Annotated in this window: 68 protein-coding genes, 2 tRNA genes and 1 pseudogene (2 of these 71 running past the window's edge); 43 read left to right on the forward strand and 28 right to left on the reverse strand. The window is 63.9% G+C overall.

From position 1 onward, the window contains the following. Together NDN01_RS09970 and NDN01_RS09975 are read left to right on the forward strand one after the other, a co-directional pair. Positions 1-47, forward strand: partial view of a hypothetical protein gene (locus NDN01_RS09970; RefSeq protein WP_272627228.1) — the end only. Its footprint begins 382 nt before the window's first position; only the last 47 of its 429 coding nucleotides appear in the window; its start codon lies off the left edge, out of view; its stop codon occupies positions 45-47. Next, positions 44-436, forward strand: coding sequence for an HIRAN domain-containing protein (locus NDN01_RS09975; RefSeq protein ID WP_272627229.1), 393 nt, complete (start codon positions 44-46; stop codon positions 434-436). The genes NDN01_RS09970 and NDN01_RS09975 overlap by 4 nt, the downstream gene beginning before the upstream one ends. Positions 437-494: 58 nt before the next feature. Here NDN01_RS09975 and NDN01_RS09980 read toward each other — a convergent pair whose 3' ends face one another. The 3 genes from NDN01_RS09980 to NDN01_RS09990 form a co-directional block, all read right to left on the reverse strand. Continuing rightward, positions 495-1,295, reverse strand: a complete 801-nt coding sequence (locus NDN01_RS09980) for a DNA adenine methylase (RefSeq protein ID WP_272627230.1) — start codon at positions 1,293-1,295, stop codon at positions 495-497. Between the two features lie 148 nt (positions 1,296-1,443). Continuing rightward, a complete protein-coding gene (locus NDN01_RS09985; protein WP_272627231.1) occupies positions 1,444-2,502 on the reverse strand; it encodes a phage portal protein in 1,059 nt (352 codons plus the stop codon). Beyond that, positions 2,499-4,331, reverse strand: a complete 1,833-nt coding sequence (locus NDN01_RS09990) for a terminase large subunit domain-containing protein (protein WP_443025223.1) — start codon at positions 4,329-4,331, stop codon at positions 2,499-2,501. Before NDN01_RS09990 ends, NDN01_RS09985 begins: the two co-directional genes overlap by 4 nt. Between NDN01_RS09990 and NDN01_RS09995 the strand changes: the two genes are divergently transcribed. The 12 genes from NDN01_RS09995 to NDN01_RS10050 all read left to right on the forward strand — a co-directional run bounded on the left by NDN01_RS09995 (position 4,330) and on the right by NDN01_RS10050 (position 11,083). Next, complete coding sequence (locus NDN01_RS09995) at positions 4,330-5,301, forward strand: GPO family capsid scaffolding protein (RefSeq protein WP_272627232.1); 972 nt, start codon at positions 4,330-4,332, stop codon at positions 5,299-5,301. The genes NDN01_RS09990 and NDN01_RS09995 overlap by 2 nt on opposite strands. 45 nt (positions 5,302-5,346) lie before the next feature. After that, positions 5,347-6,399, forward strand: coding sequence for a phage major capsid protein, P2 family (locus NDN01_RS10000; RefSeq protein WP_272627233.1), 1,053 nt, complete (start codon positions 5,347-5,349; stop codon positions 6,397-6,399). 52 nt (positions 6,400-6,451) lie between these two features. Further along, positions 6,452-7,231, forward strand: a complete 780-nt coding sequence (gene gpM, locus NDN01_RS10005; protein ID WP_272627234.1) for a phage terminase small subunit — start codon at positions 6,452-6,454, stop codon at positions 7,229-7,231. A gap of 125 nt (positions 7,232-7,356) precedes the next feature. Next, a complete protein-coding gene (locus NDN01_RS10010; RefSeq protein ID WP_272627235.1) occupies positions 7,357-7,572 on the forward strand; it encodes a hypothetical protein in 216 nt (71 codons plus the stop codon). Next, positions 7,569-8,051 carry a head completion/stabilization protein gene (locus tag NDN01_RS10015; RefSeq protein ID WP_272627236.1) on the forward strand — a complete coding sequence of 161 codons (483 nt, stop codon included), beginning with the start codon at positions 7,569-7,571 and terminating at the stop codon, positions 8,049-8,051. The genes NDN01_RS10010 and NDN01_RS10015 overlap by 4 nt, the downstream gene beginning before the upstream one ends. After that, on the forward strand, positions 8,051-8,269 hold the full coding sequence (locus NDN01_RS10020; RefSeq protein WP_272627237.1) for a tail protein X: 219 nt from the start codon (positions 8,051-8,053) through the stop codon (positions 8,267-8,269). The genes NDN01_RS10015 and NDN01_RS10020 overlap by 1 nt, the downstream gene beginning before the upstream one ends. After that, entirely contained in the window at positions 8,269-8,649 is a 381-nt protein-coding gene (locus NDN01_RS10025; protein ID WP_272627238.1) for a hypothetical protein, read from the forward strand. The genes NDN01_RS10020 and NDN01_RS10025 overlap by 1 nt, the downstream gene beginning before the upstream one ends. Continuing rightward, positions 8,646-9,170, forward strand: coding sequence for a glycoside hydrolase family protein (locus NDN01_RS10030; RefSeq protein WP_272627239.1), 525 nt, complete (start codon positions 8,646-8,648; stop codon positions 9,168-9,170). The genes NDN01_RS10025 and NDN01_RS10030 overlap by 4 nt, the downstream gene beginning before the upstream one ends. Then, positions 9,167-9,679: a hypothetical protein gene (locus NDN01_RS10035; RefSeq protein WP_272627240.1), complete on the forward strand. Its 513-nt coding sequence runs from the start codon at positions 9,167-9,169 to the stop codon at positions 9,677-9,679. Before NDN01_RS10030 ends, NDN01_RS10035 begins: the two co-directional genes overlap by 4 nt. Next, positions 9,636-9,932 carry a hypothetical protein gene (locus tag NDN01_RS10040; RefSeq protein WP_272627241.1) on the forward strand — a complete coding sequence of 99 codons (297 nt, stop codon included), beginning with the start codon at positions 9,636-9,638 and terminating at the stop codon, positions 9,930-9,932. Before NDN01_RS10035 ends, NDN01_RS10040 begins: the two co-directional genes overlap by 44 nt. After that, the gene (locus NDN01_RS10045) at positions 9,929-10,420 is read left to right on the forward strand and encodes a phage tail protein (protein WP_272627242.1); all 492 of its coding nucleotides are present in this window, start codon (positions 9,929-9,931) and stop codon (positions 10,418-10,420) included. Before NDN01_RS10040 ends, NDN01_RS10045 begins: the two co-directional genes overlap by 4 nt. A 3-nt stretch (positions 10,421-10,423) precedes the next feature. Next, on the forward strand, positions 10,424-11,083 hold the full coding sequence (locus NDN01_RS10050; protein WP_272627243.1) for a phage virion morphogenesis protein: 660 nt from the start codon (positions 10,424-10,426) through the stop codon (positions 11,081-11,083). A 325-nt stretch (positions 11,084-11,408) separates the two neighbouring features. Here NDN01_RS10050 and NDN01_RS10055 read toward each other — a convergent pair whose 3' ends face one another. Beyond that, positions 11,409-12,470: an endonuclease domain-containing protein gene (locus NDN01_RS10055; protein WP_272627244.1), complete on the reverse strand. Its 1,062-nt coding sequence runs from the start codon at positions 12,468-12,470 to the stop codon at positions 11,409-11,411. A gap of 457 nt (positions 12,471-12,927) precedes the next feature. On the opposite strand from NDN01_RS10055, the gene NDN01_RS10060 reads away from it, so the two are divergent. The 6 genes from NDN01_RS10060 to NDN01_RS10085 are packed head-to-tail and all read left to right on the forward strand — an operon-like array spanning position 12,928 to position 20,011. Then, positions 12,928-13,845: a baseplate assembly protein gene (locus tag NDN01_RS10060; protein ID WP_272627245.1), complete on the forward strand. Its 918-nt coding sequence runs from the start codon at positions 12,928-12,930 to the stop codon at positions 13,843-13,845. Then, entirely contained in the window at positions 13,835-14,491 is a 657-nt protein-coding gene (locus NDN01_RS10065) for a phage tail protein I (RefSeq protein WP_272627246.1), read from the forward strand. Before NDN01_RS10060 ends, NDN01_RS10065 begins: the two co-directional genes overlap by 11 nt. Then, positions 14,488-15,987 (forward strand): gp53-like domain-containing protein, encoded by a 1,500-nt coding sequence (locus NDN01_RS10070; protein WP_272627247.1) that lies wholly within the window; start codon positions 14,488-14,490, stop codon positions 15,985-15,987. The genes NDN01_RS10065 and NDN01_RS10070 overlap by 4 nt, the downstream gene beginning before the upstream one ends. 2 nt (positions 15,988-15,989) lie before the next feature. Next, positions 15,990-16,496, forward strand: a complete 507-nt coding sequence (locus tag NDN01_RS10075; RefSeq protein ID WP_272627248.1) for a hypothetical protein — start codon at positions 15,990-15,992, stop codon at positions 16,494-16,496. A 3-nt stretch (positions 16,497-16,499) separates the two neighbouring features. Beyond that, complete coding sequence (locus NDN01_RS10080; RefSeq protein WP_272627249.1) at positions 16,500-19,769, forward strand: hypothetical protein; 3,270 nt, start codon at positions 16,500-16,502, stop codon at positions 19,767-19,769. Positions 19,770-19,816: 47 nt separating this feature from the next. Further along, a complete protein-coding gene (locus tag NDN01_RS10085; protein WP_272627250.1) occupies positions 19,817-20,011 on the forward strand; it encodes a hypothetical protein in 195 nt (64 codons plus the stop codon). A gap of 173 nt (positions 20,012-20,184) precedes the next feature. Here the strand turns inward: NDN01_RS10085 and NDN01_RS10090 are convergent, their stop codons facing one another. Then, positions 20,185-20,700, reverse strand: a complete 516-nt coding sequence (locus NDN01_RS10090) for a hypothetical protein (RefSeq protein ID WP_272627251.1) — start codon at positions 20,698-20,700, stop codon at positions 20,185-20,187. 203 nt (positions 20,701-20,903) lie between these two features. Between NDN01_RS10090 and NDN01_RS10095 the strand changes: the two genes are divergently transcribed. The 9 genes from NDN01_RS10095 to NDN01_RS10135 are packed head-to-tail and all read left to right on the forward strand — an operon-like array spanning position 20,904 to position 27,956. Continuing rightward, positions 20,904-21,455, forward strand: a complete 552-nt coding sequence (locus NDN01_RS10095) for a phage baseplate assembly protein V (protein WP_272627252.1) — start codon at positions 20,904-20,906, stop codon at positions 21,453-21,455. Continuing rightward, the gene (locus NDN01_RS10100; RefSeq protein ID WP_272627253.1) at positions 21,452-21,820 is read left to right on the forward strand and encodes a GPW/gp25 family protein; all 369 of its coding nucleotides are present in this window, start codon (positions 21,452-21,454) and stop codon (positions 21,818-21,820) included. The genes NDN01_RS10095 and NDN01_RS10100 overlap by 4 nt, the downstream gene beginning before the upstream one ends. A gap of 11 nt (positions 21,821-21,831) precedes the next feature. Continuing rightward, positions 21,832-22,992 carry a phage tail sheath subtilisin-like domain-containing protein gene (locus NDN01_RS10105; protein WP_272627254.1) on the forward strand — a complete coding sequence of 387 codons (1,161 nt, stop codon included), beginning with the start codon at positions 21,832-21,834 and terminating at the stop codon, positions 22,990-22,992. Between the two features lie 42 nt (positions 22,993-23,034). Beyond that, positions 23,035-23,547, forward strand: a complete 513-nt coding sequence (locus tag NDN01_RS10110; RefSeq protein WP_272627255.1) for a phage major tail tube protein — start codon at positions 23,035-23,037, stop codon at positions 23,545-23,547. Between the two features lie 47 nt (positions 23,548-23,594). Beyond that, positions 23,595-23,933: a phage tail assembly protein gene (locus NDN01_RS10115; RefSeq protein WP_272627256.1), complete on the forward strand. Its 339-nt coding sequence runs from the start codon at positions 23,595-23,597 to the stop codon at positions 23,931-23,933. An 8-nt stretch (positions 23,934-23,941) separates the two neighbouring features. Then, positions 23,942-24,058, forward strand: coding sequence for a GpE family phage tail protein (locus tag NDN01_RS10120; protein WP_272627257.1), 117 nt, complete (start codon positions 23,942-23,944; stop codon positions 24,056-24,058). A gap of 9 nt (positions 24,059-24,067) precedes the next feature. Beyond that, a complete protein-coding gene (locus NDN01_RS10125; RefSeq protein ID WP_272627258.1) occupies positions 24,068-26,563 on the forward strand; it encodes a phage tail tape measure protein in 2,496 nt (831 codons plus the stop codon). Beyond that, positions 26,560-26,958, forward strand: a complete 399-nt coding sequence (locus NDN01_RS10130; protein ID WP_272627259.1) for a phage tail protein — start codon at positions 26,560-26,562, stop codon at positions 26,956-26,958. The genes NDN01_RS10125 and NDN01_RS10130 overlap by 4 nt, the downstream gene beginning before the upstream one ends. Beyond that, the gene (locus tag NDN01_RS10135; protein ID WP_272627260.1) at positions 26,955-27,956 is read left to right on the forward strand and encodes a contractile injection system protein, VgrG/Pvc8 family; all 1,002 of its coding nucleotides are present in this window, start codon (positions 26,955-26,957) and stop codon (positions 27,954-27,956) included. The genes NDN01_RS10130 and NDN01_RS10135 overlap by 4 nt, the downstream gene beginning before the upstream one ends. A gap of 40 nt (positions 27,957-27,996) precedes the next feature. Here NDN01_RS10135 and NDN01_RS10140 read toward each other — a convergent pair whose 3' ends face one another. Genes NDN01_RS10140 through NDN01_RS10150 form a run of 3 tightly spaced genes read right to left on the reverse strand, consistent with a single transcriptional unit; the run spans position 27,997 to position 30,084 of the window. Then, the gene (locus NDN01_RS10140; protein WP_272627261.1) at positions 27,997-28,854 is read right to left on the reverse strand and encodes a hypothetical protein; all 858 of its coding nucleotides are present in this window, start codon (positions 28,852-28,854) and stop codon (positions 27,997-27,999) included. A gap of 55 nt (positions 28,855-28,909) precedes the next feature. Then, positions 28,910-29,383 (reverse strand): DUF4429 domain-containing protein, encoded by a 474-nt coding sequence (locus NDN01_RS10145; protein WP_272627262.1) that lies wholly within the window; start codon positions 29,381-29,383, stop codon positions 28,910-28,912. A gap of 44 nt (positions 29,384-29,427) precedes the next feature. Then, positions 29,428-30,084, reverse strand: coding sequence for an XRE family transcriptional regulator (locus NDN01_RS10150; RefSeq protein WP_272627263.1), 657 nt, complete (start codon positions 30,082-30,084; stop codon positions 29,428-29,430). Between the two features lie 153 nt (positions 30,085-30,237). On the opposite strand from NDN01_RS10150, the gene NDN01_RS10155 reads away from it, so the two are divergent. From NDN01_RS10155 to NDN01_RS10210, 12 genes and pseudogenes are all read left to right on the forward strand, one after another. After that, positions 30,238-30,489, forward strand: a complete 252-nt coding sequence (locus NDN01_RS10155) for a transcriptional regulator (protein ID WP_272628157.1) — start codon at positions 30,238-30,240, stop codon at positions 30,487-30,489. Further along, positions 30,486-30,983: a hypothetical protein gene (locus NDN01_RS10160; protein WP_272627264.1), complete on the forward strand. Its 498-nt coding sequence runs from the start codon at positions 30,486-30,488 to the stop codon at positions 30,981-30,983. The genes NDN01_RS10155 and NDN01_RS10160 overlap by 4 nt, the downstream gene beginning before the upstream one ends. Further along, positions 30,980-31,324 carry an ogr/Delta-like zinc finger family protein gene (locus NDN01_RS10165; protein ID WP_272627265.1) on the forward strand — a complete coding sequence of 115 codons (345 nt, stop codon included), beginning with the start codon at positions 30,980-30,982 and terminating at the stop codon, positions 31,322-31,324. Before NDN01_RS10160 ends, NDN01_RS10165 begins: the two co-directional genes overlap by 4 nt. A gap of 107 nt (positions 31,325-31,431) precedes the next feature. Further along, entirely contained in the window at positions 31,432-31,806 is a 375-nt protein-coding gene (locus tag NDN01_RS10170; RefSeq protein WP_272627266.1) for a hypothetical protein, read from the forward strand. A gap of 9 nt (positions 31,807-31,815) precedes the next feature. Further along, positions 31,816-34,527, forward strand: coding sequence for a toprim domain-containing protein (locus NDN01_RS10175; protein ID WP_272627267.1), 2,712 nt, complete (start codon positions 31,816-31,818; stop codon positions 34,525-34,527). Between the two features lie 74 nt (positions 34,528-34,601). Beyond that, positions 34,602-34,973 carry a hypothetical protein gene (locus tag NDN01_RS10180; protein WP_272627268.1) on the forward strand — a complete coding sequence of 124 codons (372 nt, stop codon included), beginning with the start codon at positions 34,602-34,604 and terminating at the stop codon, positions 34,971-34,973. 119 nt (positions 34,974-35,092) lie between these two features. Further along, on the forward strand, positions 35,093-35,338 hold the full coding sequence (locus NDN01_RS10185; protein ID WP_272628159.1) for a DUF2312 domain-containing protein: 246 nt from the start codon (positions 35,093-35,095) through the stop codon (positions 35,336-35,338). After that, positions 35,335-35,481 (forward strand): hypothetical protein, encoded by a 147-nt coding sequence (locus NDN01_RS10190; protein WP_272627269.1) that lies wholly within the window; start codon positions 35,335-35,337, stop codon positions 35,479-35,481. The genes NDN01_RS10185 and NDN01_RS10190 overlap by 4 nt, the downstream gene beginning before the upstream one ends. Continuing rightward, positions 35,481-35,663 carry a hypothetical protein gene (locus NDN01_RS10195; protein WP_272627270.1) on the forward strand — a complete coding sequence of 61 codons (183 nt, stop codon included), beginning with the start codon at positions 35,481-35,483 and terminating at the stop codon, positions 35,661-35,663. Before NDN01_RS10190 ends, NDN01_RS10195 begins: the two co-directional genes overlap by 1 nt. After that, positions 35,660-35,956, forward strand: coding sequence for a hypothetical protein (locus NDN01_RS10200; protein ID WP_272627271.1), 297 nt, complete (start codon positions 35,660-35,662; stop codon positions 35,954-35,956). Before NDN01_RS10195 ends, NDN01_RS10200 begins: the two co-directional genes overlap by 4 nt. Beyond that, positions 35,953-36,249 carry a hypothetical protein gene (locus NDN01_RS10205; protein ID WP_272627272.1) on the forward strand — a complete coding sequence of 99 codons (297 nt, stop codon included), beginning with the start codon at positions 35,953-35,955 and terminating at the stop codon, positions 36,247-36,249. Before NDN01_RS10200 ends, NDN01_RS10205 begins: the two co-directional genes overlap by 4 nt. Before the next feature lie 99 nt (positions 36,250-36,348). After that, positions 36,349-37,365 (forward strand): annotated as a pseudogene (locus NDN01_RS10210) (recombinase family protein); the annotation flags it as partial. A gap of 156 nt (positions 37,366-37,521) precedes the next feature. On the opposite strand, the gene NDN01_RS10215 reads toward NDN01_RS10210, so the two are convergent. The 5 genes from NDN01_RS10215 to NDN01_RS10235 all read right to left on the reverse strand — a co-directional run bounded on the left by NDN01_RS10215 (position 37,522) and on the right by NDN01_RS10235 (position 41,090). After that, a complete protein-coding gene (locus tag NDN01_RS10215) occupies positions 37,522-37,848 on the reverse strand; it encodes a hypothetical protein (RefSeq protein WP_272627273.1) in 327 nt (108 codons plus the stop codon). 100 nt (positions 37,849-37,948) lie between these two features. Continuing rightward, positions 37,949-38,025, reverse strand: a tRNA-Met gene (locus NDN01_RS10220). Positions 38,026-38,071: 46 nt separating this feature from the next. After that, positions 38,072-38,587, reverse strand: coding sequence for a 2'-5' RNA ligase family protein (locus NDN01_RS10225; RefSeq protein WP_272627274.1), 516 nt, complete (start codon positions 38,585-38,587; stop codon positions 38,072-38,074). After that, complete coding sequence (locus NDN01_RS10230; RefSeq protein WP_443025241.1) at positions 38,584-40,491, reverse strand: potassium transporter Kup; 1,908 nt, start codon at positions 40,489-40,491, stop codon at positions 38,584-38,586. The genes NDN01_RS10225 and NDN01_RS10230 overlap by 4 nt, the downstream gene beginning before the upstream one ends. Positions 40,492-40,649: 158 nt before the next feature. Continuing rightward, a complete protein-coding gene (locus NDN01_RS10235; RefSeq protein WP_272627275.1) occupies positions 40,650-41,090 on the reverse strand; it encodes an Lrp/AsnC family transcriptional regulator in 441 nt (146 codons plus the stop codon). A 129-nt stretch (positions 41,091-41,219) separates the two neighbouring features. Between NDN01_RS10235 and ald the strand changes: the two genes are divergently transcribed. Next, positions 41,220-42,326 carry an alanine dehydrogenase gene (gene ald, locus NDN01_RS10240; protein ID WP_272627276.1) on the forward strand — a complete coding sequence of 369 codons (1,107 nt, stop codon included), beginning with the start codon at positions 41,220-41,222 and terminating at the stop codon, positions 42,324-42,326. Between the two features lie 60 nt (positions 42,327-42,386). On the opposite strand, the gene NDN01_RS10245 is transcribed toward ald, so the two are convergent. The 8 genes from NDN01_RS10245 to NDN01_RS10275 form a co-directional block, all read right to left on the reverse strand. Next, the gene (locus NDN01_RS10245; protein WP_272627277.1) at positions 42,387-43,073 is read right to left on the reverse strand and encodes a tetratricopeptide repeat protein; all 687 of its coding nucleotides are present in this window, start codon (positions 43,071-43,073) and stop codon (positions 42,387-42,389) included. Continuing rightward, positions 43,034-43,438 carry a cytochrome c-type biogenesis protein gene (locus tag NDN01_RS10250; protein ID WP_272627278.1) on the reverse strand — a complete coding sequence of 135 codons (405 nt, stop codon included), beginning with the start codon at positions 43,436-43,438 and terminating at the stop codon, positions 43,034-43,036. Before NDN01_RS10250 ends, NDN01_RS10245 begins: the two co-directional genes overlap by 40 nt. Beyond that, positions 43,435-43,962, reverse strand: coding sequence for a redoxin family protein (locus NDN01_RS10255; protein WP_272627279.1), 528 nt, complete (start codon positions 43,960-43,962; stop codon positions 43,435-43,437). Before NDN01_RS10255 ends, NDN01_RS10250 begins: the two co-directional genes overlap by 4 nt. Then, positions 43,959-45,965 carry a heme lyase CcmF/NrfE family subunit gene (locus tag NDN01_RS10260; protein ID WP_272627280.1) on the reverse strand — a complete coding sequence of 669 codons (2,007 nt, stop codon included), beginning with the start codon at positions 45,963-45,965 and terminating at the stop codon, positions 43,959-43,961. Before NDN01_RS10260 ends, NDN01_RS10255 begins: the two co-directional genes overlap by 4 nt. After that, positions 45,962-46,396, reverse strand: a complete 435-nt coding sequence (ccmE, locus tag NDN01_RS10265) for a cytochrome c maturation protein CcmE (protein ID WP_272627281.1) — start codon at positions 46,394-46,396, stop codon at positions 45,962-45,964. Before ccmE ends, NDN01_RS10260 begins: the two co-directional genes overlap by 4 nt. Next, positions 46,393-46,500, reverse strand: a complete 108-nt coding sequence (gene ccmD / locus NDN01_RS25885) for a heme exporter protein CcmD (protein WP_336298365.1) — start codon at positions 46,498-46,500, stop codon at positions 46,393-46,395. Before ccmD ends, ccmE begins: the two co-directional genes overlap by 4 nt. Then, the gene (gene ccmC / locus NDN01_RS10270) at positions 46,497-47,219 is read right to left on the reverse strand and encodes a heme ABC transporter permease CcmC (protein WP_272627282.1); all 723 of its coding nucleotides are present in this window, start codon (positions 47,217-47,219) and stop codon (positions 46,497-46,499) included. The genes ccmD and ccmC overlap by 4 nt, the downstream gene beginning before the upstream one ends. 174 nt (positions 47,220-47,393) lie before the next feature. After that, complete coding sequence (locus NDN01_RS10275) at positions 47,394-48,536, reverse strand: FAD-dependent oxidoreductase (protein WP_272627283.1); 1,143 nt, start codon at positions 48,534-48,536, stop codon at positions 47,394-47,396. Positions 48,537-48,591: 55 nt separating this feature from the next. Here NDN01_RS10275 and NDN01_RS10280 point away from each other — a divergent pair, with 55 nt between their 5' ends. Beyond that, positions 48,592-49,038, forward strand: a complete 447-nt coding sequence (locus tag NDN01_RS10280; RefSeq protein ID WP_272627284.1) for a MarR family winged helix-turn-helix transcriptional regulator — start codon at positions 48,592-48,594, stop codon at positions 49,036-49,038. Between the two features lie 127 nt (positions 49,039-49,165). Here the strand turns inward: NDN01_RS10280 and NDN01_RS10285 are convergent, their stop codons facing one another. The 7 genes from NDN01_RS10285 to gspJ all read right to left on the reverse strand — a co-directional run. Then, a complete protein-coding gene (locus NDN01_RS10285) occupies positions 49,166-50,218 on the reverse strand; it encodes a Glu/Leu/Phe/Val family dehydrogenase (RefSeq protein WP_272627285.1) in 1,053 nt (350 codons plus the stop codon). Between the two features lie 25 nt (positions 50,219-50,243). Further along, positions 50,244-50,320 (reverse strand) — tRNA-His (locus tag NDN01_RS10290). A gap of 148 nt (positions 50,321-50,468) precedes the next feature. Next, the gene (locus NDN01_RS10295; protein ID WP_272627286.1) at positions 50,469-51,194 is read right to left on the reverse strand and encodes a type II secretion system protein N; all 726 of its coding nucleotides are present in this window, start codon (positions 51,192-51,194) and stop codon (positions 50,469-50,471) included. Then, positions 51,191-51,670, reverse strand: coding sequence for a type II secretion system protein GspM (gene gspM, locus NDN01_RS10300; RefSeq protein ID WP_272627287.1), 480 nt, complete (start codon positions 51,668-51,670; stop codon positions 51,191-51,193). The genes NDN01_RS10295 and gspM overlap by 4 nt, the downstream gene beginning before the upstream one ends. After that, positions 51,667-52,758: a type II secretion system protein GspL gene (gene gspL, locus NDN01_RS10305; RefSeq protein WP_272627288.1), complete on the reverse strand. Its 1,092-nt coding sequence runs from the start codon at positions 52,756-52,758 to the stop codon at positions 51,667-51,669. Before gspL ends, gspM begins: the two co-directional genes overlap by 4 nt. Beyond that, positions 52,755-53,741 (reverse strand): type II secretion system minor pseudopilin GspK, encoded by a 987-nt coding sequence (gene gspK / locus NDN01_RS10310; protein WP_272627289.1) that lies wholly within the window; start codon positions 53,739-53,741, stop codon positions 52,755-52,757. The genes gspL and gspK overlap by 4 nt, the downstream gene beginning before the upstream one ends. Then, on the reverse strand, positions 53,731-53,959 hold the final stretch of the coding sequence (gene gspJ / locus NDN01_RS10315; RefSeq protein WP_272627290.1) for a type II secretion system minor pseudopilin GspJ. 485 nt of this gene lie beyond the right edge of the window; the window shows 229 of its 714 coding nt (coding positions 486-714); its start codon lies beyond the right edge, outside the window — the gene reads right to left on this strand; the stop codon is at positions 53,731-53,733. The genes gspK and gspJ overlap by 11 nt, the downstream gene beginning before the upstream one ends.

Here is a 53,959-nt window from a genome sequence, read left to right on the forward strand (position 1 = left end):
GCGTCTTCGTGCGGATCCGGCCGGTGCGCAGGTCTCGCGAACCATGATGCGCGAGTTGAGCCTGGCTGTCGTTGGCCTCGATTTCGCCAATCGGGACAAGAGCAACCGCCGTTTCGAGCTGGCGCTTATTCGACCGGGGGAAACCGTCCATCTTGTGCCCGAACCGAACAACCCCGCTGATCCGCGCGCCGTGGCTGTGATCAGCGCGCACGGCGTCCAGCTCGGCTATCTGACCGCTGAACGATGCGGGCTGATCGGCGGCAGGATCGCGATGGGCGAATCGTTCACCGCCATTTTCCAAGAGGCGCGGCGGCATACCGCGATCATTCGAGTGCGGTTCGGGGGTGGCGAGCCGGTCCTGCCGGCGCCGCGTCTGGAAGCGGAGATTGATCCGGACTTTTTCGCGGATCCCGAAGGCCCGGATTGGGGGGCGTGAAATTCTCAGGAAACGATGCCCACCCCCGCGATGCGACAATCGCGAGGGCGGGCGCCGCTCAATCTATCGGGAAATTGCTGACGATCAGCTCTCCGGCCTTCTTCGCGGCGCCGCTCGGCATCGAATAGATCGTCTCGACGCCGGCCACGTGGAATCGGCCGAACACCTCGCGCGCGCCCGGCGTGTCGTTGACCGACAACACGAACTGGCCCTTGATTGTCTCGAGCTGGTCGGCAAGCAGCGTAAAATCTGCTCGACCAAAGACGTCCTGACCGTACTCAGTCTCGCAACCCCAATAAGGCGGATCGAGGTAGAACAGCATGCCAGCGCGGTCATAGCGCCGTATGAACTCGGCATAGCCGAGCTGCTCGATTACCACACCGGTCAACCTGTCGTGGATATCGGCCAGTAGCGGTTCGATCTTCGACACATTGAAGCGGGACCGGGTATCGACGCCAAAACCGCGTCTCTCCACCCTTCCGCCGAACGCCAGGCGCTGCAAATACAGGAATCGCACCGCCCTCTGCAGATCTGTCAGCCGTTCGGCGGGTATCGCGCGCAGCCGCTCGAATTCGGCCCTGCTGGCGACCCGGAATCGCAGCATATCGACAAAATAGGCGTAGTGCTCCTGGAGCACGCGAAAAAAGGTCGCGACGTCGCCAGAGACATCGTTGATGAATTCCGCGGATGGCCTTTGCCGGCGCCTCAGGAAGACGCCCCCCATCCCGACGAACGGTTCGGCATAACCGTTATGGGGTATCGCGTCGAAAATAGGCAGCAGCCGCTTCACGAGATTGCGCTTGCCCCCGATATAGCCCGACGCGGGCGACACAGGGGTGACGTCGATCATAGTAGACATGTTGGATTTCTCGCTCTTCTAGGATCCCGCCCGGCATGCCGGGTGCGGGACGGCCGATGGCCGGTCTGTCGTGGCGAGCTGGTCCTCGTCGGTTGGCCGGACTGGCATCCGGCTTCCCCCGCCCGGCCTTACGGCTGGACGGAATTCCCTATGCCGCTTGGCGGCTTTTCCGCTCTTTGAAACGAACCGCTTCGTAACCTAGCGCCTCGTTGACGGTCAGCAGGTTCGCCTGGATTGGCTCAATCTCCAGCTCGAAGAACATATCGACCGCCTCGCGCGCGTTGCCGATGCTCGACCCCTGCGCCGGCACAATCCCTAACACGACAGGGGGGGTGCGGTGCGCCGCCAGCACGTCGTCGCGCGTCGCGTTCTTGATCCCGAGAAATTCGTCCTTCGCCCCCACCTCGGCGATCGGCAGGATCTTGAGGCTGCCATCCTTGCCGTTCGGCGCATGCACGAACAGGTTGCGGAAATTGCCCGGCCCCTTCGACGCCTTCAGCGCCGTCTTGAGCGCATCGGTATCCTGCTCGTCTATTTCGCCGGTCGCATAGAGGATGTACCCGGCGTGGCTTCCATTGAGGTAATAGCGGCGCCGAAAGAGCGTCGCCGCCTCGTTGAGCAGTGCCGACTGCAGGGCGCTCAGATACTCGGGAACGCCGTAGATCTCCTGATTAACGTCAGGCTGCATGATCTGGACAACGCTTCCCGGGCGGAACTCGGTTTCGCCCAAATAGCTGGGCAGGAAGAAAAACTGCCCTTCCGCCAGCCCGCGCCGCGTATATTTCGCCAATGAATGGTCAAGCCGCATCGGATTGCCCAACAGGTTCGACCGTTGCTCGAGATAGCCGTTCCCGAAAACCAGATAGTCCTGCACCATCGCGCCGAACGCCTTGCGGCTCAGCCAGTGTGTCGGCTCGAATGCTGAAGCCAGCAGGTTCCGCTTGAGTATGATCGCCGAGCTGTGATGCGGCGATACGCGGAACGCGCGCGCCAAACCATCAAGCGAGATCGGCGGCTCGTACCAGCGCCCGTTATGCTGGCATTCGATCAGGTCCATGATCTCGCGCCGGTTGAGGACGGGTTCCGGGTCGCCGAAGCTGAACGCCTGGATCGCATTGGATCCGCTGGCGCTGGCGACGATCGCGCCGGTCGCCGCCTCGGCCGCTTCACCGCGCGACATTGCCCGTGCCTTGTTCCGCTTGCTCATTCAAAGATCTCCATGCGGGTCTTGGGGCGCTCGCGCCCGTCCAGTGGTTCGTTGATCAGGATGTGCATGCACGCCCAGGCGAGATCCGCGTGCCCATCGGCGGCGGATCGGCCGGCCTTGAACGTCAGGGCGCGACCGCTCTGGGTCAGCGCTTTCTTGATCGACAGGAAGGATGAGGCGACATCGAGCCAGCCGGCCTCGAATTCGATGCGCTGGCGGCTGAAGCTGTGCTGCGCCTTCATCACCATCTGCGCCTTCAGCTCGAGCGAATATTCGAGCTTCACCACGCCGCGCATCCGGTCGCGCAACAACTGCCATACGCCGTTGCCCACGCCGCCGGCGTCGATGCCCAGATAGGTGCAATTGTACCGGGCGAGCAGCGACATGATCATGTTCGCCTGCGCTTCGAAATCGAGGCCGCGAAACTGGTGCCGCTCTAGCAGCCGGAACTTGCCGTTCGGCCCGCCAGGCGGCAGCGCGATCACCAGCGCTGCGTTGTCGCCTTCCTCGCTCTCCTGCGGATCATAGCCGGCCCACACTTCGCGCATGCCGACCGGCCGTTTCGCCAGCGGGGATACGTCGGTCCACTCGACCATCGCATCAACCATGCACCGGTTGATCTCGTTGAACTTGAACGCTGACAGGCTGTCGTCAACGAACTGGCACATCAACAGGTTGGCGAATTCGTCCGGCGCATATTCGATGCGCAGCTCGTCCACGTCGAACAGGTCGCAACCGCGCTCGGCCGCGTCCTCGATCGTGACAATCTGGCGCCAGACATTGTCCTCGCACAGCCGCCCGCGTTTCAGCGCGGCATGCGTGACGTCGATCTCGATCCGGTCGGCTTTCTTGACGCGCCGGTTGCGCCGCTCGCCTGTCCAATAGGGATGCGCCTGGTGCGCCACGCTCGACGGGGTCGAAAAATAGGTTTTGCGCCAGCGCTTGTGCAGCGCCATGCCGCCGGCGACCTTGTTCAGTTCCTCAAAGCCATAGACCCAAAAGAACTCATCGAAATAGAAATTGCCGTGATAGCTTTGCGCGGTGCGGGCATTGGTGCCGAGGAAGATCAGCTCGGCGGCAGGCTCGCCCTCGGGCATCGTATCTGCCGTGACGATTATCGGATCGCCCTGCAGCTTGACACCGACCCGCGCCGCGAACTGGACGATATAAGTGCGGAAGACATGCGCCTGATTTTTGGACGCTGACAGGAATATCTGGTTGCCACCCCCGGTCAGCGCGTCGAGCAGGGCCTCGCGGGCGAAATACCATGTAGCGCCGATTTGGCGCGACTTGAGGATCATGCGGGTGCGCTGATCTTTCGCCGCCCACCAGTCCTCCTGATAGCCGAACAGCTCGGCTTCGAAGATCTCCTGCAGCTTTTCGACCTGTTCGGCCGTGAAATGGTTTTTGGCCGGCTTCCTGCGCGTCCCGTCCTTCGCCGCCTCGTTCCGGTTGGCGACCTTTTCGTTCAGGTCGCTCTCATTGCCGCCCTTCGCCTCGAAGCGTCGAACCCGCGCGCCCTGCACCACCTGGCGCATCAGCAGGTCGATTTCCTTGAAGTCGCCGCCCGTCTTGCTGTCCTTGGCGATCAGCATGTTGAGCCGGCATTCGAGCGCGTCCTCGATCTTCGACAGCGACGGCGCCTCGTCCCACTTCTCGCGGTCTTTCCACGCCTGCACCGTCGACCGGTTGATGCCCAGCTCGCCGGCGATCTGAGTCACACCCCAGCCGCGCCAGTACAGGCTGCGCGCCTGGCGCCGCGCGTCGATCGGGATCGGCGACGTCGAGGCGGGCAGCGGCATGCCGGTATCGGGCGGAAGCTTGCTCATGGCGGGCGAACCTAGCCACGGCCCGCGCCGCAACCGACGCGGCGGCTCTTGTAGAGAAGGTTTCTACAATGGCGTTCGCTTGAGATACGCGGGCTCTTCAGTCCCTTTTGCCGGCACACAACCGACCCCGAGGGACCGCACCGCCATGGGCACCAAGAGCCAGTTCTTTCGCGCCTTTGTCGAAGGCCAGACGATCAGCGATGGCCGCGTCGTCACGGCGGACATGATCAACCAGTCCGTCGAAACCTTCAACACCGAGACGTACACGCCCGGCATCAATGTCGAGCATCTTTCCGGCTTCAGTCCGGAACCGCCCTTCAACCGCTATGGCGACGTCATCGCCGTGAGGGCGCAAACCGACGACATCACGATTGCCGGCAAAACCGAGAAGCGCCGCGCGCTCTACGCCCAGGTCGATGCCCTTGATCAGCTCGTGAATCTCGCCCGCGCCAGCCAGAAGCCATTCCCGTCGGTCGAGCTGACCCCGGACTATGCGGGCTCTGGCAAGGTTGGCCTGGTCGGCCTCGCGTTCACCGACAACCCCGCCAGCATCGCGACGCAGAAGCTTTCGTTCTCGCGCAGCGCCCCCGGCACCATATTCTCCTCGGGCAACGAGCCGGTAACGCTCGAGTTCGAACCAAAGCCGATCGAACCGGCCGGCATCGCCGATGCGATCAAGGCCGGGTTCGCCGGCGTCGCCGCCATGTTCTCCCGCACCGAGCCGGAAAAGCCGAAGGAAGAACCCAAGAAGCCGGCCAACGACAATTTCGATCCGGCCGCGTTCGCGACCGCGCTGGGCGACTCGATGGCCACCACGATCGCGGCGCTGATCAAGCCGGTCACCGATGCCCAGACCAAGATGCAGCAGGATTACGCCGCCCTGCAGGGCAAGCTCGAGTCGACCGAGCAACCCGGCTTCAAACGGGCGCCGGCCACGGGCGGATCCGGCGCGGTCGAAACGGACTGCTGACCGCTTCCCCGCCGCCCCCGAGACCATTCCGCCCAGGAGCATCCGATGCGCAACGAAACCCGCCTTCTCTTCCACGCCTACCTCAACAAGCTCGCCAAGCTCAACGGCGTCGCATCGGCCTCGGAAAGCTTCTCCGTGGCCCCCTCGGTCGGCCAGAAACTGCAGGAGCTGATCCAGAAATCCAGCGCGTTCCTGCAGAAGATCGCCTTCGAAACCGTCGTACAGCAGGAAGGCGACAAGGTCGGCGTCGGCGTCACCCGCTCCATCGCCGGCCGGGTCAACACTAACGCCGGAACGCGTCGCTCGCCGACCGATCCGACCGACACGTCCGATCTCGGCCGCTATCGCTGCGAAGAGACCTTCTACGACAGCGCCATCAAGTGGAGCCGGCTTGACGCATGGGCGCACAAGCCGGAATTCCAGCAGTTGATCCGCGACGTCATCATCGCCCGCCAGGCACTCGACCGCATCACCATCGGTTTCCACGGCACCTCGGTCGCGGCCACCACGGATCGCGTCGCCAATCCGCGCCTGCAGGACGTCAACAAGGGCTGGCTTCACAAGATCCGCACCTATGCCCCCGATCGCGTCCTGTCGGATGGCGGTCTCACCACCACCGGCAGCGCGATCTACGTGGCGGATACGGCTGACACGTCCAAGCGCGACTATGTCAATATCGACGCCCTGGTGAAGGATGTGTCGGCATCGCTGCTCGATGAATGGCATCAGGACGCGGACGATCTGGTGGTCATGATCGGGCGCGACCTTGTCCACGACAAATATATGCCGATCATCAACAAGGCCGGCGACACCCCGACCGAAATTCTGGCCCGCAACGCCATTCTCGCCGCTGCCGCACAGGTCGGTGGTTATCCGGCCGAGCGCGTCCCGGACTTCCCGTCCGCCAGCCTGCTCATCACCAGCTACAAGAATCTCGCGATCTACGAGCAGGACGGGACTCGCCGCAGGTACGTCAAGGACGAACCCGAACTGACCCAGATCGCCAATTATGAAAGCGTCAACGAGGCGTTCGTTGTCGAAGACTACGGCAAGTGCGCGCTTGTCGAAAACATCGTCATGGGGCCGAAACCGGCCTGATTGCCGGTCAGCCCCCTCCCCCTAGTCCGCCCTTCATCCGCAGGAATCCGCAATGAGCCTCGCTCGACAGCACCGGGAACGCATCCTGGCCGCGCAAACCGTGGCATCCCTCGAGATGGAGGGCGGGCTACCCGGCGTGCCCGCGACGCTTGGCGAGCTGGCATCCGATGCCGCCAGCCAGGCGCAGGGACAGATGACGCTTCGCCTTGTCCACGATCTGCAGCGCCTCAAGCAAATCCAGTCGATCGAGCAGAAGATCGCCGCCAAGCGCGAGATGCTTCCCGAATATCGCGCATGGATCGTGGGCCTGCTCAGCGCGGCCGAACAGACCGGACGCGGCGTGCAGGACGATATTCTGCCAACCATCATGATCTGGCTGATCGACACCGGCCAGTATGAAGATGCCCTTCCGCTGATCGACTATGTTCTGCGCTTCAATATCGCCCTGCCGACCCGCTACGAACGCACCGCGCCGGCGCTGATCGTGGAAGAGATCGCGGAGGCAGCGATCAAGGCGCAGGCGCTGGGCGTTTCATTCCCGCTCGGCGTGCTGGAGCAGGTCGAACAGCTCATCGGCAAGGCCGATATGCACGATCAGATCCGCGCGAAGCTTCACAAGGCGATAGGCGTGGAGCTTGCGGACCGCGCCGAGGAAATCGACGGCGCCGCCCCGGAATTCGCGCCGGCTGTCGAGGGCGCCCTCGCCCATCTGCGTCGCGCGCAGCAACTCCATGATCGCGCCGGCGTGAAGGATCGCGTCAGGCGCCTCGAAAAATCGATTGCATCCAACACCCAACAGGCCGGCCCCGATCAGACCGACAAGGCCGGCTGACCAGCTCGCCCCCCGGCGCTCGGGGGCGGATCGCGCGCGACGGGAGGGCCTTCGGGCCGAGGGCCGTCGCTGACCCGGTCCCCACCCCCGTAAACCGGGCGGGCGGGCACGCTGAAGGAACCTCCATGCTCGCCGCTCTGGGCACTTTCGCCTACACCCTGCTTGTCCTGATCGAGATCGCGCTGGGCGCTTTCTTCACCATGAGCGGTAGCGTTTTGGTCGTGGTCGATCGCATGCTGGCGCTGCACAGCAAGATGCCGCAACTCGGCGCGGCGCTCGCCCTTACCGGCCTCGCGCTGTTCTTCCTCGGCGCCTACGGTCTCGCCCGGCTCCCCTTATGAGCGGCTTCAACTGCACCCCGTCCATTATCCCGCCCGCATCGACCGATGCCGAGCCGATCATCACCAACGACGGATGGTTTCCCGACGTGGATCCGGTCGCCTTTCGCAAACAGATGCGGATCCGCGACAGCGTGATCGCCGAACGCCTGCGCGAGGCGATCCTCTATGCGTTGGTGGCCATCGGCAATAATCTGGCGGACTGGCGGGCGGCGCGCGCGGCCGAGGGAGCGGCCACGCTTGCTGACGTCCCGGCCGCGCAGCTCGGCGGCGAAAACCGGTATGTGATTCTCTACCGGGCGGCGATCGGCGCCGAAGCGAAAGCCCGCCTGGTCGAGCGTTACCGCGACACCGATCTGACCGGCGCCGGGCAGCGTCAGGTAAGCGACCTTGACGAGTCGGTCGGCGAGCTGCGCCGCGATGCCATCCACGCCGTGCGCGACATTCTCGGGCGCACGCATACGAGCATCGAGCTGATCTGATGCCCGACATCATCCGTGCCCGGCAGGGGGATACACTCGACGCGCTCCTGTGGCGCGAGCGGGGCTTCAAGGCGTCCGATCTCGGCCCCGTGCTCAACGCGAACCCCGGCCTTGCGGGTTTCGGCGTCACGCTCCCGCTCGGCACGCCGGTGACGATTCCCGCCACGGCATCGCCGACCCCGCGCCCCCTTCCCCTCATCCAGCTTTGGGACACCTGATGGACAAGCACACTCTCCCCGAGCTGTTCGCAGCGATGGTTACCTTCGTCGCGGGTCTTACGCCTGCGGCGCTCGGCGCGGCGGTCAGCCTTGCCTATGAGCGGGGCCTGACGTGGCGTGACCGGTTCATCCAGTTCGCGGTCGGCGTCGTCGTGTCCTATTTCGCCGGCGGCGTTACCGCCGTGATCTGGGCCTTTTTCTTCAAGAACGCGATCGACCCGTTCGTGCTGCAGGGCTTCCAGTTCACCTTCGGCATGATCGCATTCAAGGCCACGCCGCAATTCATCACGGCCGCGAGCGAGGCGATTGCCGGCCTGCCCTCGATGGTGCGCGACCGCCTGGTCACCTGGCTCCCCAAGAAGAAGGATGATGCGCAATGACCTATGACCGCGCCAAGCTCGCTCGGGAGATCGCCCGCGATGAAGGAGACAAGCTGAAGGTCTATCGCTGCACCGCCGGCAAACTGTCGATCGGCAAAGGACGCAATCTCGAAGACGTCGGTATCTCGGCCGAGGAAACGCGGATCCTCGGCATCACCAAGGCGAGCGCCATCGCGAAGGGTATCACTCAGGCGCAGTCCGACGCGCTCTTCGTGAACGATATCCAGCGCAGCGAGGCGGATCTCGACCGCAAGCTGCCCTGGTGGCGCAAGCTGGATCCCGTTCGCCAGCGCGTCCTGCTCAACATGTGCTTCAACATGGGCATTGGCCGGGCGCCGGATAAGGCCAGGGGTATCGACGGGCGCGGGCTGCTCGCCTTTGTCAACACCCTGCCGAAGATAGAACGCGGCGATTACGCCGGCGCCGCGGCCGGCATGAAGGCATCGAAATGGCACGACCAGGTCGGCGCGCGCGCGGTCCGCCTCGAGCTGATGATGGCAACCGGAAAGGACGCGACGTGAAAAGCTTCGCGAGAAAGGTTTGGGGCTTCATTGCCCCCAATACTGAATGGCTCGTGCTGCTCGCCGTCGCGATCGTCGCGGCCTGGTTCTATGCCGATGGGCGCGCGGTCCGCGCCGATCGCGCCGAGATCCTGCAGGCGTCGCAGCTCATCTGCGCCGGCGCCGGCGCCGATTTCGCCGCGTCGACCACGATCGAGACTGACATCAGGGGCCGCAAGGTGACGGTCGACCACGCGCGCGGCGCGGTTTGCCGGCGCCATGTCGCCAATCTCGCCAGCTTCAAGGCCGATACCGTGCAGGCGACAGCCGACACGCTCGCCGGCGCGATGAAGGATCGGGACGCCAAGATGGGAACTGACGCGGCCCGCGCCGCGACTGACGCGGCGGCTGCCCGCGCCGCTACCGAACGCATGGAGATCGAAGATGCCAAAGCTCAATCCCAAAATCGTGTCGATCGCGGCTGGTATGCTGCTGTCAACGGCGTTGCCGGCCTGCGTCCGAACGATTGAAGTCCCGGTCGACAAGCCAGTGCCGGTCGCGGTGGCGATCAAGGACTCGCCCCCGGCCGATCTGCGCAAATGCGCCGCGCGCCCCAAAGGGCTGCCCGAAGAGGACAAGCTGACATCCCAGATCCCCGACGCGGTGCGCGCCGGCATCATCCGCATCGCCAGGGCGTTCGCCGCGAACGCGGGCCAGCTCGATCGCCTGGTCAACTGGAGCGCGCCCGGCACGTGCCCCACGCCGGATCTCCAGCCGAAGTGAGGAAGCCGGAAGGTCTCCGCAGATTGCTGTTGGCAGCGGTCCCCGGCCTCGCTGACGATCCGTCGCGTCTGTCGATGTTCATCGACAAGGGCAGGCTGTCGACCCGCGCCAACGGCTCGCTTTCCTTCGAATATCTCTACACCCTCAATATCGTGGTGCAGGATTACGCCGGCGACGTCGACGCGCTGATGGTCCCGCTTCTCGCCTGGGTCGCCGAGGTGCAGCCGGATCTGCTCGAGCGCGGCGAGCGGGAGCCGTTCAGCTTCGAGTCCGAAATCCTCGACGGCGATGCGGCGGACGTGTCGATCAATCTCGAGCTGACGGAACGGGTCCGCGTGGTGCGGCAGCCGGGCGGCGGCTATGAAGCGACGCACTTGGACGAACCGAGCCGCGACGATTCCTTCCCCGGCGTCTGCGGGGTCAATCTCTGGCAGATCTTCCTGCACGACGAAATCGAGCCGTCCGTTACCGTCATCCCCGATCGCTGATCCATGGAAGACTTCGCCGAGATCGAGGCAATCGCCGGCGCCCTGATCCGCAAGCTGTCGTCACCGGCACGCCGCACCCTGCTACGTCGTATGGCGCGCGAGATCCGCACCACCCAGACGGCACGCATCGCCAGCCAGCGCGCGCCCGATGGAAGCGGCTTCGTCCCCCGCAAGGCCAGGAAGCCGCCCGCCCCCGGCAATTATGCGGTGAAGTTCCTCTACCCGCGCGGCGGCAGTCCCCGTCTCGTGCTCATGAAGAGCTGGGTTCACGAAGGCCCGCTGATTACCGGTTTCGATGTAGAGGCGGGCGGGATCCGCAGCTTTTTCTGGGACAAGATCGACCGATGGCTGCCGGTCGATCGCGACGAACAGAATAAGGGCGCGGGGAAATTCAGGCGTCAGGGCAGGATCCGGCAAAAGGCGATGTTCCGGAAGCTGCGCAACGGCCGCAACCTGCGCTCGGACGCCACTGACGTTGAAGCGTGGATCGGGTTCAGCGGGCGCGCGGCCGAGATCGCCGGCGTTCATCAGGACGGGTTGACCGACCGGCCAGCCGCCAAGGGAAAGCCAGTCCGCTATGCCCGACGCGAGCTGCTCGGCCTGACCCCGACTGAGCGATCGAAAGCGCTGGATCTACTCCTCGATCATATATTAGCGAGGTAGTGATGGAAATCTGACACTTGATACCCGGAGCAAAACGTCTGCTCTCGACCAGAGTCGGTCGTTCCGATCAGCAGTCCTGAGCGTCGTAGATAGCGTAAAGCTGTCGATCGTCGGGAGGCAAGCAAAAGGTCTGCAAAGTGCCTCAATCCCGGTCATCGGGCGCAAAGTATCGATGCTGGATGCATGCTCCCCATAAGTGTCGAATGAACATTTCCCAATTTGAGGCCGTCGATAAAGTTTTCTCCGGGGTTGCGAATCGCAACATGCCGGCACTCCTCAACACCCTTCAGCTCGGGCTCTGATGAAGCAAGCAAGCGTTGGCGGCCTACCGAGTGCTGATGGGGTAGTTGGCATCAATCCCGTCCAGCAGTGCCCAATATTCCCCGCAGCCCAATTCATTCAGCTTCTTCTCGACAAGCGAAGGCATTCTCAGGTCTGACCGGACAATAAGGCGCTGTGCGCTGAGAAACTCGTCCCTTTCTTCGACGATCCGCACATAAGCATCCTGTATGGCAGCATGGTATGCCAAATTATCATGCTTCGGCGGCGCTTTAGGAAACGACCGAACTTCCAACTTCTCATCGTCTCGCTCTTGTTGCTCGTTTCGACGATCAGCCACTGCTCCCATGAGCCTTAAATAGCTTTCTTCAAAAAGCTTTCTTGTTTCTTCATCGGAGTCGTTGAGCCAGTCCGCAGTCGTCAATTCGCTTTGCGCCATGGAAATTGCGGCGGCGATGGCGCTCTGCTCTTGATGAGCAGCCAACTTGGCATCCTTCACCGCGCGTTCGACCGCTTGAGCGCGACTGACGAAATCGTTGATCGTTTGAAGTCCTTGGCTCATGGCCGATGCTGTATCAGAGAGCCTCTGCCATCCGCTCTTTTGCACCGGCACGGGCATTGTTCGCTTGCCTTGGCGCAATGCTGACCGGACGCGCTGAACTGCTTCCTCTGGAGCGTTGAACACAACCTTGGCGGGAATCCGCAAGACTGAATAGCCACGGTCTTCAAAATATTGATCGCGCAGCTTGTCTCGCTCAATGGCTTCGGGGGAGGAGTGCCAAGCCGCACCGTCGATCTCGACGACGAGCCATTTGTTAGCGAGGAAATCGACCCGATACCGTCCTTCCTCAACCTGGAAGTCAAGCCGCAGCCCCGACCCATATAGAGAGCCATCGTTGGGACGCAGATCACAAGATTTGATCATCGCCTGAAGGAAGGCCGTCTCAGCCGGAGACTCGCAATGTTCCTCAATGAAAGTCGCCCAGCCTGGGTCAGTTTCAACAGCGCGGGTTTCCTTTCTGAACCGAGGGGCCGGTTGGTTCGGATCACGCTTCGGGATAAAGTGCCAAACGACGAATGCGACGACGAGAAGCAGGAAAATCCACATAAACAAACATTCCACCGAAGCTGCGAGCAAAGCCAGCGTAACGTCCTATCAATAACAATTTTCCTCGCAAAGCCTGGCTGGAAGCCGATCTTTGGCTTTGGCCCTTCGCCAGTTAGGGCCTGACATCCAGCAACCGGCCCAGTTACCGTCGCAGTTCTTTTCCAGTGAACCGTTCGGCGAGCGGCAGGTTTTAGCGATGAACCTGCCGTTGGCGGAGGGCGCTGAGAATGACGGCTTTGTCTCAACTCCCGACGCTCGGTGCCAGCTGGTTCCGGATACCAATAGTCAGATTTCCATCACTAGTAGCGTTGCAGCGCTTTCAATGGCTCATACGTCGGTCCTTGGAGGCGAGTTGAACGCAAAGCTCGCGCTCGCCAGCCAGTAGGCCTTCTTGTAGAAACCCACTCTACAAGACCAGTGGATAGCCATCCGCCACGCGCCCCGGCGACATGGCCGCGTGCCGGAATATGCCAACACCACAACCGCGATCGATCTCTCGCGCCTGCCGGCGCCGAGCTTCCTCGCCGTGCCGGCCTACGAGACGATCCTCGCCGAAATCATCGCCTATCTGCAGTCGCCCGAGATCTTGCCGGAATTCGATGCGACCGTTGATTCCGACCCGGCCGTCAAGATCGTTCAGGTCCTCGCCTATCGCGAGTTGCTTCGGATCAAGGCATTCAACGACGACGCGCTGAAGGTGATGCTGGCCTATTCGACCGGCGCGGATCTTGAGCAGATCGGCGCACGCCTCAATGTAGCCCGCCTGGTGCTCGATCCCGGCAATCCGGCAAACGGAATCGATCCCACATACGAATCCGACGATGCCCTGCGGCTGCGGATCCAGCTCGCGCCCGAAAGCTTCACCGTCGCGGGGCCGGAAGCAGCGTACCGGTTCCACGCGATGTCGGCCGACGCGACGATCCGCGACGTCAGCGCCACCAGTCCGCAGCCCGGCCAGGTCCTTATCACGCTCCTGTCGCGCCTCGGCGACGGGACGGCGGATGCTGACCAGATCGACGCCGTCGCTGATATGCTCGGCGTGGTATCCGGCAATCGCCGCCGGCCGCTTGGCGATCAAGTCATCGTCCAGTCGGCGGATATCGTTGAATACCAGATCGAGGCACGGCTCCGGCTGTATTCCGGGCCAGACGAGGTCCTTGTGCTGGCCGCTTCGCAGTTGGCCGTGAACGCCTGGCTGGCGGACAGCGGGATGCTCGGCGTCGATGCGACGCGCGCGTTGATCAACGCTGCCGTGGTGGTGCCCGGCGTGATGAATGTCGAGCTGGTGCACCCACCCGCCGACGTCGTCGTTGACCGCACCCAATCGGCGAAATGCGTCGGCGTCCAGATCTCGGTGATCGGCCTTGGCGAGTAACCTTCTCCCGCCCAACGCGACCCGGCTTGAGCGCGCCCTCGCCGGCGCGACCGCGCGCATCGACGCGATTCCGATCGATGTTTCATCGCTATGGGATCCGTATAGGTGCCCGGCTCTGCTTCTGCCCTGGCTCGCCTGGTCTTTCTCGACTGATCGCTGGAATCCTGACTGGAGCGATGATGAAAAGCGCGCGGCGGTCGCCGGCGCGATCGAGCTGCAGAGCCACAAGGGGACGCGCTGGTCCGTCGAGCAGGTGCTTGCCTCGTTCGATGACTTGCTCGAGCTGGTCGAATGGTTCGAGGCATCGCCCCGCCTCGATCCACACACCTTTGAAGTCCGCCTCTCGCTGATCGACGGCAACGGACTGGCGCGCGGCGCGCGCGTCTCAGCCGACCGTGCCCGCGCGATCGTCGCCGAAGTCTCCAAGGTCAAACCGGTGCGCGAGCACCTGGTGCTTGTCCAGCAGCTCGCGCTCACGGGCGGGGTTTTCCCCTTCATGGCGGCGCAGACGGCCGGATATCGCCGTCTCGATCTCCCAGCGGGCGATGCCGACCCCGGCATGTCTTGGGAAGATTTGATTCAGGACGAGAACGGCGAGCCGCTCACCGGCGCCGACAACGGCTTTATCGATGGAGGCCCGGATTGAGCGCGCTCAGCATGATCATCACCAACGCCGGCCGCGCCGCGCTGGTCAACGCCGGCGCGGGCGGCACCAACGCCGTGCGCGTGACGCAGGTCGGCCTCACCGCCAATGTGGTTGTCGTCGCGCCGACGCTCACGGCGCTCCCCGGCGAATTCAAGCGGCTCGCCACCATCTCGGGCATCGCGGCCGATGCCGAGACCGTCCACCTGCTCATGCGCGATTCGAGCGAGGACGTGTACAATGTCCGCGCGATCGGCCTCTACCTGCAGGACGGCACGCTGTTCGCCGTCTATGGCCAGGCGGATGAAATCCTCGGCAAGGCCGAGGTCAGCACCTTCCTGCTCGCCGCGGATCTCCGTTTCCTCCCCGGTGAGGCCACGCTCGTCCAGTTCGGCGACACTAATTTCCTGAACCCACCCGCGACCGAAACCACCAAGGGTGTCGCCTATCTCGCCACCCTGGTCGAGGCCCTAGCCGGCGCCGTCACCGACAAGATTATCACCCCGGCAACGATGGCGTCTGTCCTCGCGAACTATGTCGCGGCCGACCAACTCGGTATCGCGAACGGCGTCGCGACGCTGGGGCCGGACGGCAAGCTGTTGCTGTCGCAACGCCCCCCGATCGATCTGATCGATGTTTTCCCCGTCGCCAATCAGGCGGCGATGCTCGCCCTTGCCGGCGCGACCGTTGGCGACTTTGCCGTCCGAGCTGACAACGGTCTGGTCTATGTGCTTCAGGCGCTGCCGCCGAGCAGCGTCGCGAGCTGGCTGGAGATCTCCACGCCGGCGCCGGTGTCCAGCGTCAACGGGAAGGTCGGCACGGTCGTGCTCAGTGCGGCCGATGTCGGCGCCGTTCCGATCGGGCGCAGCATCGGCGTCGCCGGCGGCGTGCTGCAGGGCGGCGGCGATCTCAGCGCTAACCGTATCATCACGCTGCCGGTGGCGACCCAACCCGAATGCGCGGCCGGCGTCATCGGTGACAAGGTCGTTACGCCAAGCGGGTTGGGGCCGCTGGTCGATGCCCTGGGCCAAAGGGTCATGCTCAACCGCAGGATCGACGGTTCCGGCCTGGTCACGGGCGGCGGCGATCTCTCAGCCGACCGCACGCTGGACGTTCCGATTGCCAGCGCGGCCGAGATCCTCGCCGGCACGGAAAACCGCAAGGCCATCACCCCGGCCGGGCTTGCCGGTCTGCCGAAGAGCCTGACGCCCAACGGCTACGTCATCCTCGAAAGCGGCCTGATCATCCAATGGGTCCAATATCACTCGCTCATTCTCGGCGAGTACGCGATCCCCGTTTCCTGGCCGATCGTTTTCCCCACTGCGGCGCTCGGTGGATCGGTTTCGGCGTGGCTCGCCTTCCCGTCGCAGGTTCGGGACATGTGGGCGCAGTTGGTCGCGCAGGACCGCTTTGGCTGCACCGTCCAGCTCCAGCGCGGCAACAACGACATCAACAACAATCGCGTCGACGGGTTCGACGTCATCATTCTGGGATATTGACGATGTCGGTTCGCTGGAGCCCGGCTGACGGGCATTTCTATCACGCGGATCTCCACGGCGAAGCGATCCCGGCCGACGCGGTCCGCGTCACCCGTCGTCGTCACGCCGAATTGCTCGCCGGCCGTGCTGCAGGCCGGGCGATCGTCGTTGGCCCGAACGGCAGGCCGGAGCTGGCGCCGGTGCGTAAACCCAGCGTCGCCCAGCGTCGCCTATGGGCCGTTGCCGACATCAAGGCCGAGGCGCGTCGACGGATCCTCACGATCGCCTCGCTTGAGCGCCAGGCGAACGACAACGCAGCGATCGCCACCGCCGCATTTCAGATCGCTACCGGAACTGATGGCCTGGGCGACGCCATCGCCGGGGCGATCGAGGCTGCGCGCCGGCGCGAACGAATCGACACAGTCCGCGCCGCGAGCAACGCCCTCGAGCAGAAGATCGCCGCCTGGTCGGCCGCTGCCCTTTCCACCTTCGACGCCGGCGCTGACGCGCACTGGCCGACCGGAGCCTGATCCATGTCCAAGATCCCCGCCCTTCCCGAAGTCCTGGCGCCGACCGGCAATGAAGACGTGGTCATCCATAGCGGCGGTCGCGCGAAGCGGACGAAGCTGATCCGCATCATCGACACCATCATGGGCGCCGGCGCTGCCGTCGCCGCGCGCGACAAGGCGCAGAAATGGGCCGAGGAGAACGAAGATGTAGCGGTCGAGCCCGGCAAATTCTCGGCGCGGCATTGGGCACTGAAGAGTGCGTCGAGCGCGGCGGTCGCCATCGCCCAGGTCGCCGCTTCGGCTGGGTCCGCCGCTGCCGCCTATGCCTCGCAGATAGCAAGCGCTGCCTCCGCAGCGGTGGCCCTCGCGGCGATGAACACGGCCACCGCGCTCTTCAATGCGACAGGCCCGAACGCCTTTTACCGGTCTTATGCTGCGATGGTCGCCGCCTTCGCGACCGCCCCGAACAAATCGACGGCTGATGTGTATCCGGATTCCACGCGGAGCAATCGCGCGACGCGGTATCTGAAGGATACCGCGATCAATGCCGGCGCATGGATCTTCGTCCGCTATGTCGACACGCCCCCCACCTATTATTGCGACAGCAAATATGGTGACGACAACAACGACGGGCTGACGCCGGACACCCCCAAGAAGTCGCTGGCGGCGATCCAGACCGCTACGTCCGGACTTTCCGGGGTGTCGGTCGGCCTGGCGCGCGGTGGCCATTGGCGCGGCGAATTCATGGATCTCCAGAATACGCGCTGGGGCCGCATCTTCGCCTATGGGCAAGGCAAGCGCCCGATGATCGACGGCGCGGCGAACATGTTCCCCGGCGTCTGGCTCAAGCACACGACCTACGCCAACGTCTGGTATCAGCCGTTCACCATGCCGATGCCGACGGGAGGATCCGGCCCCGGCGATGAAAACCGCTGGCACCTCGGCCTGTGGGATCAGGCGCCGGCGATCGGCCCCGGAACCGACACCCGCTCGAGCATCACCAGAATGGCCGAAGGCGCCAATGGCGGCTGGATCAAACGCGTCCTCAATGGCGATCCGCACCCCGATCCGGCGACCTTCGACAACGAGAAGGTCTATTCGACCGTTCTGGCGATGACGTCGCAGGACGAGTTTCTGGCGATCCTCAACGCCCATACCAATACGTTCGCGGTGTTCCCCGCCACGGGCGGCTATGAGCCGAACGATGGCGTGCCGCGCACGGCGTTCGTCGCCTATGTTCGCCTCGCGGATGACAGCAACCCCAACACCAACGGTCGGACCCTGCTCATCAACCGGCAATATGGCCTCGCCGGCATGGGCAAGGGCATGGATTGCAGCGATGTGATCTTCTGCCGCAGCGGCGGCAAGGATATGATTTCAGGCTACCAGTTTCTTCCGGTGCCGCCCCACAATCCGTCCGACGACGGCGATATTTTCTCGGGGAATTTCCACCGTTGCTCGTTCTGGGAGGCCGGGGCTCATGGCCCGGTTGTCTGCGGCATGAGCTTCTACGACTGCGACTATATCGGCCACTATATGCGCGACTCCTACAAGGGAGGCTGCGGCGCCTATCACAATTTCCGCTCCGCTGGCGGCGTGAACAAGGGGCGTGGCTACGAGATCGTGCGGTGCAAGGCCAAGCGGTTCGGATACCTCGCTTATGGCCATGGCGGCGGCGACGGATCGGACGGGCAGAATGAGGTCTGTCATCTCGACACGATCTGGGCCGATGACGGCAGGGCGATTGCCGTTGGGGGCACGACGTCACAGGGCTATTGGTGCCGCAACGTCGTCGCCCGGGACGTAGATAGCTGCGGCGCCTCGTCCTTTCCGGAAACGACCTACGAAAATTGCGTGTTCATCATGCGCAACACCGGTGCCAACTCGATCGGCGGCGCTGGGTCGATCGCGGCGGTCTATCCGACCCCGCGTGTCGGCCGGGCGCGCTTTGTCAATTCGCTGGTCATCTCGCTCGGCCCCACCCTGGCCCTGCCGATGGGCTCGCAGGAGGCGCTGACACTGGAGCAATACCCAAGCCTGGTGCTTGAGCGCTCCACGATCTGGGGAAACATCACCGCCCAGACGAACCCCTTCTGGCGTCAGCTCAACATCACGATGGACCGGCACAGCTATCTGGGCGTGTTCAACAGCCTCGGCTCGGGCGATACCAACACCGAGGTCTATCCGACCGGGTCGATCGTCGCGAAGGGGCCGGACGGTGCCGGCAATTTCGGGTCGATCATCGAATGCGTGCGCACCCCGCCTGAAACGATTCGGGCAGCCTTTGCTGGAATCGAGGCCGGGGTGGAAACCGGCATCGTGCGTCAGCTCTGGCAATGGACGGTCCAGCAAAACGATATCGTTTATGTCCCGCCGCAATCGGCTGTCAGCACCGGCACCACCGGCTGGATCAACAATGGCGACGGTACGGCGACCATCCCGACATCGTTCAACTTCGGGTCGAGCAATCTCGGCCGCGCCGTCAAGATCGCGCTGGGTAATGGCGCGACCGACTATTTCGGCGCGATCGTCAGCGTGCCCGACAATGGCAGCATCGTTGTCAGGCCGCTGCCGACCGCGCCGATCACGACGGCCAAGGCGCTGTCGGTCGGGTATTTTCGCCCGTTCCCGTTCCGCGACGCGGTAACCGCCTATATTTCGACTGACGGGACGCAGCTCAACCTGCCGAGCGCCAGCGGGTTCGCGGTCGGGCAATATGTGCGGGTCGGCAATATCCTGCCCGGTCAACCCGGCTATGGCGTGCGCAAGATCGTCGGCCTCAACGGCACGATCGCCACGTTCGATAAGCCCTGTCCGTGGAAACAGCGACAGAACTTCGTCGCCTATCGGTCCATCGCCACGCCGACCACCGGCACCGGCCGGACGCTGCCGACCGTGCAGCTTTCATGGGGCTTCCCGATCCAGGCGAGGATCCTCGTGCATGCGTCGTTTATCGATCCCCGGATCGTCATCACGAAGGCCGAAGGCGGCGCCGACATCGTCATGGAGCAGTCGCTGGTCAATTCCAGCGGGGTTTTCATCCAGTCCGGCCTCTTCAGCACCGCGTTCAATTCGAGCGGCAACGCGGCGTCCTTCGCCAATGCCGACTACGAGGCCGGATATTGGGCGCAGGCGGTCAGCCTGGCGGCCGGTGACATCATGAAACTCTATTGCCTGGTCGACGTGCAGGAGATGCGCCTGGCCTTCAACACGCCCCCTGAACTTGGCGGCTATTCGCCCGCCAATACCTGCCTGCTGTCGCAGCGTCGCATTGGATATCGGCCCTCGATCTAGGGTCGCCATGCGATGATTTTGCCAACTGAACGAGGGAGTAAAGCCTGATGGCTCTGGTTATTCGAAACGACGGTGCGCAAGCTGTTACGATCCGCCTTGCCGATCCCGCGCGCCTCACCGAGCCGGGCGGCGGGCTGATCACTGATGTGATGATTCACGCGGGGGAGGAGCAGACGCTCTACGCCTCGGATGGGATCATCATGACCGAGGCCCCTCACCCGATAGCACCAGCCGAAGGCTGATCGACTCGCCGCCTAAGTTCGCTACCGTTCGTCGTCAAATTGGCCAGCGGCTGAATCAATGGTCCAGCAAATCTTCAAAATGAGCTACCCGAGATCATCGCCCACGGGACCGCCATTACGTTCAATCTAGAAACAATGGGCACACCGCAAGCCTAGCGATTAGAACTGCAGATTTAACTATCAAGAGTGCATCTATAGATGGCTTCGGCAATATCTGATTTCGTTTTAGACGAGGGTTTATTGCCGAAAACCTCCTCCCTCATAGCGATATAAACATCGAGATCAGCTTTCCAGCCTGTGGCGCAGGGAGCCGATTTCTCGGGGGCAGTCCTCCAAAGATTTGCTAGAGAATGGATAACTGATTCGTCTCCGTAGACCGCTATTCGTGTAGCAGCTTGCTCCATAAGAGCTTCTGCTTGAACCGCTGCCGCACTCTGGCTGGTGGCTTGCGGATTCCATTCCCGGATCACAATCCGGCGCTGATTCGCAAAATCAACATATGAGGAAAGCCTGATTTCCTTCAATTTTGTATAGTCGGAAGAAGTTTTTGCTACCTGACCGTTGAGGCTTGAACCGAGCCAAACACCTCCAAGTGCTATCAAACCTGTAAAGGCGGTTGAGAAAATTAAACGGGAGAAGCTGGACTCTGATAAATATTTCTGTTTTTTGTCAGGGCTTTTCTGGTCCATTGTGCCAAATCCTCTTGCCTTGTAAATAATGAGTATGGGTCATTCTCGTATTAAGCAAGATCGAGGCGTGGCTGGGAACTTGGGATTTCAGGGTCGGTTGCCCTGGCTCTGATTGAGCCTCGATCATAGAGAATCAATTGTAGAAATCCACTCTACAAGACCCGAAACGCGCATCCGGAATTTGCGCTCGCCATGCTCCCCGCATGAGCGACCCTGCCGACAATCAACGCCTGATCGGCGATATCGTGCGTGAAGGCACGGTCGACTCCGTCGATCTCGGCGCCCGTACCTGTCGTTTCCGCACCGGCGACGTCGTCACCGGCGATATCCCCTGGCTCGCCACGCGCTCCGGCGCGACCAAGACCTGGTCGCCGCCCAGCATCGGCGAGCAGGGCCTCCTCATTTGCCCCGAAGGCGATACCGCGCGCGGCGTGGTCCTGCCCGGCATTTTCAGCAACGACCACCCGGCGCCGTCCTCTGAGGATATTGAGCTGGTCGAATATGCGGACGGCGCGCGGATCTCCTACGATGCGACCGCGCACGAGCTGAAAGCGATCCTTCCCGCCGGCGCGACGGTGACGATCTCGGCGGACGGCGGACTTTCCATCAAGGGCGATGTCGCGCTCGACGGCAATCTGAGCGTGACCGGCACCATCGACGCGGATGGGGAAATCACCGGAAACGGGATCAAGCTGTCAGCGCACAAGCATCCCGGCGTGCAGGCGGGCGGCGCCAGGACGGGCACGCCCGAATGAACGGCATGGACGCGAGCACCGGCAAGCTGATCGGCGGCGAGGACCATCTTCGCCAGTCGGTCGCCGACATCCTCGGCACGCCCCTCGGCACGCGCATCGGGCGCCGTGATTACGGCTCCCTCCTGCCCGAGCTGCTCGATCAGCCCGACAATGCCCTGACCCGGCTGCGGATCTTCGCCGCCTCGGCGCTCGCCCTGCAGCGCCAGGAACCGCGCCTGAAATCGTCGCGCTTTTCCCTGCGGCGCGGCGCCCAGCCCGGCGCCGCCGCCCTCACCATCGCCGGCACCCGCACCGATGCGCCACGCCCCAATGCCGGCGTCACCCTCACCGTCCCTGTCCGCTCGCTGAGCGCGCTCACCGCCTGAAAGGAATCACCATGCACGGCATTTCAGTTACCGAAGTCGCCAGCCAGAAGCGCAATATCGCGACGATCGCCACCGCAGTCATCGGCCTGGTCGCGACCGGCCCCGCCGCCGATGCTGGCAAATTCCCGCTCGACAAGCCGGTCAACATCACCAACCTGCCCGCCGCCATCGCGCTGGCTGGCGCCACCGGCACGTTGAAGGGCGCGCTGGAGGCGATTGCCGATCAGGTGCGTTGCCCGATCATCGTCGTGCGCGTTGCCCCCGGAGCCGATGCGGAGGCCACCGCGCTGAAGGTCATCGGCACTGACGCCGCCGGCGTGAAGACCGGCATGCAGGCGCTGCTTGCGGCCGAAGCGCAGACCGGCTTGCGTCCCCGCATCATCGGCGCACCGGGGCTGGATGGCGAGGCGGTGAAGACTCAGCTCGCCATTGTCGCCCGGAAACTGCGCGCCATGGCCTATGGCCGTGCCGACGGCGCCTCGATCGATGACGTGATCGAAGGTCGGGACGCCTTCACCCAGCGCGAGCTGATGCTCATTCACCCCGACTTCCTCGCACCTGTCGGCGTCCTCGGCGCGACCGGCACCAGCTTCGCCGTCGCCCGCGCGCTCGGCCTGCGCGCGCGGATCGATCAGGAAATGGGGTGGAACAAGACCCTGTCCAACGTGCCCGTCGCCGGCGTCGTCGGCCTGACCAGCGATATCGGTTTTGACCTGCAGGATCCCGACAGCGACGCGGCGCAGCTCAATGCGGCGCACGTCACCACCATGGTCCGCATCAACGGCGCGCTGCGCTTCTGGGGCAATCGCACCTGCGCGGACGCCGACAGCGACTTCGTCTTCGAAAGTGCCACGCGCACCGCGCAGATCCTCGCCGACACCATGGCCAACGGCCTGATCGAGTATATCGACAAGCCGCTGACCCCCAGCCTGGCACGCGACATCGTTGAGGACATCAACGAGAAATTCCGCAAGCTGAGCCGTGCGGGCTTCCTGCTCGGCGCCCGCGCCTATTTCGATCCGGACAAGAACCCGACCGAGGACCTGAAGCTCGGCAAGCTGAAGATCAGCTACGTCTATACGCCGACGCCGCCACTCGAGGATCTCGGCCTGCTGCAGGAGATCAGCGACGAATATCTGGCTGACTTCGCCCAGCTCGTCGCCAGCGCCTGATCGCCCCTTTTCTGACCACCCCTTTCATCCAGGAGAATCGCGATGGGCTTCGCCCGCAAACTCAAGCAGATGATGCTGTTCAACTCCGGCCTCGCCTATATCGGCGATGTCACGTCCGTCACCCTCCCCAAACTCGTGCGCAAGTTGGAGGAATATCGCAGCGGCGGCATGAACCGCCCGGCCAAGGTCGACATGGGCGGCGAAGCCCTTGAGATCGAATTCACCTGTGGCGGCCCGATGCGCGATATTCTGCGCCAATATGGCGCGGTCGGCATCGGCGATGTGCAGCTTCGGTTCGTCGGCTCCTATCAGGACGATGACACCGGCGAGGTGACGTCGATCGAGGTGGTCGTGCGCGGCCGGCACGAAGAGATCGACATGGGCGAGGCCAAGCCGGGCGAAGGCACCGAATTCAAGGTCAAATCGTCGCTCGTTTATTACAAGCTGAGCTGGAACGGCGTGGTCGAGATCGAGATCGACGTGCTCGGCATGGTCGAGATCGTCGGCGGCGTCGATCGCATGGCCGAGATCCGCAACGCGCTCGGCGTCTTCTGACGCCGCGCAGCGCTCCCCTTCTCCCATCTGTTCCCACGAGGCTCCCCATGTCCGACACCGTTCCCCAGGCCGACGCCGCGCCCCTCATCCGCTCCTTCACCCTTGATTTCGATATCGCGCCCGGCGGATCGGTCGCCTTCCCCAAGGGCACCGAGATCAAGGTGCGCAAACCCGGCTCCGGCGAGCTGCGCGGTCTGGCTCTGACCGCGCTTCTCCAGCTCGATTATACGTCGCTGGAAACGCTGGCCCCGCGCATCACTCAACCGGTGCTGCACAAGCAGCATGTGATGGCGATGGACCCCGCCGACATGATGCAGTTCGGCAGCGAGGTGATGGATTTTTTGCTGCCATCGGCCGCGAAGGCCGAGGCTTACCAGCCAGCATAGACGAGACCATGGCCGATCTGGCGACCGTGTTTCACTGGTCCCCGACGGTCATGGATCCAATGAGTGTCGCCGATCTGATGGACTGGCGCGCGCGCGCCGCTGCCCGGCACAATCCTGAAAGCTGAGGATCCACCATGGACCGCAATCTTCGTATCCGTATGCTCCTTCAGGCGAGCGACCGCGTCACCAAACCGCTGCGCGACATGGCGGGCGGATCGCGGAAAACCGCCGAGGCCCTGAAAGCGACCCGCGACCGGTTGAAGGAGATCGATCGCGCCCAGGCCGATATCGGCGCCTTCCGCGAGCTGAAGACCGGCCTTCGCACCACGGCGACCGAACTTCATGGCGCGCAGAACCGCGTCGCGGCGCTCGCGCGGGAGATCCAGGCGGCGGATTCGCCGACGAAGAAGCTCACCGCTGATTTTACCCGCGCGAAACGCGAGGCATCGGCCCTTGCCGACGAGCATCGCGAACAGTCAGTCCGGCTCCAGCAGCTCCGCGACCGGATGGCGGCGGCCGGCGTTTCGACCGTTCGCCTTGTCCAGGATGAGCGACGGCTGCGCGAGGAAGCGGCGCGCGCCAACGCTGAGCTCGCCGAACAGGGCAGACGGCTGCAACAGGTCGCGAGCCGCAGCCAGCGATTCGAAGCCGCTCGGGCCAAGTTCGGCAAGATGCAGGGCGCGGCGACATCGCTCGCTGCCGGCGGCGCCGCCGCGATCGGCACCGGCTACGCCATGGGGCGCCCGATCCTCGGCGGCATTACGGAGGCGCAGGCTTATCAGTCGATGATGACCGATATCGCCCAGAAGGCGAATCTGTCGCGCCGTGAAGCCGAGAAGATGGGCGCCGGCCTGCTGGTCGCCGCCAAGGCGGCGAACCAGATGCCCGAGGCGATGGCGCAGGGGGTCGATACGCTCGCCGGCTTCGGCCTCGATCCCCGCAAGGCGGTCGAGATGATGCAGCCGATCGGCCGTGCCGCGACCGCATACAAGGCCGAGATTGCCGATCTGTCGGCCGCAGCATTCGCGGCGAACGATAACCTCAAGGTGCCGGTCGACCAGACCAGCCGCGTCATCGATATCATGGCGCAGGCGGGCAAGGCCGGCGCTTTCGAGATCAAGGACATGGCGGGGCAATTCCCCGCCCTGACCGCCGCCTATCAAGCGCTGGGACAGACCGGCACCCGCGCGGTCGCGGATATCGCCGCCGGCGCTCAGATCGCGCGTAAGGGCGCCGGCGATTCCGCGATGGCGGGCAACAACCTTCTCAACCTGCTGAACAAGATCAATTCGAAGGAGACGAACAACAATTTCGCGAAATTCGGGGTCGACCTGCCCGCCGCGCTGAAGCGTGCGGCCAAAGCGGGCAAAGGGCCGATCGAGGCAATCACTGAGCTGACGAACAAGGCCCTGAAGGGCGACGTCTCGAAGCTTTCTTACCTGTTCAACGACGCCCAGGTGCAGGGCGCGCTGCGTCCGCTGATCGCGAACCTGAAGGAGTTCAGGACGATCCGCGATGACGCGCTTGGCGCGAACGGCACCACGGACAGGGACTTCGCCGAGCGGATGAAGGATTCCGCCGAGATCACGCAGAAGCTCAAGGTCGCCGCTACCGCTCTGGCGATCTCACTCGGGACGATATTGTTGCCGACCGTCAACGCGATCACCAACAAGGCAGCGGCCTTTACCTCGCGCCTGACTGATTGGGCAAAGCAACACCCGCGTCTCGCTAAGGGAATGACCTTGGTCGCGGCCGGGCTTGCCGCGATGCTGATAGTGCTTGGTGTATTGGGCATCGCGGCGACCGGGCTGATAGCGCCTTTCGCCGCGCTCTCGTCGGTGGCCACCTTTTTCAGCATCGGCCTTCTGCCGCTGATCGGGATCGTCGGCGGTGTCGTATTGGGCATCGTCGCTTTGGGTGCGATAGCCTATGCCCTATACGCGAACTGGGGCGCGATCGGCACTTGGTTCTCCGGCATTTGGGAGGCAGTGAAGTCTGCCTTCAAGGGAGCGATCAGCGTCATTGGCGCGATACTGTCGCAGTTCAATCCGAAGTACTTGCTGCTGGGGCCGATCGGACTTCTGCTCGGCTGGCTTGGCGGCAGTATCCCCGGAAAGATGGCTGAGATCGGGCGGAATCTGATCCAAGGTCTTATCAACGGCATCATGTCCACGCTCGGAGCTCTCCGATCTACCGTCGTCGGCGCCGCCAGCTCGGCCGCCAACTGGTTTAAATCGAAGCTCGGCATTCATTCGCCATCCCGAGTCTTCATGGCGTTCGGCGGGCATATCATGCAGGGTCTCACCGATGGCATCGCCGGCGGCGAGAACGGCCCCGTCCGACGGCTCGACGCGCTGTCGAAGAGCATGATCGCGGCGATTTCGCTCGGTTCCGCAACGCCGGCTATCGCCGCTCCACCGGGCTTCATGGGGACAGGAACGGGGAATGGCACCGCCCCTATGGCTGCACTGGCCGGCCCGATTAACATCAACATTTACACCAGGGCTGGTCAGGATCCGCGCGCCATCGCAGAGGAGGTTCGGAAGGCGCTCGATGAAATTAGCCGCGGCGATGCGGCGAAGGCCCGATCGAGCTTTGCCGATCGTCCGGATTGGGACGACGAAGCATGATGATGTCACTCGGCATGTTCGCCTTCGCGCTCTCGACCCTGGCATTCGAGGAGTTGCAGCGCAGGACCGACTATCGCCATGTCAGGTCGCCCCGGATCGGTGCCCGCGACGCCGCCCAATTTGTCGGACCGGGCGACGAAACCATCTCATTGTCCGGCACCGCTCATGCCGAACTCTCCGATGGTGCGGCCTCCCTTGATCAGCTCCGCGAGATGGCAGGCCAAGGCTATGCGTGGCCGCTCGTTGACGGCGCCGGCCGGGTCTATGGGGCCTTCGTCATCGAGGGCGTGGACGAGCGCCAGAAGCATTTCCTGCCTGATGGCACCCCGCTCAAGATCGAATTCGCCATCGATCTCCTGCTGGTTGAGGACGAGGCCGGAAGGAACGGCCAGTGACGATCGCCAATATCGCCGCCTGCCGCGTCACCATGGACGGCAAGGATCTGACCGACATCATCCGTCCGCGCCTGCAATCGCTCACCATCACCGAGAAGCGCGGCGACGAAGCCGACCAGCTCGATATCGTGCTGGATGACAGCGACGGCGGCATCGCCCTGCCCTCGGCCGGCGTCATCCTTCAGGTTGAACTCGGCTGGCTGCAGGGCAGCGCCGTGAAGCCCGGCCTGATCGACAAGGGCCGGTTCAAGGTGGACGAGGTCGAACATAGCGGCGCTCCGGACATCATCACCATCCGCGCCCGCTCGGCCGACTTCGCCAGCTCGCTCCGCACGCGGCGCGAAAAGAGCTGGCATGACACGACGATCGGCGCGATCGTTTCGGAGGTCGCGAAGAAGAACAAGCTTCAGGCCCGCTGCGCGCCCGCGCTGGCGTCGATCGCGGTCAAGACCCATGCCCAGAGCCGGGAAAGCGATATGGCCTTCCTGCGCCGTCTTGGGCGGGAGCATGACGCCGTCGCAACGATCAAGCAGGGTGCGTTGATCTTCCTGCCGATCGGCGCTGGCCAGACGCCGAGCGGGCGCACTCTGCCTCTGATCGAGATAGCCCGTAGTAATGGTGATCGTCACGCCTACCGGATAGAGAAGCGCGAGGAGGCCGGTGGCGTCTCAGCTCAGTGGCACGATCGCGGCGAGGCGAAGCGCAAGACAGTGACGGTCGGCTCTGCCGATAGCGCCAAGAAGCTATCGCGCGTCTATGCCTCCGAGGCCGAGGCCCAGCGTGCGGCGAAAGCCGCTAGGGCGCGCGCCGCGCGCCAGCCGGTTACACTTTCACTCAATCTGGCTCTTGGACGGCCGGATATCTTTCCGGAGCAGAAGACGCGCGTGTCTGGGTTCAAGGAGCCCATCAATATGACTTCCTGGCTGGTGCAGGAAACGATTCATACACTTTCCGAAAAGGGCTTAGTGACTTCTCTCAAGTTAGAAAATTTACCTTAATTCGGCCAAATCCAATGCAAAAAATCTAGGCAACAATAACCTAGCTGATCAATCTCTCTATTTCTTTCACAGCAAATCGCAATAGTTCGCGAGGACCATGGAGCTTAACTCGCAGCGAATCGGAAGAAACATCTACGGAATACACACAACCGAAGCCACGAATATCTTCAATGATTTCAGGTGAAATATCTTTATCCAATACGCGACGAAACTCCATAAATTCATCGAGCGCAATAACTTCTAAATCTTCAGAATCACTGACAAATATTCTTTCTGAAAGGCGACCATCCGACCTCGATTCCAATCGGCGGACAGCAGCACCCAACTGTCCGATTTGGTCTAGTATCGCCTTTTGAAATGGTATCGCATCACTCCCGGGACTACCGGGCTCAATAGGCCCAAACGTCTTGATAAATGGTCGATACTTCTCTAATTTTTCCTCAGCCATTATCAAGCGAATCTTTTCACCGAGGTCGGCGATAAACTTCTCGGTTTTCAATATGTGAAGGTCAGCCGGATATTCAAGATACTCGATGATGTGTATATCAAATGGAACCTTTTCCCGCCTATCAGTTACGATGATCGTTGGTTTTCCAAACGCCAATCTTATGCCCAACTCAAGCATTACATTCGAGTTCAGGCCGCTGATATCGCAGACAGCTATTGGTTGTTCATATAGATTCCGAACAATCCGATCTTGTATAATGTCAGTGGCACCACCACCCCATACCGGCTCGGGTCGCCGACCGGCCCTTTCGATACCGCGCCCGATGATGTCCATAACCTCACGCCAATGCTCGGCGTCATAGCCGGGCATCGCAGCTATCGGCATTATGATGCCGCAAACGTCGCGCTTCGCTTCCGGCCCTTCGGTATCATCGCTCTTTACCTTGGCCAATTTCGATCCCTTCTAAAACCAGCGCAAGTACAACAGCCCGAAAGGCTTAATAGCACTAGCCCGCCCCAAGCAAGACAGCCTTCTGCTTATCGAATTCTGCACCGCTAAGGATACCCCGATCCCGCAAATCAGCGAGTTTGTTCAATTCGTCAGCGATAGAACCGGTGGACTCACGCCCGCCGCGAGCGCCGCTTCCTCGCGCGACCGCAGACCGTTTTTCCACCTCGTCCCGAAGCTCCCTAAAATCGGCCAGCACCTTCTTCACGAACACAACCGAGTTCTCGTCTTTGACGGCGTTCATCACACCGCCCCGCCCCTCGACACCGCCGGCGACGCCAAACTGGATATAGCCCGTCGTAAGGCCGGGCTCCTTGAACTGGATGGAGGTGATGCTCGCATAGGGGATACGTTTCTCCCCCTTCAGTCCGTGATTCAGCAGGCTGACTATGCCCTTGCGGCGGATGACAAGCCCATCGTCCAGAAGCTCAACGCTGTTGCCCGCATTTCGGCCATCGTAGATCTTACCCAATCCCGCCCCCTGTATTCGTCCAACTAAGCCGCCGGCTCGTCACGTCAAACCAGTCGCCCGATGAACGCGATGCGCCCCACGATCCTGATCTCGTCAATCGGCTCCGAGTCTTCATTCACCAATTTGTTATCTGACATGATGATGACCCGGTCGCCCTTGACCTTCAGACGCTTGATGCCCCCAATGTCGCCGACCGTGTACGCCCAGATCGCGTCCGGCTCGAGGATGACCTTTTGCGATCGGTCGATGATGACCATGTCGCCGCTATGGATTGTCGGAATCATCGAATCGCCGCGACCTTTCGCCCAGGTCAGCAGTGCTGGTGGCGTCGAAGTGATCGACTCGATCCACACTCTCGGGAAATGTAGGATCTCGGTCTCGATCGGGCCATCGGTGAAGCTGGCACCCATACCATAAGCAAGATCGATCGACTGAATTGGGACAAGATCCAGTTGTTGGGCAATCACAGCAGGCGTTGGCGTCGGCAACGCCCCTTCTGCAGGATCGTCCGTCTCGCCAGTTAGATAGCTGGCAGTCGTTCCCAATTCACGAGCAATCTTATGCAGATGCGAAGAACCGCCGGGGTTCGAGTTGACGATTTTCGCTATCGCGCCTTGGGTAACCTGCACCCTACGGGCAAGCTCGGACTGTGATAGCCCTCGCGCCTCCATCAGGCTCCGCACTCGTTCGCTGATGATCACCAACGCTAGTTATCACCGATGGAATAGGTAGCCATCCCACTTTGGTAGTTGACAGGGGTATTCCTCCGGTAATACTTGCGGAATATGGAAATGATTCCAACTCCTTTCGAGGCATTGCAAGCCGCTGTGTCAGTGGCAGGTTCGCAATCAGCCATGGCGCGCATCTGCGGCGTCGGCCAGCCAGCCGTCTGGAAATGGCTCCAGAGTGGAAAGCGGCTCCCCGCCGAGCATGTTCTGACCGTTGAGCGTGACACCGGCGTTTCGCGTCATCACCTGCGCCCCGATATTTACCCGGCAGAACAGAAGCCTTCTCCTTTCGATGCTGGCGATGAAGGCTTTGTAGCCCGTAGCGCTCCGATCGTCCCCTGCGATCGGGTCTCCCTTTTGCAACGGAACGCGGCGTGACCAAGCTCCGCGCGCCCCTCACCTTTGCCGCAGCCGTAACGCGTATCGCCGGCATCCTGACGTTCAAGGGCGCCGCCCGTATCGTCAAACGCTCCACGCGCTGCGTCTATGGCTGGGCCGATCCTGACGCGAAGAGTTGTCCGACCCTGGCGCAGGGCCTCGCGCTCGACGCTGCGTATCGCGACGCCGGCGGCGAAGGATCTCCGATCCTTGAGGCATACGCCTTCCTGCTCGACATCCGCGTCAAGGCTGGCGCCGCCTGCCGCAGTGCCCTGTCCGGAGATCTGGCCAGCGTCGCGAAGGAATGCGGCGATGCCATCGCCAGCGGCATCGCGGTGACTCAGCCCGGCGCGCGCCCCTCCGATATCCATCACGCCCTGGTCGAGGCCGAGGAAGCGCGCGGCGCCCTCGGCAAGATGATGCAGCGGCTCAAATCATTCCTCTCGATCGACGCGGGGTCGTTCGGGGAATCAGGTGGGGGAGCTACCACGTGAAGAAGACCCAACGACCCAGAATTCCCTCCATTTCCTGCCCGCATTGCGGCGAGCGCTCGATCGTCCGCCACAGCGAGCAGGTGACGCCGATCTATCGGGAATTGCGGCTGAGCTGCGACAATGACGATTGCGGCCACACCTTCCTGATCGGCCTGTCCGTCATCCGCACGATCCGCCCCAGCGCCCGCCCCAACCCGGCCGTGCAGCTCCCTTTCGCCAACCCGAACCTCTGCGCGTCGAGGAGCAAGCCGGCGAACGATGACGCGCCCGTCCCGGCCAATGACGACGGCCAGCCGCTCGTCCCTGCGGCCGGCCCCTCGATCATGAGCGAAACGGGATGATGCCGGCGGCTTAAGCCGCTCGCCAGACCCCAACCCGACCAGTTCGCCAACCCGGTAGCGGCTCCCTGCTTCCGGGAACGGCACCCCCTTGCCTGAAAGACTCGCCCATGTCTGCTGACGACAACATCGCCGAGATCCGCGCGGATCTGCTTCAGATCCGCGACGCATTTGCCTGGCGCTCGGCCCCCTTCGATATCGGCTTGCTCGACCACGACCTCTTGGCTGCGTTACGGTCGCTATCCCGCGCCACAGACGAGCGGCCCGACCGGATCGGCCAGGTCAACTATGCGACGCGCGACGCTCTGATCGTTGCCCTACGCGGCATCCAGACGCGGCTCGAGGATTGCATTCAATCAGGCAGCATCAGCGAAAGGTCGATCGTCGGAGAGACCGGTCCAGCGCTCTACAATGTGTCGCGCGCAATCGTGGGCCTGATCAAGATTACAGGCAGAGAAGCCGCCCGCCCTGGCTCGGGGGCCTGATCGCCACCGATGCGCAACGATCTGCTCCAAGAACTGACTAAACGACTCAAGCAGGATTACAGCTTTGAGGAGAAGGGCAATTATCTGCGGCGCGGGAAATGCCCGCAATGCGCCAAGGGCCAGCGCGAACTCTGGACGCCGGCCGACAAGCCGTGGGTACTGCGCTGCGGCCGGATCGAACGGTGCGGCTGGGAGGGCCATGTCAAGGAACTCTATCCTGACATTTTCGATGATTGGTCCAAACGCCACAAAAAGACCGAGGCCGCGCCCAACGCCGCTGCGGATGCCTATCTCTCCCATGGTCGCGGCTTCGATCTCATGGGGCTGCGCGGCGCCTATACGCAGGAATGGTATCACGATCAGGAACTGAATATCGGTTCCGCGACCGTGCGGTTCCCGCTGCCGGGCGGCGGCTATTGGGAACGGCTGATCGATCAGCCGGCCCGTTTCGGCAAGAAGAAGGCACGCTTCAGCTACGGCACCGGCTATCGCGGCCAGTGGTGGCAGCCGCCCGGCGTCACCTTTGACGATCTCGCCGTGGTGGACGAACTCTGGCTGGCAGAGGGCATCTTCGACACCATCGCGCTGCGCCAGTCCGCCAGGGTCGCGGCGGTTTCGCTCATGTCGTGCAACAATTATCCGGAGCTGGCGCTGGCGGATCTGCGCCGGGCCGCTGCCGCGCTCGATCGCCCGCCGCCAAAGCTGATCTTCGCGTTCGACGTCGGCAAGGCCGGCACCGAATATACCCGCCGTTTCGTCAAGCAGGCGCGTGAGGCCGGCTGGATCTGCGGCGCCGCACAGGTACGTCCGGATGGCGAGGGCGACAAGCTCGACTGGAACGATCTCGCCCAACGTGATCGGCTCAAACCCGCCAATCTGGAGGAATATCGCTGGAACGGTGAAGTCACCATCGCCGGCAGCGCCAGCGAGAAGGCGTTGCTGTTCTACCAGCGGCACAAATCGCAATCCTTCCCGCTCGTCTTCGGGGGGCGCCAGCTCTGGGCGCAATTCTCGATTGATCGCATTCAGGCGATTATCCAGCAATGGCTTGAGTCCGATGACGCCGAGCTGGCCGATTTCAAGAAGCTGCCCTTTCAGGAGCAATGGAACCGCGCGGCGGCGGAAGCGGCCGAGATTTCCGAACTGGCCAACTGCACCTTCCGCACCCTCTATTTCCAGCGCGACCCGAACCTTGAAGAGGGCGCCTATTTCATCCGCATAGATTTCCCGTCCGATCGGGCGAGCGTGAAGGCGACCTTCTCCGGCGCGTCCTGCGCGGCCAGCTCCGAATTCAAGAAGCGGCTCGCCTCGATCGCGCCCGGCGCACAATGGATCGGCAACCAGTATCAGATCGACAAGCTGATGCTGCGCCAATGGGCGACCATCCGCATGGTCGAGGCGATCCAGTTCACCGGCTATTCGATCGATCATTCCGCCTGGATCTTCGGCGATATCGCGGTTCACAAGGGCCGGGTCTACGAACCGAACGAAGAGGATTATTTCGTCCTCGGCAAGCAGTCGGTGAAGCTGCGCACCAACGAGCGGCTGCTCCGCTGTTCCTACGACGCCGACAAGCTGGATCTGAGCTGGGTTCCTCCGCTGGTCACCGCCTTCGGGCCGAAGGGTATCGTCGTTCTCGCCTTCTGGGTGCTGTCGTTTTTCGCCGAGCAGATCCGCGCCGAACAGGACAGCCTCGGCTTCCTTGAGGCGACCGGCATTCCCGGTACCGGCAAATCCACGCTGATCGAGTTTCTATGGTCCGCGACCGGCCGGGCCAATTACGAGGGCTTCGATCCGACCAAGGCGACAAACGCCGGCATCGCCCGCACTCTCGGCCAGGTCGGCAACCTGCCCGTCGTGCTGATTGAGGGGGACCGCAATCAGGATACGCCGCACGCGCGGCGCTTCGAATGGGACGAGCTGAAGACCGCCTATAACGGCCGGGCAGTCCGCACCCGCGCCATCGCCAATGGCGGCATGGAGACGTTCGAACCGCCCTTCCGGGGCGCCATCATGATCGCCCAGAACGACACGGTCGAGGCGTCGCCCGCGATGCGCGAGCGCATCATGGGAATTCACTTCGACAAGTCTCGGTTCAGCCCGGCCACCAAGATCGCGGCCGAGCAGCTCGCTCGCTTCCCCGTCGAGCAGATTTCCGGCTTCCCGATCCATATGGTGCGGCGCGAGGAGGATATCCTCAAGCGCTACCGCGAGGCGTTCAAGCTGCACGAGGCGGCGATGATCCGCCACAAGGGCATCCGCAACGGGCGCCTGGCGAAGAACCACGCCCAGCTCGCCGCGATGCTCGATGCGATGCGCCTCGTCATCACCAACCTGTCGCAGCGCGACACGGATGAGGCCCACGCGCTCATCCTGACGATGCTCGAGGAGCGCCAGCGCACCGTTGAAAGCGACCATCCGCATGTCGAGCTCTTCTGGGAACGCTTTGATTACATGGCGGCGAACGAGAGCTTCAACCCCGAACGGCCGATCAACCACAGCCGCACCACCGAATATTTCTCGGTCAGCCTGACCGATTTCGAGCGGAAATGCGGTGACATGCGCCTCTCGCTGCCGTGCCCGATGACCGAGCTGAAGCGCGTCCTGAAGACGTCCAAGGCCCGCAAATTCGTCGCGGCCAAGGCGGTCAACTCGAAGATCGACAAGACCGTCAACTGCTGGGTTTTCGAGAACCCGGCCCACCTCCCCCCGCCCCGCTGAAGAAAGGAACTGCCATGTTGCACGTCCAGATCCCGCACGGCCGAACGCCGGCGCCCCCTGCCCCGCTCGCGCCCATGACAGCGGCCGGATATATCCGATTGCGTCGCCTGTCGGCCGGCTTCACCGTCGAGCAGGTCGCCGAGCGCCTTGCTCCCCGCATGCGCGATCGTAGCGAAGCCATCGCCCTGATCCGGATGCTCGAGACGGACGGCGCCCGCGCCCGACACAATGCGACGCTTTCGGCATTGGCCCGCGTCTTTCCCTTCGATCTGGCGGTCTATCGCCAGCTCCTGGACGAACCGGCCGATCGCCACCCCGCCATTTGCCGAGGCTGTGGCTGCACGCATTGGGATCCCTGCGAGGATCAGCAACGCATGTGCGGCTGGGCGACGCCTGATCAGTGCACCCGCTGCGCAACGCGCGACGGTCTCGGGCAATCGTCATGACCGCGATGACGATGCGCGCCGTCCCGGACGGCAATGGCGGCTTCCGCCATGTCCCTACGCCGTTCGTCCCGGTCGTTGTCGGCAAGGGCAAGAAGCGCAAGCCAGTCCCGGCCGACCCGATCCGGACCAACGGCGATAGCGGCGCCGAGCAGTTGCGCCTGTTCATCGAACGCCTCGAGCGGCTGTTTGAGGAACGCGCCGGCATCAGCGACGATATCCGCGACGTGGAGGCCGAACTCAAATCGACCGGCTTCGACATCAAGGGTGTCCGCGCGATTCTCGCCCTGCGCCGCCAGGAGAAGCATCACCGCGACGAATTCGAGGGCATCCTCGAAACGTACAAGATCGCGCTGGGCCTCGCATGACGCCGCGCCTCCCCACCCCGATCGTGCCGGCGCCCGCGCCGCGCCGCAGCCGGATCCGCACGGTCCTTGTCGTGATCGCCGCGCTGCTCGCCGCCCCCTTCGTCCTCGTGGCCTTCGTCGCCAGCCTCAACAGGAGCCGCTGATGCCCCGTATAGCACCGACAATTCATCCCATGTGGTGCGCCTGCGAAAAATGCCGCCCCGATCGCGGCATCGCCTATCGCAACGCCACGCTGATCATCGCGATCGGCGGCTCGATCGCCATGGCGATCGACCGCGCCGGCCTCACGCCGTCGATCGCGACGGCGCTGGGAATCATGCCGTGAAGGCCCGGCGTCATATCTGCGACGTGCCCAATTGCGGCGCGACCCGCCAGCGCTGGCAACGGCTCTGCGAGAATTGCTTCGCGCGCCTCCCCGGCGAGATCCGCGTGGGCATCGCCGAAGCGCACCACCAGAAGCGCAACATGGACTGGCGCCGCCTGCGCAAGCGCGCCGCCGAATTCCTCAACCTCGCCGGCCCCGGCGCCGGCCTCCCCGCCACCTGCAAGCACCGCGTCTCCCTGGCCCGCGTGATCGAGCTGCAGCAACGGATCCTCGGCGAAAGGCCCGACGCATGACATTCGCCCGGCGCCAGGCGCGCATGGCAAAAGAGCGCCCCATCACTGACAAGCACATTCTGTGGGCATCGTGGTTGCTCGGGGCCGCAAGCTATTACCATCCGGGGAAGCTGCGCGGTCCTCTGCATCCGGACGCCCGACGGGAGTATGAAGCCGGCGCGAGCGCCGCAGCGAGCGGATATGTGAAAATTCCGAACCTAAACGAAGCGTTCGAAATGGCGCGCCACGTTCAGGCCGGGAACCCGCCGCATACTTACCGGGGATCACAGATCGCACTGGCGATCGACGCCTGACGGTGACCCGCAGCCTTCATTTTGACCTAGCGATCGCAATTGCCGAGGATCTCGCCGCAGAGGATGCTGCGCGGGACGACTCGCGCAAGGACCCAGCAAATGACGTCTCCCCGGCCGCGAGCGGCTATATACGCCCGCTTCAGCACCGACCTGCAGAATGCGAGGTCGGCAGAGGATCAGGTCCGCGTCTGCAGGTCATACGCGGATCGTGAGGGCTGGGAGGTGGTCGAGGTCTATTCTGATCTCGCCGTCTCCGGAACCACAAGCAATCGCCCAGGATTGAACGCCCTCCTGCAGGCGGCTGACACCGGGGCCTATGACATCGTCCTGGCCGAGGCACTTGATCGCATCGCTCGCAACCAGGCCGACACCGCCACCATCTACGCCCGTCTCGACTTCGCAGATGTGGAACTCTTCACCGTCTCGGAGAACCGCGTCAACGAGCTGCATGTCGGCATGCTCGGCACGATGAACGCGCTCTTCGTGAAGGAGCTGGGCAACAAGATTCGGCGCGGGCAGAAAGGCGTGGTCGCGCGCGGCAGGATCCCGGGCGGACTTTGCTACGGCTATGAGCCGGCGCCACAGCTCCTCCCGGATGGCACGATCGAGCGAGGCCATCGGCGCATCGTGGAGACAGAAGCCGAAGTGATTCGGCGCATCTTTGCGGCCTATCTTGCGGGAGATAGCCCCAAGGCGATCTGCCATGCTCTCAATCGCGACGGCATCCCGTCTCCTCGAGGCGGCGAATGGCGCGCCACAACCATTAACGGGTCTCGCGGCCGCCAGAACGGCATCCTGCACAACCCGGCCTATGCCGGGAAGATTGCCTACAATCGCGTTCGCATGATGCGGGATCCGGGGACGAGGAAACGCGTGTCGCGGCCGAACGCTGGCGCCGATCAGATCGAAGGTGACGCACCCGAGCTGCGCATCATCGATGAGGCGACCTGGTCAGCGGTGCAGGAGCGCACCGAGGCCAGGCAGCATGTGCCGGCACACCGTCAGCGCCGGCCGAGGCATCTCCTCTCCGGCCTGGTCCGATGCGGCGAATGCGGAGGACCTTACACCATCGTCAGCGCTGATCGCTGGGGCTGCATCCGTCATCGCGAATCGGGCACCTGTGGCAATCCGCGCCGGGTCGGTACCCGAGATCTGGAAAGCCGCGTCCTGGGGGGCTTGCAGGAGAAGTTGCTCGCACCCGATGTCGTCGCGGCGGTGGTGAAGCGGTACCACGAGGCTCGAGCAGACCAGCGGGCTAAGATGGCCAAGGGCCTACGCGCGTCGGAGAAACGGGTCGATGACCTGAAACTTGAAATCAAGCGCCTGGTCGACGCAATCGCCGTAGGTGCCGACTTCCGCGAAATGAAGGACGCGATCACCGATCGGCGCGAGCAACTCGCCATCGCAGAGGCCCAGCTCGCCGAGCATCAGGCGCTTCCGACGCTGATCCTGCATCCTGCGATTGTGGAGGCCTATCGCCGGCGCATCTCGCTCCTCGGCCAGGCGATCACCAAAGGCGAACAGGCCCGCAAATACGCACCTATCATCCGCGACCTTATCGAATCGGTGGTGGTGAAAAATTCGCCAGAACACCCCCAAGGCGCCTCAATCGAGGTCGCCGGAAGCCTAGCCAGCGTCCTGGGGCTGGCCACTGGCCAACCCCAAACGAAACTCGATGGCGGATACCCCACTGTAAAAGTGGTAGCGGAGGAGGGACTTGAACCCCCGACCCCAGGATTATGATTCCCGTGCTCTAACCAGCTGAGCTACTCCGCCCCAGCCATTCGAGAGCGGCGCCTATAGGAGCGCATCCCCGTCCCGGTCAAGCGAACATATGCCGCGACAGCGGCGCCCACGGTCCCCCGCGATACCACCAGCTCGCCAGCCCCGCGATCGCCACTGGACGCGGCCTGAAATCAGCCTCCAGCATTCGCAGCAATGCCCTGGCCTTTTCGGGCGAGACCTTGTTCTGGATCGTCACGTGCGGTCGCCAGCCGGCCCGGTCCTGCGGCATCAGCATCGGCGCAAAAGCTTCGGCCAGCCGCGCGCGGATATCGGCCAGTCCGGGGCTCTCGATCCGAAGGGCAACGCCACCGCCGAGCGACATAAGCCCCGCCATCCATGCCTGGGGTGGCCTGGCACCGCGGGTCTCCCCTGCCAGCCGATGCTTCAGCTCCGCCTCAAGCGACGGGGCGAGATGATGGAACATCGTCAGATGCGCATCCAACCGGTTGTGCTCCGGCGGGAAATGCGCCCGTCGCAAGCCATCGAACCAGGCGCTGTCAGCCTTGCCGAACAGGGCCGTGACGATGATCGGGGTCGGGGCCGACTCACTCAAATCTCGAGCTGGCTACCGAGTTCGACCACGCGGTTGGTCGGTAGGCGGAAGAACTCCATCGCGCTTTCGGCGTTGCGGAGCATCCAGGCGAACAGCTTCTCGCGCCAGATCATCATGCCCGGCCGCGCCGAAGGCAGCAGCGTCTGTCGCGCGAGGAAGAAGCTGGTGTCCATCATCCGGAAGTCGGTGCCGCATTGATGCACACGCGACAGCGCCGCGGGCACGTCCGGTTCCTCGATGAAACCATAGCGCAGGATCATGCGATGGAAACCGTCGCCCAGATTCTCGAGCTTGAAACGCTCCGATTCGGGCAGATAAGGCGCGTCCATGATCTTCACGGTCAGCAGCACGACTCGCTCGTGCAGCACCTTATTGTGCTTGAGATTGTGGAGCAGCGCATGCGGCACGCCCTCGGGCGACGAGGTCATGAACACAGCGGTACCGGGAACTCGGGTCGCCGAGCTCGCCGCTGACGAGATGAACACCTTGATCGGCATTGCCGCCTCGCGCATCCGGTCGATCATCAGCTGCCGCCCCTTCGACCAAGTCGTCAGGAAAGTGAAGATGATGAACCCGACCAGCAGCGGGAACCAGCCGCCCGACGGCACCTTGGTCAAGTTCGCCGCGAAATAGGCCCCGTCGACCATGAAGAAGACGGCCAGAAGCGGGATCGCGTAGTATTTCGGCCAGTGCCACAGCCTGAACAGCACGACCGACAGCAGGCAGGTATCGATCAGCATCGCCCCCGTCACCGCGATGCCATAGGCCGACGTGAGGTTGGACGAGGTGCGGAAGAACATCACCAGCAGCAGCACCATCACCAGCAGCGCCCAGTTGACCAGCGGAATGTAGATCTGCCCCGCGGTCGCGGCGTTGGTATGCTCGATCCTGAGGCGCGGGATGAAGCCGAGCTGGATCGCCTGCTGAGTCACCGAGAAAGCGCCGGAGATCACCGCCTGGCTGGCGATCACCGCCGCCGCCGTGGCAAGCACGACCAGCGGAAGCTGCAGGCTCTCTGGCGCTAGCATATAGAAGGGACTGCGCAATGCGGCGGCGCCTTCGCGGGACAGCAGGGCACCCTGCCCCATATAGTTCAGCATCAGCGCCGGCAGCACGAAGAACAGCCAGGACACGCGGATCGGGTTGCGCCCGAAATGCCCCATGTCAGCGTAGAGCGCCTCGGCGCCCGTCACCGCCAGCACGACCGAGCCCAGCGCGAGGAAGGCGCGGACCGGATCGAGCATGAAGAACTTGACCGCATAATGCGGCGAGAACGCCCAGAGAATATCAGGGGTGTGGACGATGCTGATCAGGCCGAGCGTTGCGATCACGGCGAAATAGGCAAGCATGATCGGCCCGAAGAACAACCCGACGCGCGACGTGCCGTTGCGCTGGATCATGAACAGGCCGATGATGATCAGCACCGCGATGGGCAGCACCAGGCTGCCGAAAGCAGGCGCCGCGACGGCGAGACCCTCGACCGCGGACAGCACCGACACCGCCGGCGTGATCATACTGTCGCCGTAGAACAGGGCTGTCGCGAACACGCCGAGCAGGATGATCCCGTTCGACCAGCGGCGAGTCTTGGTCTGGCCCGAAATCAGCGCCAGCAACGCCAGACTGCCGCCCTCGCCCTTGTTGTCGGCACGCATGATGATCGAGACATATTTGAACGTCACCACGACCATCATCGACCAGAACATCAGGCTGACGACGCCCATGATGTGCGCCGGGTCGAGCGCGAGCTTGTGATGGCCGGCAAAGGTCTCGCGAAAGGCGTAGAGCGGACTCGTGCCGATATCGCCGAACACGACGCCGATCGCGCCGAGCGCGAGCTTGGCGAGACCGTCCTTGTGGTGATGGATGGCGGATGCCGTTGCCTCCGCGGGCGCGGACTCATCCACGCTTGGCGAGTCACTGCTCACGGACGGGTCAATCTTGCCCGATTTTCAACGATATAGGCCATGGGTGAACCGAACTGCGCCCCTGCGTTCGAAGAGGCGGCGCATTAGCACGGGCCCAATGCCCCCGCAACGTCACCCGGATTGGGGCAGCAACGCACCTATTCCTCCGTTGCCAGGGTACGGATGGTGAACTGGGTGACAAGCCGGTGGACGCCGGGCAGCGCAGACAGCACCTCGCGGTGGATGCGTTCGTAGCTGTCGTCCTCCCGAACGAGCACCTTGAGCAGGTAATCCGATTCCCCGCTCATCAGATGCGCCTCCCTGACCTGTGTGGTCGAGGCAAGCGCCTGTTCGAACGCCATCATCGTCGCCTGACGCTGATCGGTCAGCGTGACCGAAACGAATACGGTGGAAGGGTTGCCTCGCGCGGCCGGCGATAGCCGAGCGCGATAACCGCGGATCAGTCCCTGTTGCTCAAGCGTTTTGACGCGGCGATGCGCTGCCGAGGGCGACAGCCCCACCCTGTCGCCCAGCTCTTCGCTCGTGATACCCGACTCATGCCCGAGCTGCGCGATGATTTTGCGGTCTATACTGTCCATACGGGACTATTTTGCGACAAATCCGCAACATGCACAATCACGTTGCAAACCGCCTCAACCCCGGCCCCAGATTGCAAGTACTTCCCGGGGCGATTGGTGTAGATTCGCGCAAAATCTAGGAGAGCTTCCATGCGCATCGGCGTCCCCAAGGAAATCAAGAACCACGAATACCGCGTCGGTCTGACCCCACCGTCGGTCGCCGAGCTGGTCGCGGCCGGGCACGAACTGTTTGTCCAGACCGGCGCCGGCCTCGGCATCGATTTCGAGGATTCGGATTATGTCGCAGCGGGCGCGACGATCCTGCCGGACGCGGCAAGCGTCTTTGTCAGGTCCGACATGATCGTGAAGGTCAAGGAGCCGCAGCCGGGCGAAGTTGCCATGCTCGAACCGCGCCATCTGCTCTTCACCTATCTCCACCTCGCCGCCGACAAGCCGCAGGCCGAGGGGCTGATGAAGTCCGGTGCGACCTGCATCGCCTATGAAACGGTGACGGCGAACGACCGCTCCCTCCCGCTGCTGAAGCCGATGTCCGAGGTAGCCGGCCGCATGTCGATCCAGGTGGGCGCGCACTATCTCGAAAAGGAACAGGGCGGCCGTGGCGTGCTCCTCGGCGGCGTGCCTGGCGTGGCACCGGCGAGAGTCGCGATCCTTGGCGGCGGCGTGTCTGGCGTCAACGCCGCGCAGATGGCCGTCGGCATGCGCGCCGATGTGACGATCTACGATATCTCGAACGCACGCCTCGCCGAACTCGACATGTTCTTCGGCAGCCAGATCAAGACCGCCTACGCCTCCAAGGCGGCGATCGCCGCAGCCGTGAAGAACGCGCATCTCGTCATCGGTGCCGTGCTGGTGCCGGGCGCCGCCGCGCCGAAGCTGGTCACGCGCGAGATGCTCAAGACGATGAAGCGCGGGTCGGTGCTGGTCGATATCGCGATCGACCAGGGCGGCTGCTTCGAGACGTCGCATGCCACCACGCATGAGGACCCGGTATTCGAGGTCGACGGCGTGATTCATTATTGCGTGGCGAACATGCCCGGCGCGGTCGCCCGCACCTCGGCCTTCGCGCTCAACAATGCCACCCTGCCCTTCGTGATGAAGCTCGCTAGGCTCGGCGCCGAACAAGCGATGAAGGCGGATCCACATCTCGCCAACGGCCTCAACGTTTCGGGCGGCAAGATCCGGCATCAGGCAGTGGCAGAAGCACTCGCCCTCCCGTTCGAACCCTGGAACGCCTGACGTAAGTCGGGCCGGTCCTATCCCAGGATAGCGACCGGCCCGCGTGGCTCGAGTCGAGAGCTAATTGGCCGCAGCGGCACCGCGAGCCTGCTCCGCTGCGGCGAGGAACGCATCGAGACGGGCAAGCTGCGCCGCAATCTCCTTGCGATAGGGCTGCTCGGGTGGGGAAAGTTCAAGTGCCCTGGCCCAGTAAGGCCGGGCCGTCGCATAGTCGCCTGCGCGGATATACGCCAAACCGAGGAAATACGGCGGGGCGGGATGCTCTTTGTTAAGCCCCGCCGCGTGCCTGAATGCGAACAGCGCAGCCGGTGACACCACGCCATCGTGAAGGGAAAGCGCCGATCCAAGCCCGGTCCACAGCGCCAGGCTGCGGGGATATTTGTTTACCCCACCCAATACGGCCCGGACCGCATTCCTTGTATCTCCTGCGCGAGTCAGGCCATCGGCAGCGATCAGATAGGCACCCTCGGCGGTGTAGCGTCCCAGCATCGAATCGCGCAGTTCAGTGAGCGCCGGATCAATCTCGATCGGCTCAGCATTGGCCGCGACCGGATGGCCTGGCAGCAGGGGATCGCCCTGCAATGCATAACCCGCCGCGCCGAGCATCATCGCGGCGCCGACAAAACTCCAGAGCGAGCGCGAAACCCCGCCCAGCCACAGCAAAGCCGCAGAGCCGAGACCGAGCAAGGCAAGCATGATCCAGCCCATCAACCGCGCCGCCTCCTGAAGCTGCCACGTGCCAGCCACGCGCCGGCGGCGAGCATCGCCAGTGGCGCGAGCCACAAGGCCGCGGTCGCGCCGTTGAACGGCGGATCATAGGTCACATAATCACCGTAACGATCGATCAGCCAGCGCCGGACCGATTCCGGGCTCTCTCCCTTCTGGATTCGCTGGCGCACCAGCGCGCGCATGTCGCCCGCCATGTCGGCATCGCTGTCGGCAATCGACTGGCCCTGGCAGACGAGGCAACGCAACGTCACCATCAACGCCTGGGCTTTCGCTTCCTTGGCCGGGTCGCGCAACTGGGTATTGGCAAGCGCAGCGGGCGGAAACCCGCTATCGGCCTGGAGTGGTGCCGCGAGCAGCAGGAACAGGAACGCCAGGCGCTTCATCGCGCCGCCTGCAGGGCGTCGAGGATCGCGGGAATATCATCAGCGCGGATATCGCCGATATGCTGCTTCACGATGCGCCCCTGCCCGTCGATCACGAAGGTTTCCGGCACGCCGGACGAGCCGAGCGACAATTGAACCGCACTCACCTTGTCGTCGCCGATCCGCTCATAGGGATCGCCATTGCGTTTCAGGAAGCCCTGGATCGCCGGACCGGTATCGCGGATCGCGATCGCGTCGATCGGCACCCCCATCGCCTTGAGACGCATCAGATTGGGTGCTTCCGCGATGCAGGGCACGCACCAGCTTGCGAACACGTTGAGCAGGCGCGGCTTGCCCTGCTGGAACGCTTCGCTGCCGAGGCCCGGCTTGGTCGCGATGATCGGCGGCAACGCGAATTTCGGCAATGGTTTACCCACCATCGCGGATTTCACCGTGCGGTCGGCCGGCGCGATCAGCCCGCTCGCCACGACCGCGAACAGCAGGGCAAATGCCCCGAACGGCGCCCAGAGCAGCACCCGCCTCATGCCTCCTCCTCCCGCGCCGCAACGCGCCGCTCGCGTCGCACGCGCCCGAGCAACGACAACGCCCCGCCGAACGCGATCAACGCACCCCCAAGCCATATCAGGGTGACGAAAGGTTTCCACCACAAGCGCAACTGCCAGCGCCCCTGCTCATCCTCCTGACCGAGCACTGTATAAAGCTGTCCGTCTATCTTCGTCGCGATCGCGGATTCGCTGGTGACGGTCGGCGGCGACGCGAAGAAACGGGACTGGGGCCGCAGGGTGAAAGGCGCACCATCACCACGCTTTACAGTCAGCGTGCCTTCTAGCGCCGACCAGTTCGGGCCGATCACCGGGCGGATATGGTCGAGCGTGACCGTGAAGGGTCCGACGCGGTGCGGCTCACCGATCCGTGCCGCCACGAGGGTCTGCTGGGTAAAGGCACTGTCCGAGGCCATGCCGGCCAGGCTGACCGCAATGCCGAGATGCGCGATCACCATGCCCCAGGTGAAGAGCGGCGTCCGGCGCAGGTCACGCTTCCAGAGCGGCGCGATGCTCGCCGCGCCAACCCCCGCTGCCAGCGAAAGACCAAGCAGCGGGAGGATGCCGATCCCGCCGCCAAGCGCCGCGAACGCCGCCAGGGTGACGCCGGTGGCCGCGACCGGCACCGTTATCCGCCCGAGCACCGCGTTCGCGGTGTCGCGACGCCAGCGCATCAGCGGCCCCGCTCCCATGATCGCGACCAGCAGCAGCGCGATCGGCCCGGCGGTCTTGTCGAAGAAGGGCGGCCCGACCGAAAGCTGCACGCCAATGCCGGCGGCGACGATCGGATAGAGCGTGCCGATCAGCACGATGCCGAGGATCACCGACAGCAGCAGGTTGTTGGCGACCAGCGCGCCCTCGCGGCTCACGGGTTCGAAGGTGCTGCCCTGGCGCACCGTCCCGACCCGTGCCGCGAACAGCAGCAGCGCGCCGCCGATATAGAGAGCGAGCAGCACGAGGATGAACGCGCCGCGCTTGGGATCGACCGCAAAGGCATGGACGCTGGTGAGGATGCCCGATCGCACGAGGAAGGTGCCGATCATCGACATCGAAAAGGCGACGACGGCGAGCATTACCGTCCAGGCGCGCAGCCCGTCACGAGTCGCCAGTACCGTCACTGAATGCAGGAGCGCCGTCGCCGCGAGCCAGGGCATCAGCGACGCGTTCTCCACCGGATCCCAGAACCACCAGCCGCCCCAGCCGAGTTCGTAATAGGCCCAGTAGCTGCCGGCGGTGATGCCAAGCGTCAGGAATATCCACGCGCCCAGCACCCAGGGCCGCATCGCGCGGGCGAACGCCGGCCCGACATCGCGTGTCACCAGCGCCCCCACCGCGAAGGAGAAGGCAACCGAGATGCCGACATAGCCGATGTAGAGTGTCGGCGGATGAAAGGCCAAGCCGGGGTCCTGCAGCAACGGGTTCAGCCCATTGCCGTCGGCCGGTGCCGGGTTCAGCCTTGCAAAGGGATTCGAGGAGAACAGCAGAAAGGCGTAGAAACCCAGCGCGATCATCGCCTGCGCGCCGAGCGTCGCGATCAGCGTCGTGCGCTGCAGGCGATGCTCCAGAACTGCCACGGCACCACCCGCCAGCCCGAGGATCGTGACCCAGAGCAGCATCGAGCCCTCATGATTCCCCCAGGCACCGGCGATCTTGTAGATCAGCGGCTTGTCCGAATGGCTGTTCGACGCGACGAGCAGCACCGACATGTCCGACCGGACGAAGACGACCATCAGCAGCAGGAGGGCAAGCCCGGCCAGCAAGCCCTGCACCACCGCAACCGGGCGCACCGCCGAGAGAAGCTGGTCAGTGACCGCGACGTCCTCGACACCGGTGAAGCGCTGTGCCGGAAGCTTTTTGGCGTCTGCTTCCGCTGAGAGAGGAGCGGAAAGCAGCGAGCGCCGGACACCGACCGCCGCCAGCGCAAGCTGCAACGCCGCCAGCGCGGCCGCGAACCACAGCGCGGCAAGACCTGCTTCGGCGATCATTGTTCCAGCGACTTCGTCTCGTGCATCTTGCCCGCGATCTCCGGCGGCATGTATTTCTCGTCATGCTTGGCCAGCAGGTTGGTCGCGGTAAAGCTGCCATCGGGGTTGAAGCTGCCTTCAGCGACCACGCCCGATTTCTCGCGGAACAGGTCGGGCACGATGCCCTTGAACGCGACGGGCACCTTGGCGACGCCGTCGGTGACCATAAAGCGGATCGATATGCCGTCGGGGAGCTTGGCGATCGACCCTGCCTCCACCATGCCGCCCAGCCGTACCGCGCGTCCGATCGGCAGGCCGTCCTTCTTGACGTCGCCCGGCGCGTAGAAGAACGCCGCCTGGTCCTTCAGCGCGGACAGCGCGAGCAATGCAGCGCCGATCACCGCCGCGACGGCGAGCAGGGCGAGGGTCAGCCGTTGATGCTTGGCCTTCATTTACGCTCGCTCCCCCGCATTGCGAGCCAACTCCACAGGACCAGCGCCGAGATCGCGGCTAAGGTGATGCCATAAGCGCTGATGACGAACGGCCAGGGATTCATGCCGCCATCCGCCGCATGCGGGCTTCGGCCTTGGCCGTCGCAAGAAGGGCCCGCATCCGCATCAGCACCACCGCGCCGAAGAGCAGCGAGAAACCGAGCAGCGAGAAGGGCAAGGGCCAGAGGATGGAATTGTCGATGGTCGACTGGGTCAGGCTGATGCTCTGGCCCTGGTGAAGCGTGTTCCACCAGACGACCGAGTAGCGGATGATCGGCAGCAGCACCGACCCGGCGACGCCGTAAATGGCGGGAATACGCCCGTCCCCGCCCCGCTCAGCATCGGCATGGGTAAGCGCCATGAAGCCGAGATAAACGAAGAACAGCAACAGCATCGAGGTAAGCCGCCCGTCCCATTGCCACCAGGTTCCCCAGGTGGGCCGCCCCCAGATCGAACCGGTGACGAGGCAGAGACCGCAGAACACGGCGCCCGGCAGCGCAATCGCGCGCGCCGCGACCATCGCCAGCGGATGCCGCCAGACGAGATAGACGATCGAGCAGAGCGCGATTCCGCTCCAGCCACCCATGCCGAGCGTCGCGGTCGGCACATGGATATGCATGATCCGCACCGTCTCGCCCTGCAGATAGTCAGGCGGGATCCGGAACAGCGCGCCCCAGAGGCCGATCGCGAGCAGCACCAGGCCAGCCCAGAACAGGATGGGTGTCAGTGGCCTGGCGAGCTTGAGGAAGCGCGCGGGGTTGGCGAGGGCGTGAAGGCTGGGCACGTTGGCTTCCGCGTCTAGAGAGAGTCGGGAGGCTACTCAACCGCCCGTTGTATGGATGTCCCAGTGCGCAAGCGTCGCCCATAGCAAATTGTCATCGATACGGATGTATCCTCACCTCGCGGGAAAAATGCGGACTATCGCCAAGCAGATCACGAACGTCGAGATTCGCTCAGGTCAACGGTTGGCTTCCCAGGCCGCAAGGTCGCCCACCCGCGACTGATAATGTTCGAGCACACTGGCGACCCCGCCTGTCGAGACCGTGGCCTGCAAGCCTTCAGCTGCGCCCTCGGCCGCCGGGATCGCGCGTTCAGCGATGGCAGCCTCGCAGCGCTCCACCGCCGGCCAGCCCTCTCCGGAGAGCAGCGCGTCGGCGAGATCGACCGCGTCAGCGAGCGCCAGATTTACGCCTTCGCCTCCGAACGGGGACATGAGATGGGCCGCGTCACCGAGGATGGTCAGGCCCGGCCGGGTGGTCCAGTGGTGGCCGATCGGAAGCGCATAGAGAGGCCGGACAGCGAGAATATCCCCGCGCTCGATCAGCCCGAGCAATGAGGGAGCCCAGCCGGTGAAGGCGCGCAGCACCTCCGCTCGAATCCCTTCAGTCGGGAGGCGGCCCAGTGCCTGCGCCGCGGTCTCCGACATGCGCACCCCTGCATAGCCACGGATATGGCCGTGACCGTTGCGCTGCCCGACAAGGATATGGTTGTCACCGACCGCGAACATCTTGCCACTACCCACCAGCGAATCGACATCCGGGTGGCGTTGCGTGTCGAAGCCAAGTTCCACCATCGTCACCCCCTCATAGGCGGGTCGGGCTGTCGACAATAATGATCGCACACGCGACCAGGCACCATCAGCCCCCACGACGACATCGAAGGTCTCAACGAGGCCGCCCGTGTCGACTTCATAGCGACCGTCCGCGCATGGACGGATGGCTTCGACCCCGCTTGCCCACCGCACGGTGCCAGACGGCAGCGATTGCAGCAGGATCCGGCGCAGTGCCGTACGGTCGATTTCAGGCCTGTCATCACCGGCACCATCTCGATCGAAAAGAAGAGTACCGTCGGCATCGTAGAGCCGGTCGCCCTGATCCTCCGGTCTTGCCTCGGCCAAAAACTCGCACTCCAGACCCGCCGCCAGCATTGCCCGCTGCCCGGTATCAGCATGCAGATCGAGCGAGCCGCCCTGCGGCCGTTCGTCGGCATGGACATCGCGTTCGAACACCGTGGCGGCAACGCCCCGGACGTGGAGCAGCCGGGCCAGCATGAGCCCGCCGGGGCCGCCGCCGATGATCGCGATTCGCGGAATGGTTGTCATATCAGACTCCTGCATATACATAGGGGCCTATATATTAAACATAGGCACCTATGCAATGGCGAATAGCAACTGGAATCCGATGAACACCCCCGGCCATTATTTCAGCCGGATCGCGCGGGGGCTGGCGCGGGTCGGCGATGTGAGGCTCCGGGAACTCGGCCTGGCGACAGCACAATTGCCGGTGCTCACAGCGCTCAAGGACGGGGCGCGGCTTTCCCAGACCGAACTGGCCCATTGGGCAAAGGTCGAACAGCCGACCATGGCGCAGCTTCTCGCACGGATGGAGCGGGACGGTGTGATCCATCGCGAACCCGACCCCCGCGACCGGCGCAGCAGCCTCGTATCGCTGACGCAGGAGGCGCTCGCAAAATTGCCGGCGGGGCGCGTCGTTCTGGAAAGGGGAAACAGGGAAGCGACACAAGGCCTGACGGAAGAGGAGGTCAACCTGCTGCTCGACCTGCTGAGCCGTGTCCTCGCCAATGTGGAAGCGATGGAATCCTGATCATCGGCCGATGACGTATACGCGGGCAGGAGCACCACACCCCGCATTAGCGCCACGACGCCAAAACGGGTTGCGATTACCGCCTTTTCTTTCGGAAATGACCTCCCAGGTCATTTCCCGATCGCGTTCAGGCGCGCCCGATCAGCCGTCCGGCGATCATATCCGCCACGTCGGACGCCGGAGCGCCACTGCGGTCGCTTTCATCCCAGACCTCTACGAGACGATCGGGGATGCGCGCGATTCGAGCCTCGACCTCGGCACGATCACCCTGGCCGAGATATTCAAGGCCGACATTGATGATGCCGCCCGCGTTGATGACGTAGTCCGGCGCGTACAGGATACCGCGCGCCGCGAGTTGGGCTCCGTCGGCCCGGGTCGCAAGCTGGTTGTTCGCGCCGCCAGCGACGATGCTGGTGCGCAGCGCGGCGATCGATTCGCCGGTGAGGATCGCACCGAGCGCATTGGGGCTGACGATATCAGCCTCGATACCCAGGATCGCGTCCGCCGCTGCGGTCTCGGCGCCAAGCTCGGCAGCGAGCGCCGCTGCCTTGTCAGCGTTCACATCAGCCAGCGTAAGGCGCGCACCGTCCTTTGCAAGCAGCCGGGCAAGCCCGCCGCCGACGCTGCCGACGCCCTGGATCGCGACATGCACGCCCTTCATCGAATCCGCCGACAGGCCGCGCTTCGCCGCGGCCTTCACGCCGAGATACACGCCCATCGCCGTGAACGGTCCCGGGTCGCCGCCCGCGCTGCCCGCCGCGACTGGCAGGCCGGAGACGTGACGCGTCATGGTCGCGATGATCTTCATGCTTGCCTCGGACATGCCGACATCCTCGGCCGTCACGTAGCGGCCGCCGAGCGAATCGACCGCCCGGCCGAATGCCTCGAGCTGCGGCACGGTGATCGAATCACCTGGATTCGCCGCCAGCACCACGCCCTTGCCGCCACCCATCGGCAGGCCGGCCATCGCATTCTTGAAGCTCATGCCACGCGACAGGCGAAGCGCATCGGTGATCGCGCCGTCGCTGTCCGCATAGTGCCAGAAGCGCACGCCACCGGCCGCGGGGCCGAGCGTGGTCGAATGCACCGCGATCACCGCCTGAAGGCCGGACGTCGGATCGGTGAAGAGGTGCACGCCCTCATGATCGTCGAAATCGGGGAAGCCCCAGCCGCTGGTCACACGATTTTCCTGGGTGATGAAAAAATGGGGCGACCGACGGGACTTGAACCCGCAACATCCGGCATCACAAGCCGACGCTCTAACCAATTGAACTACGATCGCCGCAGAGCCAGCGCCCCTAGCGGGGGAAAGCAGGCACCGTCAAGATGAGCGTTTCCCCTATCGCAATACCATCCGCCGCTCTCCTTCCGGCGACGCGTCGTATCGGCGGAAGCTTGGGCAATTCCGCCAGCTCCCGCGAATGGGAGAATCAGAAGCGCCCCTCGATCGACAGCCTGTAGCCGTTCGGCGTGGCCTGGAAGCCGTTGAGGACCAGCTTCTCGATTGCGGCGGGATCTCCCGGTTGCACCGTCAGCTCGCCGCGGAATCGGCCCGTGGCCCATAGACGAAGCGCTACCGTCTCAGTTCCCGCCTGGCTGGCCAGCGGGAGCAACAGCGCTCCTGCGTCGCAACGCGCGGCTCCAGTCATGCCCTGGCCGAGATTGATGCCGGCAAGATCGCCGGAGATCGTCGCGCGCACACGCCCTTCGGCCTTCTCGCAATTCCCATCCTGGAAACGGACGCTGACATCGTCGAGTTCGAGCGCCGAGACCGGCACCGGCGCGAAGACGGCACCCGCGGGGAGCGTCGCGGTCAGGTCATCCACGCCGAAGCTGTGGCGGCTGACCCCGATGGCACCGCGAAACGGCCGGGCGGAGCCTCGTCCCGGCCCGGCCAGGTCGATTCGCGCCCGCCCGACGAGGAGCTGGATCGGCGACAGCCCTGCCCGCAGATCGCCCAGCGCCACGCCGCCGAAGCTCGCCTCGCGCAAGGTCCCGTACCAGATGCTTCCGCTCACCTGACGCGCGGTAAGGCCGATATCACCGAGATCGAACCAACCCATGGCGAGGCGCAGCGGCAGCAGGGCGATCAGCGCGACCACGAACACCGCGCCAAAAAAGGCGCGCGGCCCGGTCTTCAGTCGAATTCGTCTCATTGCCCGCGGACCTTCAGCGAAAGCTGGGCCGAGACGGTCTTGTCGCCATTATCGGCGGTGGAAAGCGAATCGACCAGGATGCCGGCGCTTTCGAGGCCCGCGATCCAGCCGAACAACGGGCCTGGCCGGGCGGTGGCGATAGTGATCTGCACCCGATTCGGCCCGTCTGCGGTCACGCTCGCCAGCGCGAAGCCCGCCTCATTGGCCCGGTCGCGGATGACCGTGTCGAGCTGCGCCTCGAGCGGCGCTGGCCGCTGGCGCTGGAGCGATTCCACTTCTTTCACACGGGCCTGAGTCTCGGCAAGCCGGATCAGCGCATCGGCATGGCGTTCGCGCGCCGAGGAGAGGCCGTCGGTGACCGGCCAGATGATGCCTGCCCAGACAAAGGTCAGTGCGGCCAGCGCGACCATGACCAGGAGCATCCGCTGCTCGCGCAGCGAGCGTCCGGTGAACCAGAGGCGCAGGCGCTCGATCATCGCGGGGTCACCGTCAGTTCGCTTGAGAAACGGCCGGCACTCGATTCGATCGTGCTTTGGCGGACGGCAAAGCCGTAGCTTTCTATCCGCAGGCGCAGATCGGTGATCTGCCCCTCGCTTTCCGCCGAAACCGTTGCCCGCAATTCGCCCCCGGCCCCGAAATTCAGGGTTCGTGCTTCTGCCCCCGGCACCGATCGGATCGCGGCGAACACCGCTGCGGCAGTCCGGCTGAAACCAGCGCCGCCGCCACGCAGGCCCGACAGACGCGTGTCGAGCTGGCGATCGGCATTGTTGACTGTCTCGCCGCGCGACAAGCCCTGGCGCGCGAGCAGGTCGGCCTGACGCTCGAGCGAATCGGCGGCGAGATTATTTTTCATGATCTGAACGAGGCTGATCAGCAGAGTCACGCTGAGGATCGCGACGGAAAGCCAGCCAAGCCGGCGGATCAGTCCCCAGTCGATGGAGAAGCGCCGGCGACGCGCGAACGGTCCCTGCCTGAGGTCGAGCGCGGGCGAGACCAGCGCGGCGGCGATCGCGGTTTCCAGTTCGTCGCGGCCAAGCACTGTCGGCGCGACCCCGCCAGTGACCAGTTCAGTCAGCCGCGCTTCGTCGGCGAAGCCGCTGGTCTGGCCGCGAACCACCCCCTCCCCGCCCAGATCGGCGCGGAGATAGCCATGTTCCGGGCGGGGCAGCAGCATCGGCGACGGCACCAGCATCGCGGGATCGACCCCATGCGCGGCGAGCGTTTCGAGCCATGCCTGCATCTGCGCCCCGGAGACGACCGCGATCGGCCGTTCGGCATGGTCGCCCTCGCGTCCTACCGCGACGTGCAGTTCGCCGATCGGCGCAGCGCTGGCATCGCTCACCAGCATCCGCGCAGCCGTCACTGCCTGAGCGGTCGAGCGATCCGGCAGTTCGGCCCAGTGCAGCGTGACCGCGTCAGCCGGCACGACGACGATCGGCGGTTCCGAGTCACCGGGAAGATCGGGTAGCCCCTCGCCGCGCGTGGCGACCACGCCGTCGGCAACGCGCAGCCAGCGCCATGGCGCGTTGCCCGTGGGCAGGAAGAGGGTGAGCGAATCGGTCATGACTGCTCGCCCCAGTGCCGCGAGACGAGCCGCGCGGGAAGCTCCGTCGCGTCGATCAACGCATGTTCTTCCAGTTCGGCGCCCCCCACCGTCGCATCGACCTGCAACGCGAACCAGCCGGTCGTGACAGCGGTCTGCGCCATCGCGTCAGGCGGCGGCGTGATCGCATCGAGGGAAGGCAGCTTCCAGAAGGCGCTGGTGCTTTCGAAGCCATTGGGCGGCCGGCGCAGCAGCACCTGCCGGGCGGCCTCGACCGTCATCGTGTCGGGCATGAGCATCGCGAGCAAGGGCGCCTGTTCCGGGAGCAAGGTGTTGACGTTGATCTTCGAGGGCTTGGCAATCGGCAACGTGCAGAGCCAGGGACGAAGCTTGGCGTAGATCTGCGGCGTGACGCCGGCGACGGCGCGCAACTCGCTCGGATCGGTCATCAGGGTATTGGCGGTACGATACGGAACCGCCTGGCCGCTATAGCTCGAATCCTCGGCTCCCAGATCGAGCGGGCTCGTGTCGGTGTCGATCCAGTCGGACGCAGCAGCGGCGATCGATTCCCCCGACGCACTCGATCCGCCGACCAGCCGGATCAACCGCGCGAACTGGATACGCGACGGGGTAAAGGCGGCGTAGCTGCCGGGCGTGGTCTCGACCGCCAGGCTGTTGAGGTTGAAGCAGTTCCCTCCATCGGACACCTTCGCGGTGGCGAGACCGCCAGGGACCGGGAGCGGGATCGCCCGGCCGCTCCACCCGCCTGCCAGCGTCACACGGCTCTTGTCGCGCGACAGCAGATCGCTGACCTTGGTGAGCGCCAGTGTCTCCGCGGCGAGGCCATAGGCGCGGGCCTGGTCCATCGCGATGGCGTTGCCGCCAAGCCGGGTCGCGAGACGCAGCTTCTCCAGCGCGGTCGCGGCCAGCACCGCGATCACCGCGACGAGCAGCAGCACAGTGAGCAGTGCGGCACCACGTTCAGAAGGACGGTCAGCCCCCATCGGGCACCTTTCGCTTGCCGTATCCGGCACCGACCAGGAACATTTGCCTGAACTCGATCCCGTCGTCGCGCAGGACACGCATCTCCATCGCCTGGGGCAAGGCGTAGATCGGCGTCCCCTGCCAGCGATCGCTCCAGGCGCCGTTGATCCGATAACGGAGCGATACCTGGCGGACACGGGTGAGCATCACCGCCGGCGTTAGTGGCTGCGCGCCATCA

This window comes from Sphingomonas sp. QA11 (genome assembly GCF_028473665.1).
GTDB lineage: Bacteria > Pseudomonadota > Alphaproteobacteria > Sphingomonadales > Sphingomonadaceae > Sphingomonas > Sphingomonas phytovorans.

Excerpts from the sequence above, each read along its gene's own strand:
- NDN01_RS10120 (WP_272627257.1), top strand. The coding sequence starts at position 23,942 with ATGGCCGATCTGGCGACCGTGTTTCACTGGTCCCCGACGGTCATGGAT.
- NDN01_RS10180 (WP_272627268.1), top strand. The coding sequence starts at position 34,602 with ATGACAGCGGCCGGATATATCCGATTGCGTCGCCTGTCGGCCGGCTTC.
- NDN01_RS10040 (WP_272627241.1), top strand. The coding sequence starts at position 9,636 with ATGCTGCTGTCAACGGCGTTGCCGGCCTGCGTCCGAACGATTGAAGTC.
- NDN01_RS10250 (WP_272627278.1), bottom strand. The coding sequence starts at position 43,438 with ATGAAGCGCCTGGCGTTCCTGTTCCTGCTGCTCGCGGCACCACTCCAG.
- NDN01_RS10100 (WP_272627253.1), top strand. The coding sequence starts at position 21,452 with ATGAACGGCATGGACGCGAGCACCGGCAAGCTGATCGGCGGCGAGGAC.
- NDN01_RS10295 (WP_272627286.1), bottom strand. The coding sequence starts at position 51,194 with ATGAGACGAATTCGACTGAAGACCGGGCCGCGCGCCTTTTTTGGCGCG.
- NDN01_RS10280 (WP_272627284.1), top strand. The coding sequence starts at position 48,592 with ATGGCGAATAGCAACTGGAATCCGATGAACACCCCCGGCCATTATTTC.
- NDN01_RS10115 (WP_272627256.1), top strand. The coding sequence starts at position 23,595 with ATGTCCGACACCGTTCCCCAGGCCGACGCCGCGCCCCTCATCCGCTCC.
- NDN01_RS10255 (WP_272627279.1), bottom strand. The coding sequence starts at position 43,962 with ATGAGGCGGGTGCTGCTCTGGGCGCCGTTCGGGGCATTTGCCCTGCTG.
- NDN01_RS10130 (WP_272627259.1), top strand. The coding sequence starts at position 26,560 with ATGATGATGTCACTCGGCATGTTCGCCTTCGCGCTCTCGACCCTGGCA.
- NDN01_RS10190 (WP_272627269.1), top strand. The coding sequence starts at position 35,335 with ATGACGCCGCGCCTCCCCACCCCGATCGTGCCGGCGCCCGCGCCGCGC.
- NDN01_RS09990 (WP_443025223.1), bottom strand. The coding sequence starts at position 4,331 with ATGAGCAAGCTTCCGCCCGATACCGGCATGCCGCTGCCCGCCTCGACG.
- NDN01_RS10080 (WP_272627249.1), top strand. The coding sequence starts at position 16,500 with ATGTCCAAGATCCCCGCCCTTCCCGAAGTCCTGGCGCCGACCGGCAAT.
- gpM (WP_272627234.1), top strand. The coding sequence starts at position 6,452 with ATGAGCCTCGCTCGACAGCACCGGGAACGCATCCTGGCCGCGCAAACC.
- NDN01_RS10260 (WP_272627280.1), bottom strand. The coding sequence starts at position 45,965 with ATGATCGCCGAAGCAGGTCTTGCCGCGCTGTGGTTCGCGGCCGCGCTG.
- NDN01_RS09995 (WP_272627232.1), top strand. The coding sequence starts at position 4,330 with ATGGCGGGCGAACCTAGCCACGGCCCGCGCCGCAACCGACGCGGCGGC.
- NDN01_RS10205 (WP_272627272.1), top strand. The coding sequence starts at position 35,953 with ATGACATTCGCCCGGCGCCAGGCGCGCATGGCAAAAGAGCGCCCCATC.
- NDN01_RS10125 (WP_272627258.1), top strand. The coding sequence starts at position 24,068 with ATGGACCGCAATCTTCGTATCCGTATGCTCCTTCAGGCGAGCGACCGC.
- NDN01_RS10275 (WP_272627283.1), bottom strand. The coding sequence starts at position 48,536 with ATGACAACCATTCCGCGAATCGCGATCATCGGCGGCGGCCCCGGCGGG.
- NDN01_RS10170 (WP_272627266.1), top strand. The coding sequence starts at position 31,432 with ATGTCTGCTGACGACAACATCGCCGAGATCCGCGCGGATCTGCTTCAG.
- NDN01_RS10175 (WP_272627267.1), top strand. The coding sequence starts at position 31,816 with ATGCGCAACGATCTGCTCCAAGAACTGACTAAACGACTCAAGCAGGAT.
- gspL (WP_272627288.1), bottom strand. The coding sequence starts at position 52,758 with ATGACCGATTCGCTCACCCTCTTCCTGCCCACGGGCAACGCGCCATGG.
- NDN01_RS10030 (WP_272627239.1), top strand. The coding sequence starts at position 8,646 with ATGACCTATGACCGCGCCAAGCTCGCTCGGGAGATCGCCCGCGATGAA.
- gspK (WP_272627289.1), bottom strand. The coding sequence starts at position 53,741 with ATGGGGGCTGACCGTCCTTCTGAACGTGGTGCCGCACTGCTCACTGTG.
- NDN01_RS10085 (WP_272627250.1), top strand. The coding sequence starts at position 19,817 with ATGGCTCTGGTTATTCGAAACGACGGTGCGCAAGCTGTTACGATCCGC.
- NDN01_RS10105 (WP_272627254.1), top strand. The coding sequence starts at position 21,832 with ATGCACGGCATTTCAGTTACCGAAGTCGCCAGCCAGAAGCGCAATATC.
- NDN01_RS10235 (WP_272627275.1), bottom strand. The coding sequence starts at position 41,090 with ATGGACAGTATAGACCGCAAAATCATCGCGCAGCTCGGGCATGAGTCG.
- NDN01_RS10010 (WP_272627235.1), top strand. The coding sequence starts at position 7,357 with ATGCTCGCCGCTCTGGGCACTTTCGCCTACACCCTGCTTGTCCTGATC.
- NDN01_RS10155 (WP_272628157.1), top strand. The coding sequence starts at position 30,238 with ATGGCGCGCATCTGCGGCGTCGGCCAGCCAGCCGTCTGGAAATGGCTC.
- NDN01_RS10195 (WP_272627270.1), top strand. The coding sequence starts at position 35,481 with ATGCCCCGTATAGCACCGACAATTCATCCCATGTGGTGCGCCTGCGAA.
- NDN01_RS10075 (WP_272627248.1), top strand. The coding sequence starts at position 15,990 with ATGTCGGTTCGCTGGAGCCCGGCTGACGGGCATTTCTATCACGCGGAT.
- NDN01_RS10090 (WP_272627251.1), bottom strand. The coding sequence starts at position 20,700 with ATGGACCAGAAAAGCCCTGACAAAAAACAGAAATATTTATCAGAGTCC.
- NDN01_RS10000 (WP_272627233.1), top strand. The coding sequence starts at position 5,347 with ATGCGCAACGAAACCCGCCTTCTCTTCCACGCCTACCTCAACAAGCTC.
- NDN01_RS10095 (WP_272627252.1), top strand. The coding sequence starts at position 20,904 with ATGAGCGACCCTGCCGACAATCAACGCCTGATCGGCGATATCGTGCGT.
- ccmE (WP_272627281.1), bottom strand. The coding sequence starts at position 46,396 with ATGAAGGCCAAGCATCAACGGCTGACCCTCGCCCTGCTCGCCGTCGCG.
- NDN01_RS10055 (WP_272627244.1), bottom strand. The coding sequence starts at position 12,470 with ATGTGGATTTTCCTGCTTCTCGTCGTCGCATTCGTCGTTTGGCACTTT.
- NDN01_RS10050 (WP_272627243.1), top strand. The coding sequence starts at position 10,424 with ATGGAAGACTTCGCCGAGATCGAGGCAATCGCCGGCGCCCTGATCCGC.
- NDN01_RS10020 (WP_272627237.1), top strand. The coding sequence starts at position 8,051 with ATGCCCGACATCATCCGTGCCCGGCAGGGGGATACACTCGACGCGCTC.
- NDN01_RS09985 (WP_272627231.1), bottom strand. The coding sequence starts at position 2,502 with ATGAGCAAGCGGAACAAGGCACGGGCAATGTCGCGCGGTGAAGCGGCC.
- NDN01_RS10015 (WP_272627236.1), top strand. The coding sequence starts at position 7,569 with ATGAGCGGCTTCAACTGCACCCCGTCCATTATCCCGCCCGCATCGACC.
- gspM (WP_272627287.1), bottom strand. The coding sequence starts at position 51,670 with ATGATCGAGCGCCTGCGCCTCTGGTTCACCGGACGCTCGCTGCGCGAG.
- NDN01_RS10110 (WP_272627255.1), top strand. The coding sequence starts at position 23,035 with ATGGGCTTCGCCCGCAAACTCAAGCAGATGATGCTGTTCAACTCCGGC.
- NDN01_RS09975 (WP_272627229.1), top strand. The coding sequence starts at position 44 with ATGATGCGCGAGTTGAGCCTGGCTGTCGTTGGCCTCGATTTCGCCAAT.
- NDN01_RS10025 (WP_272627238.1), top strand. The coding sequence starts at position 8,269 with ATGGACAAGCACACTCTCCCCGAGCTGTTCGCAGCGATGGTTACCTTC.
- NDN01_RS09980 (WP_272627230.1), bottom strand. The coding sequence starts at position 1,295 with ATGTCTACTATGATCGACGTCACCCCTGTGTCGCCCGCGTCGGGCTAT.
- ccmD (WP_336298365.1), bottom strand. The coding sequence starts at position 46,500 with ATGAATCCCTGGCCGTTCGTCATCAGCGCTTATGGCATCACCTTAGCC.
- ald (WP_272627276.1), top strand. The coding sequence starts at position 41,220 with ATGCGCATCGGCGTCCCCAAGGAAATCAAGAACCACGAATACCGCGTC.